This is a genomic window from Erwinia sp. OLFS4 (assembly GCF_002752165.1).
Taxonomy (GTDB): Bacteria; Pseudomonadota; Gammaproteobacteria; order Enterobacterales; family Enterobacteriaceae; genus Izhakiella.
The window spans coordinates 114,545-172,215 of the sequence record NZ_MOMB01000046.1; the positions used below are offsets into that span (position 1 = coordinate 114,545).

The 57,671-nt window shown below is 52.5% G+C and carries 52 protein-coding genes and 6 tRNA genes; 38 read left to right on the forward strand and 20 right to left on the reverse strand.

Translation table 11 applies throughout. The features are described 5' to 3' along the window. Nucleotides 1-302: 302 nt before the first annotated feature. The 8 genes from sucD to sdhC form a co-directional block, all read right to left on the reverse strand. Nucleotides 303-1,178 (reverse strand): succinate--CoA ligase subunit alpha, encoded by an 876-nt coding sequence (sucD, locus tag BL249_RS08155; protein WP_099707038.1) that lies wholly within the window; start codon nt 1,176-1,178, stop codon nt 303-305. Next, entirely contained in the window at nt 1,178-2,344 is a 1,167-nt protein-coding gene (gene sucC, locus BL249_RS08160; RefSeq protein WP_099707039.1) for an ADP-forming succinate--CoA ligase subunit beta, read from the reverse strand. The genes sucD and sucC overlap by 1 nt, the downstream gene beginning before the upstream one ends. 94 nt (nt 2,345-2,438) lie before the next feature. After that, entirely contained in the window at nt 2,439-3,665 is a 1,227-nt protein-coding gene (gene odhB, locus BL249_RS08165; RefSeq protein WP_099707040.1) for a 2-oxoglutarate dehydrogenase complex dihydrolipoyllysine-residue succinyltransferase, read from the reverse strand. 14 nt (nt 3,666-3,679) lie between these two features. Further along, complete coding sequence (sucA, locus tag BL249_RS08170) at nt 3,680-6,487, reverse strand: 2-oxoglutarate dehydrogenase E1 component (RefSeq protein ID WP_099707128.1); 2,808 nt, start codon at nt 6,485-6,487, stop codon at nt 3,680-3,682. Between the two features lie 235 nt (nt 6,488-6,722). Beyond that, nucleotides 6,723-7,439, reverse strand: a complete 717-nt coding sequence (locus BL249_RS08175) for a succinate dehydrogenase iron-sulfur subunit (protein ID WP_099707041.1) — start codon at nt 7,437-7,439, stop codon at nt 6,723-6,725. Between the two features lie 16 nt (nt 7,440-7,455). Then, complete coding sequence (gene sdhA / locus BL249_RS08180) at nt 7,456-9,222, reverse strand: succinate dehydrogenase flavoprotein subunit (RefSeq protein ID WP_099707042.1); 1,767 nt, start codon at nt 9,220-9,222, stop codon at nt 7,456-7,458. After that, nucleotides 9,222-9,569 carry a succinate dehydrogenase membrane anchor subunit gene (sdhD, locus tag BL249_RS08185; RefSeq protein WP_099707043.1) on the reverse strand — a complete coding sequence of 116 codons (348 nt, stop codon included), beginning with the start codon at nt 9,567-9,569 and terminating at the stop codon, nt 9,222-9,224. Before sdhD ends, sdhA begins: the two co-directional genes overlap by 1 nt. Further along, nucleotides 9,563-9,940: a succinate dehydrogenase cytochrome b556 subunit gene (gene sdhC / locus BL249_RS08190; protein WP_099707044.1), complete on the reverse strand. Its 378-nt coding sequence runs from the start codon at nt 9,938-9,940 to the stop codon at nt 9,563-9,565. The genes sdhD and sdhC overlap by 7 nt, the downstream gene beginning before the upstream one ends. 674 nt (nt 9,941-10,614) lie before the next feature. Between sdhC and BL249_RS08195 the strand changes: the two genes are divergently transcribed. After that, nucleotides 10,615-11,895 (forward strand): citrate synthase, encoded by a 1,281-nt coding sequence (locus tag BL249_RS08195; RefSeq protein WP_099707045.1) that lies wholly within the window; start codon nt 10,615-10,617, stop codon nt 11,893-11,895. 47 nt (nt 11,896-11,942) lie between these two features. Here BL249_RS08195 and nei read toward each other — a convergent pair whose 3' ends face one another. The 5 genes from nei to BL249_RS08220 form a co-directional block, all read right to left on the reverse strand. Next, on the reverse strand, nt 11,943-12,722 hold the full coding sequence (gene nei, locus BL249_RS08200) for an endonuclease VIII (protein ID WP_099707046.1): 780 nt from the start codon (nt 12,720-12,722) through the stop codon (nt 11,943-11,945). 102 nt (nt 12,723-12,824) lie between these two features. Then, nucleotides 12,825-13,568, reverse strand: coding sequence for a type 2 GTP cyclohydrolase I (locus BL249_RS08205; RefSeq protein ID WP_099707047.1), 744 nt, complete (start codon nt 13,566-13,568; stop codon nt 12,825-12,827). Continuing rightward, nucleotides 13,568-15,001, reverse strand: a complete 1,434-nt coding sequence (gene phrB / locus BL249_RS08210; protein WP_099707048.1) for a deoxyribodipyrimidine photo-lyase — start codon at nt 14,999-15,001, stop codon at nt 13,568-13,570. Before phrB ends, BL249_RS08205 begins: the two co-directional genes overlap by 1 nt. Nucleotides 15,002-15,019: 18 nt before the next feature. Beyond that, a complete protein-coding gene (locus BL249_RS08215; protein WP_099707049.1) occupies nt 15,020-15,976 on the reverse strand; it encodes a YbgA family protein in 957 nt (318 codons plus the stop codon). A 139-nt stretch (nt 15,977-16,115) separates the two neighbouring features. Beyond that, complete coding sequence (locus BL249_RS08220; protein ID WP_099707050.1) at nt 16,116-16,322, reverse strand: DUF2517 family protein; 207 nt, start codon at nt 16,320-16,322, stop codon at nt 16,116-16,118. 267 nt (nt 16,323-16,589) lie between these two features. Here BL249_RS08220 and kdpE point away from each other — a divergent pair, with 267 nt between their 5' ends. Next, the gene (gene kdpE, locus BL249_RS08225; RefSeq protein WP_099707051.1) at nt 16,590-17,282 is read left to right on the forward strand and encodes a two-component system response regulator KdpE; all 693 of its coding nucleotides are present in this window, start codon (nt 16,590-16,592) and stop codon (nt 17,280-17,282) included. Nucleotides 17,283-17,377: 95 nt separating this feature from the next. Here kdpE and pgm read toward each other — a convergent pair whose 3' ends face one another. Together pgm and seqA are read right to left on the reverse strand one after the other, a co-directional pair. Then, entirely contained in the window at nt 17,378-19,018 is a 1,641-nt protein-coding gene (pgm, locus tag BL249_RS08230; RefSeq protein WP_099716813.1) for a phosphoglucomutase (alpha-D-glucose-1,6-bisphosphate-dependent), read from the reverse strand. Nucleotides 19,019-19,043: 25 nt separating this feature from the next. Continuing rightward, on the reverse strand, nt 19,044-19,577 hold the full coding sequence (seqA, locus tag BL249_RS08235) for a replication initiation negative regulator SeqA (protein WP_099707053.1): 534 nt from the start codon (nt 19,575-19,577) through the stop codon (nt 19,044-19,046). Nucleotides 19,578-19,825: 248 nt separating this feature from the next. Here seqA and BL249_RS08240 point away from each other — a divergent pair, with 248 nt between their 5' ends. The 4 genes from BL249_RS08240 (at nt 19,826) to fur (ending at nt 22,467) form a co-directional block, all read left to right on the forward strand. Next, the gene (locus tag BL249_RS08240; RefSeq protein WP_099707129.1) at nt 19,826-20,590 is read left to right on the forward strand and encodes an alpha/beta fold hydrolase; all 765 of its coding nucleotides are present in this window, start codon (nt 19,826-19,828) and stop codon (nt 20,588-20,590) included. Between the two features lie 119 nt (nt 20,591-20,709). Continuing rightward, nucleotides 20,710-20,991 (forward strand): LexA regulated protein, encoded by a 282-nt coding sequence (gene ybfE / locus BL249_RS08245; protein ID WP_099707054.1) that lies wholly within the window; start codon nt 20,710-20,712, stop codon nt 20,989-20,991. 137 nt (nt 20,992-21,128) lie between these two features. Continuing rightward, nucleotides 21,129-21,659: a flavodoxin FldA gene (fldA, locus tag BL249_RS08250; protein WP_099707055.1), complete on the forward strand. Its 531-nt coding sequence runs from the start codon at nt 21,129-21,131 to the stop codon at nt 21,657-21,659. A 364-nt stretch (nt 21,660-22,023) separates the two neighbouring features. Then, on the forward strand, nt 22,024-22,467 hold the full coding sequence (gene fur / locus BL249_RS08255; protein ID WP_099707056.1) for a ferric iron uptake transcriptional regulator: 444 nt from the start codon (nt 22,024-22,026) through the stop codon (nt 22,465-22,467). A 67-nt stretch (nt 22,468-22,534) separates the two neighbouring features. Here the strand turns inward: fur and glnS are convergent, their stop codons facing one another. Next, complete coding sequence (gene glnS / locus BL249_RS08260) at nt 22,535-24,202, reverse strand: glutamine--tRNA ligase (RefSeq protein WP_099707057.1); 1,668 nt, start codon at nt 24,200-24,202, stop codon at nt 22,535-22,537. Between the two features lie 171 nt (nt 24,203-24,373). Then, a complete protein-coding gene (nagE, locus tag BL249_RS08265; RefSeq protein ID WP_099707130.1) occupies nt 24,374-26,320 on the reverse strand; it encodes a PTS N-acetyl glucosamine transporter subunit IIABC in 1,947 nt (648 codons plus the stop codon). Nucleotides 26,321-26,646: 326 nt separating this feature from the next. Between nagE and nagB the strand changes: the two genes are divergently transcribed. From nagB to asnB, 5 genes are all read left to right on the forward strand, one after another. Continuing rightward, nucleotides 26,647-27,447: a glucosamine-6-phosphate deaminase gene (gene nagB / locus BL249_RS08270; RefSeq protein WP_099707058.1), complete on the forward strand. Its 801-nt coding sequence runs from the start codon at nt 26,647-26,649 to the stop codon at nt 27,445-27,447. A gap of 62 nt (nt 27,448-27,509) precedes the next feature. After that, nucleotides 27,510-28,670: an N-acetylglucosamine-6-phosphate deacetylase gene (nagA, locus tag BL249_RS08275; protein ID WP_099707059.1), complete on the forward strand. Its 1,161-nt coding sequence runs from the start codon at nt 27,510-27,512 to the stop codon at nt 28,668-28,670. Between the two features lie 7 nt (nt 28,671-28,677). Continuing rightward, nucleotides 28,678-29,907 carry a DNA-binding transcriptional regulator NagC gene (gene nagC, locus BL249_RS08280; RefSeq protein WP_099707060.1) on the forward strand — a complete coding sequence of 410 codons (1,230 nt, stop codon included), beginning with the start codon at nt 28,678-28,680 and terminating at the stop codon, nt 29,905-29,907. Between the two features lie 2 nt (nt 29,908-29,909). Beyond that, on the forward strand, nt 29,910-30,662 hold the full coding sequence (locus BL249_RS08285) for an HAD-IIA family hydrolase (RefSeq protein ID WP_099707061.1): 753 nt from the start codon (nt 29,910-29,912) through the stop codon (nt 30,660-30,662). A 239-nt stretch (nt 30,663-30,901) separates the two neighbouring features. Beyond that, a complete protein-coding gene (gene asnB / locus BL249_RS08290) occupies nt 30,902-32,572 on the forward strand; it encodes an asparagine synthase B (protein WP_099707062.1) in 1,671 nt (556 codons plus the stop codon). Between the two features lie 43 nt (nt 32,573-32,615). Here asnB and BL249_RS19380 read toward each other — a convergent pair whose 3' ends face one another. Then, nucleotides 32,616-32,738 carry a hypothetical protein gene (locus BL249_RS19380; RefSeq protein WP_256385450.1) on the reverse strand — a complete coding sequence of 41 codons (123 nt, stop codon included), beginning with the start codon at nt 32,736-32,738 and terminating at the stop codon, nt 32,616-32,618. Between the two features lie 38 nt (nt 32,739-32,776). On the opposite strand from BL249_RS19380, the gene BL249_RS08295 reads away from it, so the two are divergent. The 6 genes from BL249_RS08295 to BL249_RS08320 all read left to right on the forward strand — a co-directional run bounded on the left by BL249_RS08295 (nt 32,777) and on the right by BL249_RS08320 (nt 33,355). Then, a tRNA-Met gene (locus tag BL249_RS08295) sits at nt 32,777-32,853 on the forward strand. Between the two features lie 4 nt (nt 32,854-32,857). Further along, nucleotides 32,858-32,942: transfer RNA gene (locus BL249_RS08300), tRNA-Leu, on the forward strand. 32 nt (nt 32,943-32,974) lie between these two features. Beyond that, nucleotides 32,975-33,049 (forward strand) — tRNA-Gln (locus BL249_RS08305). Between the two features lie 51 nt (nt 33,050-33,100). Next, nucleotides 33,101-33,177 (forward strand) — tRNA-Met (locus BL249_RS08310). A gap of 6 nt (nt 33,178-33,183) precedes the next feature. Beyond that, a tRNA-Gln gene (locus tag BL249_RS08315) sits at nt 33,184-33,257 on the forward strand. Between the two features lie 24 nt (nt 33,258-33,281). After that, a tRNA-Gln gene (locus tag BL249_RS08320) sits at nt 33,282-33,355 on the forward strand. An 85-nt stretch (nt 33,356-33,440) separates the two neighbouring features. On the opposite strand, the gene ubiF is transcribed toward BL249_RS08320, so the two are convergent. After that, nucleotides 33,441-34,622, reverse strand: coding sequence for a 3-demethoxyubiquinol 3-hydroxylase (gene ubiF, locus BL249_RS08325; protein WP_099707063.1), 1,182 nt, complete (start codon nt 34,620-34,622; stop codon nt 33,441-33,443). Between the two features lie 180 nt (nt 34,623-34,802). Here ubiF and miaB point away from each other — a divergent pair, with 180 nt between their 5' ends. The 9 genes from miaB (at nt 34,803) to BL249_RS08370 (ending at nt 44,240) form a co-directional block, all read left to right on the forward strand. Then, on the forward strand, nt 34,803-36,227 hold the full coding sequence (miaB, locus tag BL249_RS08330) for a tRNA (N6-isopentenyl adenosine(37)-C2)-methylthiotransferase MiaB (protein WP_099707131.1): 1,425 nt from the start codon (nt 34,803-34,805) through the stop codon (nt 36,225-36,227). A 193-nt stretch (nt 36,228-36,420) separates the two neighbouring features. Beyond that, nucleotides 36,421-37,491, forward strand: coding sequence for a PhoH family protein (locus tag BL249_RS08335; RefSeq protein ID WP_099707064.1), 1,071 nt, complete (start codon nt 36,421-36,423; stop codon nt 37,489-37,491). Then, the gene (ybeY, locus tag BL249_RS08340; RefSeq protein ID WP_099707065.1) at nt 37,488-37,955 is read left to right on the forward strand and encodes an rRNA maturation RNase YbeY; all 468 of its coding nucleotides are present in this window, start codon (nt 37,488-37,490) and stop codon (nt 37,953-37,955) included. Before BL249_RS08335 ends, ybeY begins: the two co-directional genes overlap by 4 nt. Nucleotides 37,956-38,156: 201 nt before the next feature. Then, nucleotides 38,157-39,035 carry a CNNM family magnesium/cobalt transport protein CorC gene (corC, locus tag BL249_RS08345; protein WP_099707132.1) on the forward strand — a complete coding sequence of 293 codons (879 nt, stop codon included), beginning with the start codon at nt 38,157-38,159 and terminating at the stop codon, nt 39,033-39,035. 9 nt (nt 39,036-39,044) lie between these two features. Next, nucleotides 39,045-40,574: an apolipoprotein N-acyltransferase gene (lnt, locus tag BL249_RS08350; RefSeq protein WP_099707066.1), complete on the forward strand. Its 1,530-nt coding sequence runs from the start codon at nt 39,045-39,047 to the stop codon at nt 40,572-40,574. Between the two features lie 476 nt (nt 40,575-41,050). After that, entirely contained in the window at nt 41,051-41,947 is an 897-nt protein-coding gene (locus tag BL249_RS08355) for an amino acid ABC transporter substrate-binding protein (RefSeq protein ID WP_099707067.1), read from the forward strand. Between the two features lie 149 nt (nt 41,948-42,096). Continuing rightward, nucleotides 42,097-42,837, forward strand: coding sequence for an amino acid ABC transporter permease (locus tag BL249_RS08360; protein WP_099707068.1), 741 nt, complete (start codon nt 42,097-42,099; stop codon nt 42,835-42,837). After that, nucleotides 42,837-43,514 carry a glutamate/aspartate ABC transporter permease GltK gene (gltK, locus tag BL249_RS08365; protein ID WP_099707069.1) on the forward strand — a complete coding sequence of 226 codons (678 nt, stop codon included), beginning with the start codon at nt 42,837-42,839 and terminating at the stop codon, nt 43,512-43,514. The genes BL249_RS08360 and gltK overlap by 1 nt, the downstream gene beginning before the upstream one ends. After that, complete coding sequence (locus BL249_RS08370) at nt 43,515-44,240, forward strand: amino acid ABC transporter ATP-binding protein (RefSeq protein ID WP_099707070.1); 726 nt, start codon at nt 43,515-43,517, stop codon at nt 44,238-44,240. A gap of 229 nt (nt 44,241-44,469) precedes the next feature. Here the strand turns inward: BL249_RS08370 and BL249_RS08375 are convergent, their stop codons facing one another. Next, nucleotides 44,470-44,955, reverse strand: coding sequence for a zinc ribbon-containing protein (locus tag BL249_RS08375; RefSeq protein WP_099707071.1), 486 nt, complete (start codon nt 44,953-44,955; stop codon nt 44,470-44,472). Nucleotides 44,956-45,191: 236 nt separating this feature from the next. Between BL249_RS08375 and leuS the strand changes: the two genes are divergently transcribed. From leuS to lipB, 12 genes are all read left to right on the forward strand, one after another. Then, a complete protein-coding gene (gene leuS / locus BL249_RS08380; RefSeq protein ID WP_099707072.1) occupies nt 45,192-47,777 on the forward strand; it encodes a leucine--tRNA ligase in 2,586 nt (861 codons plus the stop codon). A gap of 14 nt (nt 47,778-47,791) precedes the next feature. Then, the gene (gene lptE, locus BL249_RS08385; protein WP_099707073.1) at nt 47,792-48,379 is read left to right on the forward strand and encodes an LPS assembly lipoprotein LptE; all 588 of its coding nucleotides are present in this window, start codon (nt 47,792-47,794) and stop codon (nt 48,377-48,379) included. Then, complete coding sequence (gene holA, locus BL249_RS08390; RefSeq protein ID WP_099707074.1) at nt 48,376-49,410, forward strand: DNA polymerase III subunit delta; 1,035 nt, start codon at nt 48,376-48,378, stop codon at nt 49,408-49,410. The genes lptE and holA overlap by 4 nt, the downstream gene beginning before the upstream one ends. Continuing rightward, nucleotides 49,391-50,065 (forward strand): nicotinate-nucleotide adenylyltransferase, encoded by a 675-nt coding sequence (gene nadD / locus BL249_RS08395; protein ID WP_199073458.1) that lies wholly within the window; start codon nt 49,391-49,393, stop codon nt 50,063-50,065. The genes holA and nadD overlap by 20 nt, the downstream gene beginning before the upstream one ends. 87 nt (nt 50,066-50,152) lie before the next feature. After that, entirely contained in the window at nt 50,153-50,470 is a 318-nt protein-coding gene (gene rsfS, locus BL249_RS08400; RefSeq protein ID WP_099707076.1) for a ribosome silencing factor, read from the forward strand. A gap of 3 nt (nt 50,471-50,473) precedes the next feature. Next, the gene (gene rlmH, locus BL249_RS08405) at nt 50,474-50,944 is read left to right on the forward strand and encodes a 23S rRNA (pseudouridine(1915)-N(3))-methyltransferase RlmH (protein WP_099707077.1); all 471 of its coding nucleotides are present in this window, start codon (nt 50,474-50,476) and stop codon (nt 50,942-50,944) included. A gap of 20 nt (nt 50,945-50,964) precedes the next feature. Continuing rightward, nucleotides 50,965-52,869 carry a peptidoglycan DD-transpeptidase MrdA gene (gene mrdA, locus BL249_RS08410; RefSeq protein ID WP_099707078.1) on the forward strand — a complete coding sequence of 635 codons (1,905 nt, stop codon included), beginning with the start codon at nt 50,965-50,967 and terminating at the stop codon, nt 52,867-52,869. Between the two features lie 5 nt (nt 52,870-52,874). Beyond that, nucleotides 52,875-53,987 (forward strand): peptidoglycan glycosyltransferase MrdB, encoded by a 1,113-nt coding sequence (gene mrdB / locus BL249_RS08415; RefSeq protein WP_099707079.1) that lies wholly within the window; start codon nt 52,875-52,877, stop codon nt 53,985-53,987. A 19-nt stretch (nt 53,988-54,006) separates the two neighbouring features. Then, nucleotides 54,007-55,092, forward strand: coding sequence for an endolytic peptidoglycan transglycosylase RlpA (gene rlpA, locus BL249_RS08420; RefSeq protein ID WP_099707080.1), 1,086 nt, complete (start codon nt 54,007-54,009; stop codon nt 55,090-55,092). Nucleotides 55,093-55,227: 135 nt separating this feature from the next. Next, the gene (gene dacA, locus BL249_RS08425; protein ID WP_099707081.1) at nt 55,228-56,439 is read left to right on the forward strand and encodes a D-alanyl-D-alanine carboxypeptidase DacA; all 1,212 of its coding nucleotides are present in this window, start codon (nt 55,228-55,230) and stop codon (nt 56,437-56,439) included. Between the two features lie 115 nt (nt 56,440-56,554). After that, complete coding sequence (ybeD, locus tag BL249_RS08430) at nt 56,555-56,818, forward strand: DUF493 family protein YbeD (RefSeq protein WP_099707082.1); 264 nt, start codon at nt 56,555-56,557, stop codon at nt 56,816-56,818. Nucleotides 56,819-56,904: 86 nt separating this feature from the next. Next, the gene (lipB, locus tag BL249_RS08435; RefSeq protein WP_099707083.1) at nt 56,905-57,558 is read left to right on the forward strand and encodes a lipoyl(octanoyl) transferase LipB; all 654 of its coding nucleotides are present in this window, start codon (nt 56,905-56,907) and stop codon (nt 57,556-57,558) included. Nucleotides 57,559-57,671: the final 113 nt, after the last annotated feature.

The window sequence follows — 57,671 nt, forward strand, 5'->3', positions numbered from 1 at the left end:
ATTTAAAGCTACATAATTCACTTTAAACTTAACCTGATGTTATTTTGCATTAACAAAATAATTTACATCGATTTAACCCGCATGTTCACCTTTAGTAAGTTTTTCCCACTGACAAATGTCCTGAGCAGAGACAACGATGGCAGGGTGCCCGCCGTCAGTTCATCAGCAGACGCGTCACCCTGCTGCTAAGCATAGGCGTTATGCGTCAATCTGCCAGCAAGAAAAGCGAAAAATGGCATTTTTTCTGCGTTGAAAAAAAGGCCGCTCTCAGGGCGGCCAATATGTCGAGTATATTTTAATTATTATTTGGCCGGCAACACCGCTTTAACGGCATCGCCAATGTCAGCCAGGCTACGGACCGTTTTAACCCCTGCGGCTTCCAGCGCGGCAAATTTTTCATCTGCCGTTCCTTTACCACCGGCGATAATCGCCCCGGCATGCCCCATTCGCTTACCTTTCGGCGCAGTAACCCCGGCAATATAACCAACCACCGGTTTTGTGACATGCGCTTTAATAAAGGCGGCGGCTTCTTCTTCCGCACTGCCACCAATTTCGCCAATCATCACAATCGCTTCAGTCTGCGGATCATCCTGGAACATTTGCAGGATATCAATAAAGTTCGAGCCAGGAATAGGATCGCCGCCAATGCCCACACAGGTCGACTGACCATAGCTAATATCCGTCGTTTGCTTCACCGCCTCATAAGTCAGCGTACCAGAGCGGGAAACAATGCCGATGCGACCAGGTTTATGAATGTGACCAGGCATAATACCGATTTTGCAGGCACCGGGCGTAATGACACCTGGACAGTTTGGTCCAATCATACGCACGCCAGCTTCATCCAGCTTAACTTTCACTGTCAGCATATCCAGCGTCGGGATACCTTCGGTGATGGTAATAATAAGCTTAATCCCGGCATCAATAGCTTCGAGAATACCGTCTTTACAGAAAGGAGCCGGTACATAAATGACCGAGGCGGTGGCACCGGTGGCTTGCACAGCCTCACGAACGGTATTGAAAACTGGCAGGCCCAGATGCGTGGTGCCCCCTTTACCCGGGGTGACCCCGCCAACCAGCTGAGTACCATAAGCCAGTGCCTGTTCTGAATGGAAGGTGCCCTGTCCACCGGTGAATCCCTGGCAGATAACTTTGGTGTTTTTGTCGATCAAAATGGACATTATTTACCCTCCGCTGCGGCAACAACGCGCTGCGCTGCGTCAGTCAGGCTGGTTGCTGCAATAATATTTAAACCGCTTTCCGCCAGACGCTGGGCGCCCAACTCTGCATTGTTTCCTTCCAGACGTACTACTACCGGCACGTTAACGCCAACTTCAGCAACGGCACCGATAATGCCATCGGCAATCAGGTCACAGCGAACAATACCGCCAAAAATATTAACAAATACCGCCTTCACCGAGTCGTCAGAGAGAATAATTTTAAAGGCTTCAGTAACGCGTTCTTTCGTCGCGCCGCCGCCAACATCGAGGAAGTTAGCCGGCTGGCCACCATGGTGTTTTACGATGTCCATAGTGCCCATAGCCAGGCCTGCACCATTGACCATACAACCAATGTTTCCTTCAAGCGCCACATAGTTCAGTTCCCACTGCGCGGCATGCGCTTCACGCGGATCTTCCTGACTGGGATCGCGCATCTCACGCAGCTCCGGCTGGCGGAACATGGCGTTACTGTCAGCGCCCAGTTTGCCGTCCAGGCAAATCAGATCGCCTTCTTTGGTGATAACCAGCGGATTGATTTCCACCAACGCCAGGTCGCGCTCAAGAAACAGCGTTGCCAGACCCATAAAAATTTTCGTGAACTGGCCGATCTGCTTACCGGAAAGCCCCAGCTTAAACGCCAGCTCGCGTCCCTGCCACGGTTGAGGGCCTGTCAGCGGATCCAACGACATTTTATGAATCAGATGCGGGGTCTCTTCCGCCACTTTTTCAATTTCCACGCCGCCTTCGGTTGACGCCATAAACACCACCCGGCGCGAACTGCGATCCACTACCGCACCCAGGTAAAGCTCCTGGCCGATATCGGTTGCAGCTTCAACCAGAATCTGGTTTACCGGTTGCCCGTCAGCATCTGTCTGATAGGTCACCAGACGTTTACCCAGCCAGTTTTCAGCAAAAGCCCGAATATCTTCCTTGCTTTTGACTACTTTCACGCCGCCTGCTTTACCACGGCCGCCGGCGTGTACCTGACACTTCACCACCCAGGAGCCGGCGCCAATTTTGGAAGCCGCTTCTTCTGCTTCACGCGGCGTTGTGCAGGCATAACCTGTCGGCGCTGGCAGACCGTACCGGGCAAACAGTTGTTTGGCCTGATATTCGTGTAAGTTCATGATATTCTATCCATTCAGGTCGGAAATAAGTGATCGCTGCAGCACAGCGATCCCATAGAATCAGGGGCGCGTTATATGCCTGCGCCCGCTCAGGTTACACGTCCAGAAGCAGACGGGTAGGATCTTCCAGCAGCTCTTTGATCGCCACCAGATAGCCAACTGACTCCCGGCCATCAATCAGGCGGTGATCGTAGGAAAGCGCCAGATACATCATCGGCAGAATTTCTACCTGGCCGTTAACCGCCATAGGGCGATCTTTGATCGCGTGCATTCCCAGGATCGCACTCTGCGGCGGGTTAATAATCGGCGTTGACATCAGCGAACCAAAGACGCCGCCGTTGGTAATGGTAAAGTTGCCGCCCGTCAGCTCATCAACCGTAAGCTTACCGTCACGGCCTTTCACGGCCAGTTCTTTAATTTTCTTCTCAATATCCGCCATACCCAGCGCATCAACGTCACGCAGTACCGGCGTCACCAGTCCACGCGGCGTTGAAACGGCAATACTGACATCGAAGTAGTTGTGATACACCACATCTTCGCCATCGATGGAGGCATTTACTTCCGGATAACGTTTCAGCGCTTCAACAACCGCTTTAATGTAGAAAGACATAAAGCCGAGACGGATACCATGGCGTTTTTCAAACGCTTCGCCATACTGCTTACGCAGATCCATAATGGGCTTCATGTTGACTTCATTGAAGGTGGTCAGCATTGCAGTGCTGTTTTTCGCCTCCAGCAGACGCTCGGCCACGCGTTTACGCAGACGGGTCATTGGCACGCGTTTTTCGCTGCGGTTGCCCGGCGCAGGGGCAGCTGGCGCACTGGTGCTGGCGGCAGGGGCTGCTTTCGCTTCCGTAGGTTTTTTCGCCAGATGTTTTTCCACATCTTCGCGGGTAATCCGACCGCCGACACCGCTGCCCTGGATGGCGGCGGCATCAAGGTTATGTTCAGCAATCAGACGACGAATTGCCGGACTGAGCGTTTCGTTGCTTTCACTCTCTTCCAGAGAGGCGGTCTGACGTTCAGCCGGGGTGGACTCTTTTTTATCCACTTTTGCCGTGGTTTCTTTCCCCGCGCTGTTCCCTTCTTTCAGCCGGCCCAGCGCCTGACGCGAGGTCACGGTTGCGCCTTCATCCTCCAGAATAGTTTCCAGCACGCCATCGGCAACCGCTGGCACTTCCAGCACAACTTTGTCAGTTTCAATTTCAACCAGCACTTCATCCCGTTGTACGCTGTCACCAGGCTTTTTATGCCAGGTAGCAACGGTGGCATCGGCAACGGACTCAGGCAGGTCAGGAACAAGAATATCTACGCTACTCATTATTTATCCTTTAATTAATCAACGTTCAGCGCGTCATTAACCAGATCTTTTTGCTGCTGCTGGTGAACGGACATATAGCCTACGGCTGGCGAAGCCGACGCAGGGCGACCGGCATAACGTAATGAAGCCCCAAAGGGCACCGCTTCACGGAAATGGTGCTGACTGCAGTACCATGCACCCTGGTTAAGTGGCTCTTCCTGACACCACACAAAATCATTTACGTGCGCATAAGGTTGCAACACTTCCTGCAACGCCTTTTGCGGGAACGGGTAAAGCTGTTCAATACGGACAATAGCAACATTAGTCTGGTCGTTCTTACGGCGTTGTTCCAGTAAGTCATAATAAACTTTGCCGGAACAAAGAATGACCCGTTTAACACCCTGCGGATCAAGCGCATCAATTTCACCAATTGCCGGCTTAAATCCGCCGTTAGCCAGATCCTCAAGACTGGAAATGGCCTGCGGATGACGCAACAATGATTTTGGCGACATGACCACCAGCGGACGACGCATACCGCGCAGCGCCTGGCGTCGCAGCATGTGATAAACCTGAGCCGGGGTTGAGGGTACGCAAACCTGCATATTTTGCTCGGCACACAGCTGAAGATAGCGTTCCAGACGAGCTGATGAGTGCTCCGGCCCCTGACCTTCATAGCCATGCGGTAACAGCATAACCAGGCCACACATCCGACCCCATTTCTGCTCACCGGAGCTAATAAACTGGTCGATGACCACCTGCGCACCGTTGGCAAAGTCACCAAATTGCGCTTCCCAGATAGTCAGGGTACGCGGTTCCGCCGTGGCATAACCATATTCAAATGCCAGCACCGCCTCTTCCGAAAGTACCGAGTCCCAGACCTTAAATTCACCCTGACCGTTATGAATATGATGCAGCGGGGTATAAGTAGAACCGTTCTTCTGATTATGGATCACCGCATGACGATGGAAAAACGTACCCCGTCCGCTATCCTCACCGGAAAGCCGTACCGGAATACCTTCATCCACCAGCGTGGCATACGCCAGGTTTTCAGCGCCCCCCCAGTCGAAGGGTTTATTGCCTGCGGCCATTTCACCACGGTCATGGTAGATTTTTGCCACACGCGACTGCATCTCAACCGCCTCAGGCACCTGACTGATACGTTTTGCCAGCTCTTGCAGACGTTTAATGTCGACAGTTTCCGGATAGCTTTCATCCCATTCATGATTGAGATAGGGCGACCAGGTGAAAGAATGCAGGCTCATTGGACGCCATTCAGGCACCACACACTCGCCGGCATCCAGCGCGTCACGATAAAGATTAACCAGTTCGGTAGAGTCTTCCGTTTTCACAATGCCTGCAGCTTCCAGACGATCTGCGTAAATTTTACGCGGCGTCGGATGCTTTTTGATTTTCTGATACATCAAGGGCTGGGTAGCACTCGGTTCATCCGCTTCGTTATGGCCATGACGACGGTAACAAAACAGGTCGATAAACACATCGCGTTTGAAGGTATTACGGAAATCCAGTGCCAGCCGGGTCACAAACGCCACCGCTTCAGGGTCATCGGCATTCACATGGAAAATGGGCGCCTGTACCATTTTACCGATATCAGTACAGTATGGGGTTGAACGGGCATCACGCGGGTTGGAAGTAGTAAATCCGACCTGGTTGTTAATCACAATCCGCACGGTACCGCCAACTTCATATCCGCGCGCCAGCGACATATTCAGCGTTTCCTGCACCACCCCCTGGCCGGTCACCGCCGCATCACCATGAATCGTAATTGGCAGCACCTGATTACTGCCCGGCTTGTCCAGACGATCGAGCCGGGCACGCACAGAGCCCATCACCACCGGACTGACTATCTCCAGATGTGATGGGTTAAAGGCCAGCGCCAGATGCACCATGCCGCCGGCAGTTTCCACATCCGACGAGAAACCCATATGGTATTTTACGTCGCCGGTGCCAAGATGTTCTTTATGCTTACCGGAAAACTCGTCAAATAAGTCCTGAGGTTTTTTACCCAGTACGTTAATCAGCACATTAAGGCGCCCGCGGTGCGCCATCCCGAGAACCACTTCGCGGGTGCCGCTTTTGCCGGCGTGATGAATCATTTCATTGAGCATCGGCACCAGCGCATCACCGCCTTCCAGCGAGAAACGTTTGGCACCCGGAAACTTGGCCCCCAGATAACGTTCCAGGCCTTCTGCGGCGGTCAGCTGCTTTAAAAAAACCTTCTTTTCTTCGTCACTGAACCTGGCCTGACCGGCTACCGATTCGATACGCTGCTGAATCCAGCGCTTCTCTTCGGTGCTGGTGATATGCATATATTCCGCACCGATAGAACCGCAGTAGGTTTGCTTAAGCGCGGCCACCAGATCAGCCAGCTTCATGGTCTCTTTACCAATGGCAAAAGAGCCCACGTTAAACGACTCCTCGAAATCATCAGCGCTCAGGTCGTGAAATGCCGGATCAAGGTCGGCAACCGTTTCCTGTTGCCATAATCCAAGCGGGTCGAGATTAGCTTGCTGATGACCGCGAAAACGGTAAGCGTTGATCAACTGCAGGACTTTTACCTGTTTCGAATTGGTCGCGGGGTCGGTGACGGAAGTGGTGTAGCGGGTGCTGTCTTTAGCCAGTCGGCGGAAATAATCACGCGTCTGGGAATGGAACTGTTCAGGTTTGACCCCGGTGCCAGGTAACTGCTGGAAAAGCGTTTTCCAGACCGCATCCACAGAGTCAGGATCGGTGAGATAATCCTCATAGAGCTGCTCTATGTAGGACTGGTTTGCGCCAGCCAGCCAGGAAGAGTCCAGCCAGGGTTTCATCGCGCTGTTCTGCATGTTGATGCCCTTAAGCATTTTCTGCTTTTTTCGCCGTGGTGATAAACGGGGCTTTAAAAACCCCACGCCGCGTTAGCGGCTTGCCGTAGTAAAGATTCAACGATACGAGCACAGATAAAACAATTACCGGCCCGTAAGGGAACCCTGGTAAGATCAGTCTGCCGGCGTTGACAAACAAACCTTATAAGGGTTTCCGTTGGCAGACGGGCAATATTGCCCGTCTGAATCAACATCGTTATGCCCCGCGCTGCAATAGCATCGACTTAATATGGCCGATGGCGCGGGTCGGATTCAGCCCTTTCGGGCACACATTGACGCAGTTCATAATGCTATGGCAGCGGAATACGCTGAAAGCATCGTTAAGGTTATCCAGACGCTGATTGGTCTCGGTATCCCGGCTGTCAATCAGGAAACGATAGGCAGCCAGCAGCCCCGCCGGTCCGATAAACTTATCCGGATTCCACCAGAATGACGGGCAGGATGTTGAACAGCAGGCGCAGAGAATACATTCATACAGACCGTCAAGCTTTTCACGCTGTTCCGGAGATTGCAGATGTTCACGCGCCGGCAGGTTCTCTCCGTTATTAAGCAGAAACGGCTTAATTTTCTCATATTGCGCATAGAACTGGCCCATATCAACCACCAGGTCACGAATCACCGGCAGTCCGGGCAATGGACGAATAACAATTTTTTTCTTGCCATTGCCCAGTGCAGAAACCGGTGTAATGCAGGCCAGGCCGTTTTTACCATTCATATTCAAACCGTCTGAACCGCACACACCCTCCCGGCATGAGCGCCGGAATGCCAGCGTCGGATCTTTCTCTTTCAGCCGCATCAGCGCATCCAGCAGCATCATGTCACGCCCTTCGTCCGCCTCCAGCGAATAATCCTGCATACGCGGCGCGTCATCGACATCCGGGTTGTAACGATAAATGGAAAATTCAAGTCTCATCGTTCTTTCTCCGCAACTAGTAAGTACGCGCTTTTGGCGGGAACGCGGCGCGCAATTTCGGCTGCATGTTTACCTCACGGCGGGTCATGCTTTCCGATTGCGGCACGTAAAGGCTATGGCACAGCCAGTTGGCATCATCACGCTCCGGATAATCGAAGCGACTGTGCGCGCCACGACTTTCAGTTCGGAAGTTGGCCGCTACGGCAGTGGCATAAGCTGTTTCCATCAGATTATCCAGTTCCAGACACTCCACCCGCTGGGTGTTAAAATCGCTGGAACGGTCATCAAGACGGGCGTTTTTCAGTCTTTCACGCAGTACTTTCAGTTCCTGCAAACCTTTTGCCATAGCATCCCCTTCCCGGAAGACCGAAAAGTTATGCTGCATACAGGTCTGCAAGGCTTTGCGCAACTCTGCCGGATCTTCTCCAGAGGTGTTGTTATCCCAGCGATGATAACGGGCCATCGCGGCATCAATTTCCTCATCACTGGCATCTTTCAGTTCGCCCTGCTCAGCAATAGACTCCTGCAGATGCAGACCAGCAGCGCGACCAAACACCACCAGGTCGAGCAATGAATTACCGCCAAGACGGTTAGCACCATGAACCGACACACAGGCGATTTCGCCGACGGCAAACAGTCCGGGAATAACCACGTCTTCTCCCTGTGCATTGACGCCCAGCGCCTGACCCGATACCTTCGTCGGAATACCGCCCATCATATAATGGCAGGTTGGGATAACCGGGATAGGCTCTTTCACCGGGTCGACGTGGGCAAAAGTGCGTGACAATTCAAGAATGCCGGGTAAACGCGCTTCCAGCACCTCTTTACCCAGATGGTCCAGCTTAAGTTTAATATGCGGACCCCATGGGCCATCACAGCCACGACCTTCACGAATTTCAATCATCATTGAGCGGGCGACCACGTCACGTCCGGCCAGATCTTTGGCGTTAGGTGCGTAACGTTCCATAAAGCGTTCGCCGTGTTTGTTCAGCAGATAACCACCTTCACCACGACATCCCTCCGTCACCAGCACGCCCGCGCCGGCAATGCCGGTCGGGTGAAACTGCCACATTTCCATATCCTGTACCGGCACGCCGGCACGCAGCGCCATGCCAACCCCGTCGCCGGTATTGATATGTGCATTGGTGGTCGACTGGAAAATACGCCCGGCACCGCCGGTAGCCAGCACCGTCGCTCTGGCTTTAAAGTAAACCACTTCGCCGGTTTCAATACACAGCGCGGTACAACCCACCACGGCACCATCGGCATTTTTTACCAGGTCCAGGGCATACCATTCAGAAAAAATCGTGGTTTTATTTTTCAGGTTTTGCTGATACAGCGTATGCAATAAAGCATGTCCTGTACGGTCAGCTGCCGCCGCAGTTCGCGCCGCCTGCTCACCGCCAAAATTTTTCGACTGCCCGCCAAAAGGTCGCTGATAAATCCGGCCATCGTCGAGACGCGAAAACGGCAGCCCCATGTGTTCCAGTTCCAGAATGGCTTCCGGCCCGGTTTTACACATATATTCAATGGCATCCTGGTCTCCGATGTAATCAGACCCTTTAACAGTGTCATACATATGCCATTCCCAGTTATCTTCATGGCTATTGCCAAGGGCAACGGTAATGCCGCCCTGGGCTGAAACCGTATGGGAACGGGTCGGGAAAACTTTTGATAACAGTGCACAGCTCTGACCGGACTGGGAGATTTGCAATGCTGCACGCATCCCTGCCCCGCCAGCGCCCACCACTACGGCATCAAACTCTCTGACAGGTAATTTCATCACACACCCCACACCACGACAGTTCCATAAATTGCATAAACAAACAGGACAACGACAATAACCAGCTGCAGCAACAAACGCAGCGCCACGGATTTCACGTAGTCCGTCAGCACTTGCCACATACCAATCCAGCCATGTACCAGAATGGAAAAGAGTGTCAGCAGGGTAAATACTTTAGTGAATTTAGATGAAAAGAATCCGTGCCAGATGTCATAAGTCAGCGAACCCGACATAATGACGAAAGCGAGGATATAGAGCACGTAAAGCGCGATTATCATGGCTGCGCCGCGCAGCAGCAACCAGTCATGAATACCGTTACGCCCCAGTGCAGAAGCATTGCTTACCATACGAGGACTCCAGCGAGAACAGACAGCACGACAGTGACAACAAAAGAGATTTGTGCGGAACGCGATCCGGCTTCCAGTGTTTCTCCCAGAATGCCGAAGTCCATCAGCATATGGCGAATTCCCCCTGCGATATGATAAGCCAGCGCAGTCAGAATACCCCAGGCGATGAATTTGACGATAAAGCTATTCATGATAGCTGAAGCCTGCATGAAACCCTCAGGCGATGAGAGCGACAGACCCAGTAACCAGAGCAGAATACCGACGGCAACAAAGGTGATGACGCCTGACACGCGGTGGAGAATGGATGCAATCGCGGTAACGGGGAACCGGATCGTAGTAAGATCCAAGTTGACAGGTCTTTGTTTTTTCACGGTTTAGCCCACACAGCTTTTTTTATTTTGCTTCCTCCGGTCCTGAAGGCCAGCCAGACAAAAATGCTTGTCTAAATTGAGCACCGTCACCAAAACAGCAACATCCAGTGTTATTGAGGCGGTAAAACGCTGGGTGGCTCCTGGTGTCAGGGAATTCCGGAGACCTGGCCGAAGTATAGGGGGTTCACAATCTTATTACAATTCCCCTACAAACACTTTGGTCACATTTAAATGAAACAGTGATCTCATTCACGGAATGCATATTTAATAGAATTTTAATTGCCTGATTTGACAAAAGTTCAACAATTTTGTTACAACCGAACGCATAAAAAATCTATGATGCACAAAAGTTATGGGGATACACTTTCCCCTAAGCACAAGTTATGTAACATTGGGCATCCTGTTAATCTATAACGCTTATCTGTTAGGTAACAAAAAACATTGATTTTCAGGTTCAGATTTACGCTAAATGAGTAAGTCGTGACCACACCGAATCTTTAACATCCATGAAACGCAAACTAATCGTGCCCTCATGCTGACATGCGCGTCTGGCTCTGTACCCGAAGGCGAAAATGCCCCAGACTAACCAGCGTGGCACCCGGCGAAAGCAGTACCGGACATGGTGCATTTCACAGGACGAAGATTCCCACTATGAGGCGCTAAGGAGACTGTAAATGGCTGATAAAAAAGCAACGCTTACCCTTGAAGGCGGAACACCTATTGAGCTGAAAGTGCTAAAAGGCACCCTCGGCCAGGACGTCGTTGACGTACGTACCCTGGGTTCAAACAATCTGTTTACCTTCGATCCGGGGTTCACATCCACGGCGTCCTGCGAGTCAAAAATCACCTTCATTGATGGTGAAGAAGGCATACTGTTACATCGCGGTTTCCCCATTGATCAGCTGGCAACCCATTCGAATTATCTTGAAGTTTGTTACATCCTGTTAAATGGCGAAGTCCCCAGCAAAAAAGAGTTCGAACAGTTTAAAACCACGGTAACCCGACACACGATGATTCATGAACAGATCACGCATCTGTTCCGCGGCTTCCGTCGTGATTCTCACCCAATGGCGGTCATGTGTGGTGTTACCGGGGCACTGGCAGCGTTTTATCACGATGCCATGGATGTCAATATTGAACGTCACCGTGATATTGCCGCCTTCCGTCTGCTCTCTAAAATGCCGACCGTCACCGCCATGTGTTACAAATATTCCATCGGTCAGCCTTTCGTTTATCCCCGTAACGATCTCTCCTACGCCGGCAACTTCCTCCACATGATGTTCTCAACACCTTGTGAAGAATATAAAGTTAACCCGATACTGGAAAAGGCCATGGATCGCATCCTGATCCTGCATGCCGACCACGAACAGAATGCCTCTACTTCGACGGTTCGTACTGCCGGTTCTTCCGGAGCCAACCCATTTGCCTGTATTGCTGCCGGAATAGCTTCATTGTGGGGGCCGGCGCACGGCGGTGCCAACGAAGCCTGTCTGCGTATGCTGGAAGAGATTGAAACCGTTGACCATATTCCGGAATTCCTGCGCCGGGCAAAAGACAAAAACGACTCTTTCCGCCTGATGGGATTCGGCCACCGGGTGTACAAAAACTACGATCCACGCGCCACTGTTATGCGTGAAACCTGTCACGAAGTGCTGCAGGAACTGGGCATGAAGGACGATCTGCTGGAAGTGGCCATGGAACTGGAACACATTGCGCTTAACGACCCCTATTTCATCGAACGCAAGCTCTATCCTAACGTCGACTTCTATTCCGGCCTGATTCTGAAAGCAATGGGCATTCCTATTTCAATGTTTACCGCTATTTTTGCGATGGCGCGCACCGTTGGCTGGATAGCCCACTGGAAAGAAATGCATGATGAAGGAATGAAAATTGCCCGTCCGCGTCAGCTGTATACTGGTTATGAAAAACGTACCTTCAAGTCTAATCTGAAATAACAGCCGTTTTTCGCCCTATCATCAGACAGGCGCAGCAGCGCCTGTTTTTATTTCTGACAGCCCGGACACCAGAAAAAGGGACGTGAAGCCAGATGGGTTTTCTCAATAATGCTCGCGCAGCGCCGGCACTTTTTCCCCTGACGCTGGAAAACTTCAAAACGAAACTGGCTGTCTGTTTCCATGGTACCGCGCGTCTGGTAGGACAGTCGCGGCACCGCAATTAACGCCCGTGATAGCGTCTCACACTGACGGGAGGTTAAATCAATGCCGCGATGCGTCGGCAGTAAAGCCGCATGCCACAGAATCTCCGCCCGCAGATAGTTCCCCAGCCCGGCCAGAAAAGCCTGATCCAGCAGCAGGCTGCTGAAACGTCGCCGGCAAAAACGCGCCGACAGCAACCGCGCGGCCACGGCGCTGACATCCAGTGTCGGGTCAAGCACATCCGGCCCTGCCCGCTGTAAAAAGGGATGCTGTGCCAGGCCACTGGCGTCGAGCAGTGCAATATCCGAGGCGCTGTAAAGTAAAGCCTGATTTTCCGCCGTGGCCAGCCGCACGCGCAGCACCCGGTGACTCACGGTCGTCTCTGCTGCGCCAGTAATATGCCAGAGACCATAAAGCTGATTGTGACTGTAAAGCGTCAGGCCATTACTGAAATGCGTCAGCATCGCCTTACCGCGGGTTTCAATCGCGCTTATCTGTTCACCTATCAGTGCCGGTTCATAGGTTTTCAATGCCGGCATAGCAAACCATACATCAGTCAACGGTTGGTGGCCCACCGCGTGTGCAATCTTATCAGCTACCCGCCTGATTTCCGGACCTTCTGGCATTGTCGCTCCCTGAATAATACCCTGTCGTTGCCTGTCAGACTGCGTCCCTTGTGAGGCGTTGTCTGACAGGCCATCAGTGCCGGGCGTCAGCTACGCTGGCGGCTATGCCGGATTATCAATATCGATAAAAGTGACATCCAGCGCATACTGCTGAGCCAGCCATTCTCCCAGTGCGCGGATACCCGCGCGTTCTGTGGCATGATGCCCTGCTGCATAAAAATGCAGCCCGCACTCACGTGCGGTATGTATGGTTTTTTCTGATACTTCACCACTAATGAAAGCATCAACACCAAAGGCCGCGGCGTCATCGATAAATCCCTGACCACCGCCGCTGCACCATGCCACCCGGCGAATTTGCGCCGGCGCATGGTCACCACAATGGAGCGGTGTGCGGTTCAGCACCTCAGCAATGCGCTGCGAAAATGCCGCACCATCCAGCGGTGCAGCCAGTTCGCCCCATGGCACCAGCGGGGTAATTTCACCCCGGGTGGTTATGCCAAGCATATTGCCCAGCAGGGCGTTATTGCCTAACGCAGGATGGGCATCAAGCGGCAAATGCCAGGCAAAAAGATTCATGTCATGCGCCAGCAGGGTCTTTAATCGCTGCCGTTTCATGCCACCAATTACCGCCGGTTCTGATTTCCAGAAATAGCCATGGTGAACCAGCACCGCATCGGCCTGTAGACGCACCGCTTCATCCAGCAATGCCTGACAGGCAGTGACACCGGTTATCACACGTTGGATCTCCCTGCGTCCTTCAACCTGTAAACCGTTAGGGGCATAGTCCTGGAAGGCATCGCTATTGAGCTTGTGATTAATAATCCGTTCGAGTTCGCTATTGTCCATCACTCTTCCTGTTGATTCTTTGCCGCCTCAAAAGCAGCCAGCGTAAGTTTTCTTACCGCTTTATGTTCCACAATTGGTGACGGATATGCGAGTTTTTGCTGATTTTTTTTTGCCCACTCGTGGGGCTGATGGATAGCGTTATCCGGCACATCCTTCAGTTCAGGCAGCCAGCGACGAATAAAATCGCCGCTGGGGTCAAAACGTTCACCCTGAGTTGTCGGATTAAAAATACGAAAATACGGAGCAGCGTCAGTACCGGTTGAGGCAGCCCATTGCCAGCCACCGTTATTGGCTGCTAAATCGCCGTCTATCAGATGGTGCATAAAGTGGCGCTCACCTTCACGCCAGTCCAGCAGCAGGTCTTTTACCAGAAAACTGGCGCTAATCATGCGCAGGCGGTTATGCATCCAGCCCAGCGTTTTAAGCTGACGCATGGCGGCGTCAACAATCGGATAACCGGTCTGCCCGTCACGCCAGGCCTGCAGATAATGCGCGTTTTCCTGCCAGCGGATATGACGCGTCCAGCCAATGAAAGGCTGGTGTTTACATAAGTCTGGCCAGGCCACCAGCAGATGGCGATAAAACTCACGCCAGATAATTTCATTAAGCCAGATAAAAGCCCGTTCCCCCTCCAGCGCCCGGGGGGACTCTGCCAGCACCCGGTGCAGACACTGACGGGGAGAAAGCACGCCCAGTGTCAGATAGACCGACAGGCGGCTGGTCCCATCCTGCGCCGGTATATCACGCTGATCGGGATAGGCCGCCAGTGCCGTCTGGCAAAACTGACGCAGCCGCCGCAGAGCAGCTTGTTCACCGGCAGGAAACATGTTTTCATCATACGCCTGATCGGCATAGTCGAACGGCTGCAACCGCGGGATCTGTTGCAGGGGAGCGCCTGGCCGCGCGGCCGGCGCTTTCACGCAAGCAGGCAATTCCTGCTGTAATTTACTGACAACCGCCGTGGAAAATGGGGTAAACACTTTATACATTGACTGGCTGCTCGTCAGTATTGTCCCTGGCGCAAACAATACGCTGTCATCAAATCCCTGAACGTCAATACCAGCCTGATACAGCAGGCGCTCCGCCTGCACGTCCCGATCGCGTTCATTGATTTCGTACTGGTAATTGTAAAACAGTCGGTCAACGCAATGGGCCTGACAAAAAGCAGCGAGGGTAGTAACCGACGCAGTATAATCGACCGCATTTTCCTGATAAAGCGCAATGCCCTTTTCCGCCAGGCTGGCCTGCACATCCTGCAGACTATGCCAGAGAAACCGGGCTTGCATCGGCGCCATCCCATGTCGTCGCCACTGCCCCGGCGTCGCGATAAATAATGCAATAACCTTCGCCCCTTCGTCACGGCAAGCGGCGTGAAGTGCATAATTGTCATGTATTCTCAGATCGTTACGCAGCCACACCAGATGGGTTTTCATAAAGCTCCTTAGCGATAGTCAGTGACCATAACGCAGCCGTAAGGCTTCCGGATAAGGTTCAAAATAGCGCTGCTGCGCCAGCCAGCTATGGGGGTATTGCGCCATGTAGTGCCTGAGCAGTGCGATAGGCACTAACAGTGGCTGCCAGCCACGCCGGTAATGTTCGATCAGTGCCGCCAGTTCCTGGCGCTGCGCTGAATTCAGCTGGGGGCGAAAGTAGCCCTGAACATGCATCAGCACATTGGTATGATTACGACGGGTAGCCGGTTTTGCCAGTAAATCCATCAGGCGCTGACGATATTCCCCGGCAAAGTCTGCTAACGTACTCCAGCGATCGATTGCGGCAACGAAACGCCCCAGCTCGCGATAGGCCTGCTGATTATGTGCCAGTAGCGATAGCTTGTAGCGGCTATGAAATGCCATCAGCTTTCCGCGGCTCAGACCGCTGCGCCATAAACAATGAAATTCATGCAGGGTGTAGACGCGCTCGACAAAATTTTCCCGGATTGTCGCATCATTAAGCCGCCCTTCTTCCTCCACCGGTAGCCACGGCATAGCTCGCATCAGTTGGTCGGTAAACAGGCCACGACCGGCTTTACGATTATTATTACTATCAGGCTGATATACCCTGACCCGTTCCATGCCACAGCTGGGGGATTTTGCGCAGACGATATAGCCACAAAGATGGCCAAGGCTGGCAACTTTCTGTCGGGAAAATTGCTGCATCTGATGGCTCAATGACGCTCCGTCGCCGTTACTGAATCTCAGCGCCAGCTCGCCGTCAGGCTGTTCTACCAACCGCAGTGCCGGACGCGGTGTATCCAGGCCAATCGCCACTTCCGGGCAGACCGGCTCGAAGCGCACATAGGGGGCCAGTCGCTCTGTAGCAAATTCACAGCGCTTATGACCGCCATCAAACCTGACGTTTTTGCCGATCAGACAGGCGCTTATGCCGACAGGGATTTTTTCCGCCATAGTTGTACAACCCCAATAACTTTGTATAAGTTAGAGTGTAGCGCAAAACGGTGTACTGGCGGTAAAAATCTCTCTGAAAGGCGGCAAAAAAATCCCGCTATAAGCGGGATAGTAAGGAAACAGAAAGCGTGAGCACTGCTCAGTAATAATAGGCACCGGTTGATTCAGCCTGCGACAGCCAGACCGGTTTTTCGCTGGTTTTCGACCAGTAACGGTGCAGGTAACTGTAGCAACGTGTGCGCTGGCGACGGCGAAGCATCAGAGGAAATAGCAACACGCCAAGAGTCAGCGCCAGCAGGCGACGGAAAAAAATGTGAAGAGGTGAATAGGGATGATAAAGCGCCATATGTCCTCCTGTGATACATGGCTAAAACATGCAGCAAACCATACCATTTTTTGTATAAAAAAAATACTCATCCGACCAGTTCACCTAAGCAAATTGTGCGTTTTACCGTTTGCCGGCAAGCACGCGGCTTTCAGCCTAAGCGCAACATGCGCATAAACGTATCACAGGTCGCCTGCCGGCCTCGTCGACTGACGCCTTTATCAGCATAATCCGTTTTTTTTTGTTAAATTACTTCTCAGATACACTTTACGCTGACGCGGACCCGGCATGAACCAGAACCAGACCAGCATTCTGATTGTTGAAGATGAAAAAGAGATTCGGCGCTTTCTGCGCATCACACTTGAATCAGAATCACTGCGCGTCTTCGAAGCACAAACGCTGCAGCGCGGACTGATTGAAGCTGCCACCCGCAAACCCGATTTGGTGATCTTAGACCTTGGCCTGCCGGACGGTGACGGTAACCTGTTTATCAAAGATCTTCGCCAGTGGTCAGCGGTGCCGATCATCGTTTTGTCAGCCCGTGACGAAGAACAGGATAAAATTAACGCGCTGGATGGCGGAGCCAATGACTTTCTTAGCAAGCCTTTCGGTACCGGTGAACTGATGGCCAGAGTGCGGGTAGCACTGCGTCACAGAAATGGTGCCCAACCCGCTAACAGCAGTATCCTGCGCTTTGGTGATATCACGCTAAACATTGCTGAACGTCAGGTTATGCGGGGCGAAGAATTTCTTCATCTGACGCCAATTGAATTCCGCCTGCTGACCGCGTTAATGACACATCCGGGTAAGGTACTGACTCAGCGTCAGCTGCTCAATGAAGTCTGGGGACCCAATGCGGTTGAGCATACCCATTACCTGCGTATTTATATGGGGCATCTGCGGCAAAAGCTGGAAATCACCCCGGCGCAGCCACGTTATCTGCTCACCGAAACCGGGGTAGGTTACCGCTTTATGCCATAAAAAACCCCCTGTCAGCCTCAGGCTGACAGGGGGTCGCGTTACCAACAATGCCGCCATGCACTTGCGGCGATTTCTGAGCAAATATTATTCTGAAATCAGGCGTTTTTCAGCACTTCGCTGACAATTTCAACCGCTTCTTTTTCAATCAGCAAACGGTGCGCCTCGCCGAGAAAACTTTCACAATAGATTTTGTAAGCATCTTCCGTGCCGGAAGGACGGGCGGCGAACCATCCGTTTTTGGTCATCACTTTCAGACCGCCAATCGACGCACCATTACCCGGCGCAGCCGTCAGACGATCGGTAATGGCATCACCAGCCAGGGTGTCAGCGCTGACCATTTCTGGTGAAAGCTTTGACAGTGCCGCTTTTTGCGCAGACGTTGCAGCCGCCTGCAGACGGTTATAGCTCGGCGCACCAAAACGGGCAGCCAGTTCGTCATAATGTTGCTGGGGGTTTTTGCCGGTTACGGCCGTTATTTCTGCGGCCAGCAGGCAAAGAATAATGCCGTCTTTATCCGTCGACCAGGGAGTACCATCAAAACGCAGGAACGACGCGCCGGCACTCTCTTCGCCACCAAAACCAAAGCTACCGTCAAACAACCCATCAACAAACCATTTAAAGCCAACCGGGACTTCCACCAGTTTGCGGCCGATATCGTTCACTACCCGATCGATCATCGCACTGGATACCAGGGTCTTGCCGACAGCCACTTCTTTGCCCCACTGCGGTCGGTGCTGGAAAAGATAATTAATCGCCACCGCCAGGTAGTGATTAGGATTCATCAGGCCCGCCGGAGTAACAATACCATGGCGGTCATAATCGGGATCGTTACCGAAGGCAAGATCAAACTTATCCTTCAGCGCCAGCAGACCCGCCATGGCGCATTCCGATGAACAGTCCATGCGCACCGCGCCATCTTTGTCCAGATGCATAAAGCGGAAAGTCTGGTCAATGGCGTCGTTAACGATAGTCAGATTCAACTGGTAGTGTTCAGCAATACGCTGCCAGTAGGCCATGCCAGATCCCCCAAGGGGATCAACGCCAATGTTAAGTCCGGCTTTCTGAATAGCGGCAAAATCAATAACCTGAGCTAATCCCTCAACATAAGGCTGAATCAGATCCTGCTCAATAATATGACCGCTGGCCCAGGCTTCAGCGATGGACAGACGCTTAACTTCCCGTAAATTTCCGGCAATCAGCTGATTAGCGCGCTCTTCCACCACTTTAGTTACGTTGGTATCTGCCGGACCGCCATTAGGCGGATTGTATTTAATGCCCCCGTCATCGGGAGGATTATGAGACGGCGTGATCACAATGCCGTCAGCCTGGGCAGCTGTACGCTTATTGTGCTCAATAATGGCATTTGAAATCGCCGGCGTCGGGGTGTAGCCATTATCCTGCTGCACGATGACGTCAACACCATTGGCAGCCAGCACTTCCAGCACCGAAATAATCGCCGGTTCAGAAAGGGCATGGGTATCTTTTCCCACATAACACGGGCCGCTGATGCCGTTCTTTTTACGCTCTTCGGCAATCGCCTGGGCAATAGCCAGAATATGCATTTCATTGAAACTGTGGCGCGCTGCGCTGCCGCGATGGCCGGAGGTGCCAAATTTTACCGCATGCTCCGCATTGCCTGTTTCCGGCTTTAGCACGTAATACTGTGAGGTTAACTGTGCAACATTAATCAAATCGCTCTGCCGGGTCGGTTGACCGGCACGTGGGTGGTTAGCCATTGACACGACTCCCTGAGACGCTTTATTAAATGGTGCCGCAAACGCGCCCGGCCAGTTCTGCCGGTAGCTGCATCGTCAGCATAATATGTTCGACCATGCTGCGTTTACGACCTGTGTTGGTATTGGTAATAACCCAGTACGGCGTGCCGGGAACGGGTTTCGGCTTGGTATGGGTTCCATTCTGAAGCAACGTTTGCTCATCGCTGGCAAAATAGGTGCGAGTACGACCATGCAGCGATTCAGTAGCCGCTTTAAACGCACCAGGATCGAGCGCATAGAGTGTCGAGAGAATCAGCATAAAGCGGTTAACCGCTTTTTTCTGCTCAGCATAATCATCAGAAAGCAGCAGCTCACGCACGGCACGCACCCGATCCTGTGGACGATGAGCAACCTTGCCGGCCTGTTTGTTTGCCTGCTCCGGCGTGATTACGGGCGCACTGACGCCCTCCGCCGTGAATTTCAGCATGCGTCGTAAAATATCCGAGGCGCTTTCACCAATATGCTGAGTATGACTGGCAATATAGCGGTATAGATCTTCGTCGACTTCTATGGTTTTCATCTTTATCCAGTACGATTATTGCTTCGTTGAACAGCCGCCAGCGCTGGGGGACATAGTCTGTTCCAGCACAAGGCGATGCTAACGCGAGGATTATAAAGTTAAATCCGGTCAGGGTGTAGCGTCACAACGCTTTGCAGGCAAAAGTCAGATTATGCCGCAAAAATCGCTCAATAACCCGCCGCCCCGCCGCCGGTTCAGATGAAAAGCATGATAACCTATGCGCACACGTTAACTGTAAGAACTTTGCCATGAATTTGAATGTCCGCCTGCTAACTAACCAATCTGACGCGGCCCCGCGTCCGCTGCTGCTGATACACGGTTTATTTGGCAATCTTGATAATCTGGGTGTCCTGGCACGCGATTTACAACACCAACGTCAGATAGTGCTGGTTGATGTGCGCAATCATGGCCATTCTGCGTGCGCCGATGAGATGAGTTATCGCGCGATGGCCGGCGATCTCATCGATACCCTCGACCAGCTGCACATCGCAGAGGTTGACGTTATCGGCCATTCAATGGGCGGAAAAATAGCCATGGCGTTAACCGCCCTCGCCCCGCAACGCGTCGGCCAGCTGGCGGTACTGGACATTGCACCAGTGGCTTATCAGCAGCGCCATCATGATGCCATTTTTGCTGCACTACGCGCAGTGACTGAAGCAGGCATCACCAGCCGCAGCGACGCCAGTACACTGATGCGCGGCTTTGTTGAAGAAGAAGGCGTTATCCAGTTTCTGCTCAAATCGTTTGATCGCGGTCAGTGGCGTTTTAACGTCGATGCCTTATGGCGTAATTACCCGACCCTCATCGGCTGGCAGCCAGTGCCAGCCTGGCATGGCCCTGCCCTCTTTATTCGCGGCGATCGGTCGGCGTATCTGAGCGATGACTATCGTGACACGCTGCTATCGCAGTTTCCCGCAGCCCGGGCGCATGTCATAGCCGGTGCGGGTCACTGGCTGCATGCCGAAAAACCACAGGCGGTATTACGTGCGCTGCGGCGTTTTTTTGCGCTTTAAAAAACAACGATTTCCCGATTGTTCTCTCTCTGTAGCCTGGGGTATGATGGCGCGCTAATTTTTCTGCCTCAGGCGGCCAGTGCCGCTCTGGGGGATGACTTTCAGCCCTGAACAACGCAATGGCAAAAGAAAACACCGATCGCACAACAATCGATCTGTTTGCAGATGAGCGCCGTCCAGGACGGCCGAAAACCAACCCGCTGTCACGGGACGAACAGTTACGCATTAATAAGCGTAACCAGCTCAGACGCGACAAGGTGCGCGGTTTACGGCGCGTCGAACTGAAAATGACGGCGGACGCAGTTGACGCGCTTAATCAGCTGGCCGAAGCGCGACAAATCAGCCGTAGTGAGCTAATTGAAGAAATGCTCATTACCCAACTGACTGACAACCGTAAATAATCGCTCACAGAAGGCACAAAGCGACAAAACGGATGGCATTACAGATTTATCCCCCTGGCCTGCTCTGCTATTATTGGCGTTAACTAACGTATCCCGGCAGTCACCGTATCATTGAGTATCAAGAGGTTATCTGACACATGGCAATCGTAGGCATTTTCTTTGGCAGCGATACAGGCAATACTGAAAACATTGCAAAAATGATCCAAAAGCAACTGGGCAAAGAGGTAGCTGAGGTTCACGATATCGCTAAAAGCAGCAAAGAAGACCTGGAAGCCTTTGATATTCTGCTGCTGGGTATTCCCACCTGGTACTACGGTGAAGCGCAGTGTGACTGGGATGATTTCTTCCCGACGCTGGAAGAAATCGATTTTACCGGTAAACTGGTGGCGCTGTTTGGCTGCGGCGATCAGGAAGATTACGCAGAATATTTTTGCGATGCGATGGGAACCATTCGTGACATTATCGAGCCTAATGGGGCGGTAATTGTTGGTCACTGGCCTGTTGCCGGTTACCATTTTGAAGCCTCCAAAGGGCTGGCGGATGACGATCATTTCCTTGGTCTGGCTATTGATGAAGACCGCCAGCCAGAATTAACCAACCAGCGTGTTGATAAGTGGGTTAAACAGCTGTACGAAGAGTTACAGCTACAGGCGATCATTGAGGCCTGATCGGCCCTGGCGACGGATGTGAGATCGCTCTCACATCACGTCATTGAATTTTCCTATAGAAGTAATAGCTACATATTTGTAACTTTCATCTGCATAACTGTAAAATACCCGTACTGGAAAAAAGTGTTCTCAGCGCCCGTTATTATCCCGGTCACGCATGATGAGGCAGCGAAATGTCAAACCAGCATGATCCGAGGCAGCGTAAAAGCACAGCGAAAAAACCTTACACTCCTTAGAGGAATCGCCCCCGGTCATTTTCATTTCAACGCATCAGTTCTATAATGAGACGCAATTTCGTTCGGCAGGACACATGATACAATTTACAGCCCTAAAATGAACTGAAAAGTAACAGGACAATATCCGCATGACTGACAACAACATCGCATTAAAAAAGGCCGGCCTGAAGGTCACGCTTCCCCGTCTGAAAATTCTGGAAGTGCTTCAGGAACCTGAGTCCCATCACGTCAGTGCGGAAGACCTGTATAAGCGTCTGATTGACATGGGTGAAGAGATTGGCCTGGCAACGGTTTACCGCGTTCTCAATCAGTTTGATGATGCAGGCATCGTCACCCGTCATAACTTTGAGGGTGGAAAATCTGTTTTTGAGTTGACGCAACAGCACCACCACGATCACCTCATCTGCCTTGACTGCGGTAAAGTGATCGAGTTCAGCGATGAGTCCATTGAAGCCCGTCAGCGCGAAATTGCCACGCGCCACGGCATCAAACTGACCAATCACAGCCTTTATCTGTATGGACATTGTGCAGAAGGCGATTGCCGTGAAGATGAGACCCTGCACGATCAATAATCCTGGCATCGCCCGATAAAAAAACCGGCAGCCGCCGGTTTTTTTATTACAAGCCAGTCGGGTGAGATTATTCGCCGGATTTTCCCCAGGTATCACGCAGCCCGACCGTACGGTTAAACACCAGATTTCCGGCACTTGAGTAAACGCTATCGGCACAAAAATAGCCTTCGCGCTCAAACTGCCAGGGTGATAAGGCTGCAGCATGCCTGAGACTCGCTTCCACATAGCCGTGACGAATAACCAGTGATTCCGGATTAATGGTGGTAAGGAAATCCTCGGCGGCATTTGGGTTCGCCACGCTGAACAAACGGTCGTAAAGACGGAATTGCGCCGGGATACCGTGATCAACCGACACCCAGTGGATCACGCCTTTAACCTTGCGGCCATCGGCTGGATCTTTGCCCATAGTATCGAGATCGGCGGTACAGAACAGGCAGGTAATATTACCGGCATCATCTTTAGCCACCCGCTCGGCTCGAATAACATAAGCATTGCGCAAGCGCACCTCTTTGCCCAGCACCAGCCGTTTATATTGCTTATTGGCTTCTTCACGAAAATCTGCCCTGTCAATCCAGATTTCGCGACTGAAAGGAACATCACGATGTCCCATTTCCGGACGGTTCGGATGATTAGCCATGATGACGTTTTCGTCATGCCCCGCCGGCAGATTTTCAATCACCACTTTAACCGGATCAAGCACCGCCATTGCACGCGGTGCATTTTCGTTCAGGTCTTCGCGAATGCAGGCTTCCAGTGAAGCCATTTCCACAATATTGTCCTGTCTGGTTACGCCAATACGACGGCAAAACTCACGGATAGCGGCGGCAGTATAACCGCGACGACGCAAGCCAGAAACGGTCAGCATACGCGGATCGTCCCAGCCTTCGACAATCTTACTGGTCACCAGCTGAGTCAGCTTACGTTTGGACATCACTGTGTATTCCAGATTAAGACGGGAAAACTCGTACTGGCGTGGGTGAACCGGAATAGTAATATTATCCAGCACCCAGTCATACAGCCGGCGGTTATCCTGAAATTCCAGCGTACACAGAGAATGCGTAATGCCTTCCAGCGCATCGGAAATGCAGTGGGTAAAATCGTACATCGGGTAAATGCACCATTTATTCCCGGTCTGATGATGCTCAGCAAACTTAATGCGATACAAAACCGGGTCGCGCAGGACAATGAAATTTGACGCCATATCAATTTTGGCACGCAGACACGCTTGCCCTTCGGCAAAACCCCCGGCGCGCATTTTTTCAAACAGCGCCAGATTTTCTTCCACGCTGCGATCGCGATACGGGCTGTTTTTTCCTGGCGTTTTCAGCGTTCCGCGATACTCGCGGATTTCATCCGCTGTCAGTTCATCAACGTACGCCAGACCTTTATTTATCAGTTCTAAGGCATAGTGATACAGCTGGTCGAAATAGTCTGAGGAGTAGTGCACTTCACCACTCCACGTAAAGCCCAGCCACTGGACATCGCGCTTGATGGACTCGACAAACTCCATGTCTTCTTTAATCGGGTTGGTATCATCAAAACGCAAATTACACTGGCCCTGGTAATCCTGTGCAATACCAAAGTTCAGGCAAATAGATTTAGCATGGCCAATATGCAGGTAACCATTTGGCTCCGGAGGAAAACGGGTATGAACGCTGGTGTGTTTTCCGCTGGCCAGATCTTCGTCAATAATCTGGCGAATAAAATTGGTTGGCCGGGCTTCAGCCTCACTCATTACAATGTCCTCAATACGTACTCATTTATATGATACTTGTTGTCATCGCCTATGATCCACGAAGCGCCAGCGGGAAACAACCGTTTGTTAAATCACAGACAAAAAAACAGGGGTGAGAAAACTCTCACCCCTGCGACTAACGGAACAGGCAACCTGCTGGCGTCAACGACCTTAGCGGTTAACCTGATACAGGCGGGTTTCACCCGCAACGACGCTACCCTCGGCCAAATGGCTCAGACCGGCATAATCATCACTGTTGCTGATCACCACCGGACTGATCATTGAACGCGCATTGGCATTAAGGAATTCCAGGTCTAATTGCAGAACCGGTTGCCCGGCCGTCACCCTGGCGCCTTCTTCAACCAGACGGCTGAATCCTTTACCCTCCAGCCCGACAGTATCCAGACCGATGTGCACCACCACTTCAACACCTTTGTCAGTCTCCAGACAGAACGCGTGATTAGTATTAAAGATTTTCACAATGGTACCCGCTGCCGGCGCAACCACCGTATTGCCGGTAGGTTTAATCGCCAGGCCATCACCAACCGCTTTACTGGCAAAAGCCTCATCAGGCACCTGTTCCAGCGCAACGATCTCACCGCTCACCGGGGCAACCAGCGTTGCGATAATATCCTGGCTGGCTTTCGGTACCGCCTGAGGCTGAACAGTCGCGGTAGCCGGGGCGGCTGCACTGGCCGCGCTCGCAGCAATCGGCCCTTTGGCTATCAGCGTTTTCATTTCTTCAGCAATCGATTCTGCACGCGCGCCAACAATCACCTGTACGGTTTTCTTGTTAAGTTTAACCACGCCGGACGCGCCAAGACGTTTACATTCCGCGTCATTCACCTGTGCCGAATCACTCACGGCCAGGCGCAAACGGGTAATGCAGGCATCAATACCGGTGATATTACTGCTACCACCAACCGCCGAGATATACTGACGGGACAGAACAGACAAGCCCTCTTCTGTATTGCTGTTAGCATCCGCTGCCGGTTCCGGCGCCGCTTCTTCACGACCCGGTGTTTTCAGATTCATAGCGCGAATAACTACGCTGAACACAACGAAGTAAATCACAAAGGCCACGGCACCCATCACCAGCAGCAGCCAGACGTTTTTACTGGCAGCCGGCAGATGGTACATCAGCGCATAGTCGATTGCGCCAGCAGAAAAAGAGAAACCGGCATGAATGCCCAGCGAGGTTGCAATGTACAGACTGATGCCGGTCAGAATGGCATGCAGTAAGTAGAGTACAGGGGCGAGGAACATGAACAGAAATTCCAGCGGCTCGGTCACCCCGGTAAGAAACGCGGTCAGCGCAACGGAAAACAGCAGACCACCAACCATGGGACGGCGTGCTTTTGGCGAAGCAAAATACATCGCCAGCGCTGCGCCCGGCAAACCGAACATCATAATCGGGAAGAAACCGGACATGAACATACCGGCCGTGGTATCCCCGGCATAGAAACGGTTGATATCACCGTGGAACAGGCTACCGGCTGCGTTGGTGTAATCGCCAATCTGGAACCAGGCAATTGTATTGAGCACCTGATGCAAACCCGTCGGTATTAACAGACGGTTAACAAAACCAAAAATACCGGCACCAAGCGCACCTTCAGAGACAATCCATTCACCGCCTGCATGAATCGCATTCTGCACCGGTGGCCAGACATAGCCGAAAATAGCCGCCAGAATCAGACAGAAAAAGCCCGTGGCGATCGGCACAAAACGTTTACCACCGAAGAAGCTAAGAAAATCCGGTAAGCGAATATTATACCAGCGGTTATAAGTTGCTCCGGCTACCAATCCGGTCAGAATACCGGCCAGTACGCCCATATTCACCGCAGGGTTGATGGTAACCATTGCTTTGGTCATGATGAAATAGCCGACAGCACCGGCCAGGGCTGCCGGACCAGCATTATCTTTTGACCAGGTTGAAGCGACACCAATAGCAAAGATCAGCGCCAGGTTATCGAATATTGCCCCACCAGCCTGGGCAATAAACGCCATATTGAGTAAGTCCGGTTGTCCGAATCGCAGCAACAGTGCCGCAACAGGCAGCACGGCGATCGGCAACTGCAACGACCGCCCCAGCCTTTGAAAGAAGCCTAATATATTCACCTTTTTCCCCTTTTTAACCTGTGAAGGTGCCCAGCACCGCATGCTTTTTTCCTGTCCTTTTTAACAGGCAGGTTTATGTCATTCCACACCACTGAACGGAGTGTAAGAAAAAATTAATTCGCCCCGCAAATTAAAACCCTTCTAATGTGACAAAAATCACCATAAATCGCATTTCAGACACGTAGGTGTTGGCTTGCATAGCAAACTTATTTTATTATTAAAAATATCATGACGGATTTTTCCCTCGTATTGCTGCATTATCACAGGTTACGCTTAGCAGATAATCCGTCTGCCCTTAATCATAATCGCTACTTTTGAGGTGTACCATGCGACTCATTCCTTTATCTACTACCAGCCAGGTCGGTAAGTGGGCGGCACGTCATATTGTCAACCGTATTAACGCGTTTCAACCCAGCGCCGAACGCCCTTTTGTACTTGGCTTACCGACTGGCGGCACACCGCTGGAAGCCTATAAACACCTTATAGAGATGCATAAAGCAGGCCAGGTTAGCTTCAGGCATGTGGTTACCTTCAATATGGATGAATACGTTGGCCTGCCGAAAGAGCATCCGGAAAGCTATCACAGCTTCATGTACCGCAATTTTTTCGATCATGTCGATATTCAGCCGCAAAATATTAACCTGTTAAACGGTAACGCGGATGACATTGACGCGGAATGCCGCCAGTATGAAGAAAAAATTCGTTCATATGGCAAAATTCACCTGTTTATGGGGGGCGTGGGTAACGATGGCCACATTGCATTCAACGAACCGGCATCCTCACTCTCTTCACGTACCCGTATCAAAACCCTGACGCATGACACCCGGGTGGCCAATTCGCGTTTTTTTAATGGTGACGTTGAACAGGTGCCTAAATATGCCTTAACCGTCGGCGTTGGCACGCTGCTGGATGCCGAAGAAGTGATGATCCTGGTTACCGGACACCTTAAAGCGCAGGCCCTTCAGGCTGCGGTAGAAGGCAACGTCAACCACATGTGGACCATCAGCTGTCTGCAGCTTCACGCCAAAGCGGTAGTAGTCTGTGACGAAGCCGCCACCATGGAACTGAAGATGAAAACCGTCAAATATTTCCGCGAAATGGAAGCGGAAAATATGAAAGGACTGTAACAACTTAACGGGTCAATACGGCAAGTCACGCTACTGACTTGCACCCAACAGGGAGATGACTGATGTACGCACTGATTAACGGCCGTATTTATACCGGTCACGAAGTTCTCGACAACCATGCCATCGTAATTGCCGATGGTCGGATTGAACGCCTATGCCCGGTTGAAGCACTGCCGAAAAATATCGCCACAACAGATGTGCACGGTGCGCACATTGCTCCCGGTTTTATTGACCTGCAGCTCAATGGTTGCGGTGGCGTACAGTTTAATGATGATATTGACGCACTCAGCGTTGCCACCCTGAAAACCATGCAGCAGGCTAACCAGCGTTCCGGCTGTACCAGCTTTCTGCCTACACTGATCACCAGCAGCGACGCGCTAATGAAACGTGCTGTAGAAGCCCAGCGGGCATTTCTGGCGCAAAATAAGTTTCAGGCGCTGGGGCTCCACCTGGAAGGCCCGTGGCTTAATCCGCTAAAAAAAGGTACGCATAATCCGCAGCTGATCCGCCAGCCCAGCGCGGAACTGGTTGATTTTCTTTGTCAGAATGCCGATGTCATCAGCAAAATCACCCTTGCCCCGGAGCAAGTGACACCGGATGTAACCCATCGTCTTCGCGAAGCGGGCATTATTATCTCTGCCGGTCACTCACATGCCTCTTACGATGAGGCCCGCCGCGGCTTTGATGCTGGCATCTCTTTTGCCACCCACCTGTATAATGCCATGCCCACCATTACCGGCCGCGAGCCGGGCCTGATCGGTGCCTTGTTTGATACACCCGATGTTTACTGCGGCATTATCGCCGACGGCCTGCATGTTCATTACGCCAACATCCGCAATGCCAAACGCATTAAGGGTGACCGGCTGGTTCTGGTGACCGATGCCACGGCTCCGGCGGGAATGCGGGCCGATGCTGCAATTGACCAGTTCATTTTTGCTGGCAAAACAATATACTATCGTGACGGGCTATGCGTTGATGAAAATGGTACCCTCAGTGGTTCTTCACTGACGATGATCGAAGCGATACGAAATGTCGTCGAACATGCGGGTATTGCGCTGGATGAAGCAATCAGAATGGCAACGTTATACCCGGCAAAAGCAATCGGTGTGGATCGCCTGCTGGGCAGTATCGCAACAGGAAAGGTTGCCAACCTCACGGTATTCACAGGTGATTATCAGATTATCCAGACCTACGTTAATGGCGACGAGGTTTTAAGCGAGTAAATACGCAATGACCAACGGCGGGCAGGCTCAGATAGGAAATGTCGATCTCGTTAAACAACTTAACAGTGCGGCCGTATACCGGATTATCGACCAGCAGGGACCGATTTCCCGCATTCAGATCGCCGAACAAAGCCAGCTGGCCCCCGCCAGCGTCACCAAAATCACCCGCCAGCTGATTGAGCGCGGCCTGATCCGGGAAGTGGATCAACAAGCCTCTACCGGCGGACGCCGTGCCATCTCAATTATTACTGAAACCCGTCCGTTTCATACCATTGCCGTCCGTCTTGGCCGGGAAGATGCCACTCTGTCACTGTTTGAGCTGAGCGGAAAACTGATCGCCGAACAGCATTATAATTTGCCTGAGCGCACGCAGGAGACGCTGGAACACGCCTTATTTAATACCCTTGACGATTTTATGCATCAGCAACAGCGTAAGCTGCGTGAACTGATTGCCATTGCCGTCATTCTGCCAGGGCTGGTGGATCCGGCGAACGGCGTGATCCGCTATATGCCGCACATTCAGGTCAACCAATGGCCGCTGGTGGCAAATCTGGAAAAACGTTTTAACGTGACCAGTTTCGTCGGTCATGACATCCGCAGCCTGGCGCTGGCCGAGCACTACTTTGGTGCATCCCGCGACTGTGCAGACTCCATTCTGGTGCGTGTACACCGCGGAACCGGCGCCGGTATCATCACTAACGGACAAATATTTCTTGGCAGTAACGGCAACGTAGGTGAAATTGGCCATATACAGGTTGATCCCTTAGGAGAACGCTGTCATTGCGGTAACTTCGGCTGCCTTGAAACCATTGCCGCCAACAGCGCAATTGAACAGCGGGTCCGCACCCTGATTCAACGCGGGCATTCCACATCGCTGAGTCTGGACAATTGCGATATCTCCGCCATCTGTAAAGCCGCTAATCGGGGTGACATGCTGGCAATGGAGGTGATTGAACACGTTGGCCGCCATCTGGGCAAAGCCATTGCGATTGCCATTAACCTGTTTAATCCCCAGAAGGTCATCATTGCCGGTGAAATCACCGACGCTAACCGGGTGCTGTTACCGGCCATTGAAGGTTGTATTAACACTCAGGTGTTAAAAGCATTCCGTAAAAATCTGCCGGTGGTGCGTTCAGAAATCAATCACAATTCTGCCATCGGCGCGTTCGCCCTGGCAAAACGTGCAATGCTGAATGGCATTCTGTTACAGCGCTTGCTGGAAGAGGCAAATGCATAAATATGACGATTAAAAACGTAATTTGTGACATTGACGGCGTGCTGATGCATGACAATAGTGCCGTTCCCGGTGCGGCAGAGTTTCTGCACGCAGTCAGGGCGAAGAACATGCCGCTGGTCGTGCTGACCAATTACCCGTCACAAACAGCCGGAGACCTGGCCAATCGTTTTGCTTCTGCCGGCATTGAACTGCCAGAGAGCGCCTTTTTCACTTCGGCCATGGCTACGGCCGACTTTTTGCGTCGTCAGGAAGGAAAAAAAGCCTATGTGGTAGGCGAAGGCGCGCTGATCCATGAACTGTATAAAGCCGGCTTTACTATTACCGACATTAATCCCGACTTTGTCATCGTCGGTGAAACACGCTCATATAACTGGGATATGATGCATAAAGCGGCCTTTTTTGTTGCCAACGGCGCACGTTTTATTGCCACTAATCCTGATACCCACGCCCGCGGTTTTGTCCCCGGTTGTGGTGCACTTTGCGCCGGTATCGAGAAAATATCCGGCAAACAACCTTTTTACGTCGGCAAACCCAGCCCGTGGATTATTCGCGCCGCGTTAAATAAAATGCAGGCCCACTCCGAAGAGACAGTGATTATTGGTGATAACCTGCGTACCGACATTCTGGCAGGTTTTCAGGCCGGATTGCATACCGTGCTGGTGTTGTCCGGTGTCTCCACCCTGAATGATATCGATGCCATGCCTTTTCGCCCGGACTGGATTTATCCTTCGGTGGCCGATATCGATATTTTCTGACTCTGCCCAGCGTTGCAACGGCGATATTTTGTTCGATTTTACCCCAACATTATAGAATCTCTAATTTTCACCCTTAATTATTGCAGAATCATCAAACATTAAGGCCAGTCAACTGACTATTTCACAGCAGAATGTGAAATCGCTTGCATACCCTTCCCCATTATCGCATTTTCTTATCTATGTACTGGCCACCAACCGGGTGGCAAAAGCGATTCAGCGATATCCTCAGGAGTGAAGTTATGTGTTCAATTTTTGGCGTACTGGATCTGAAAACCGATCCTGTTGAATTACGTAAGAAGGCGTTAGAGCTATCGCGTCTGATGCGCCATCGCGGTCCGGACTGGTCGGGTGTTTATGCCGACGATAACGCTATTCTTGCCCATGAACGTCTGTCTATCGTCGACGTCAACAACGGTGCTCAACCGCTGTATAACGCTGACCACACTCACGTGCTGGCGGTTAACGGTGAAATTTATAATCATCAGGCACTGCGGGCGGCGCTGAGCGATCGCTATGCCTTCCAGACCGGTTCTGACTGCGAAGTGATCCTTGCTCTGTATCAGGAAAAAGGCTGTGATTTCCTCGACGAACTTCAGGGCATGTTTGCTTTTATCCTGTGGGACAGCGTCAAACAGCAATATCTGATTGGCCGCGATCACATTGGCATCATCCCTCTTTATATGGGCAACGATGAACACGGTAACTTTTTCGTTGCCTCTGAAATGAAAGCGCTGGTGCCGGTCTGTCGCACCATCAGCGAGTTTCCTCCAGGAAGTTATCTCGCCAGCAGCGACGGTGAAATCCGCCGTTACTGGCAACGTGACTGGATGGACTATGCCAGCGTTGAACATAATGTCACCGATAAAACGGCGCTGAAAAATGCGCTGGAAGAGTCGGTGAAAAGTCACCTGATGTCGGACGTGCCTTATGGGGTATTGCTCTCCGGCGGCCTGGACTCCTCAATAATCTCGGCTATCACTAAAAAATATGCTGCCAGACGAATTGAAGACCAGGACAAAAGCGATGCCTGGTGGCCACAACTGCACTCTTTCGCCGTCGGTCTGGAAGGGTCACCGGACCTGAAAGCCGCGCAGACCGTGGCCAGCCATCTTGGTACGGTGCATCACGAAATCCACTTCACCGTTCAGGAAGGCCTTGATGCAGTTCGCGATGTGATTTATCACATTGAAACCTATGACGTGACCACCATCCGCGCCTCAACGCCGATGTATCTGATGTCGCGCAAGATCAAAGCAATGGGCATCAAAATGGTCCTGTCCGGTGAAGGTGCAGACGAAGTATTCGGCGGTTACCTGTACTTCCACAAAGCGCCAAATGCCAAAGAATTTCACGAGGAAAACGTGCGTAAGCTACTGGCGCTGCATATGTTTGACTGTGCCCGCGCCAATAAAGCGATGTCGGCCTGGGGGGTGGAAGCACGGGTACCATTCCTCGATAAAAAATTCCTTGATGTCGCCATGAGCATTAATCCGGCAGATAAAATGTGCGGCAGCAACGGCAAAATGGAAAAACACATTCTGCGTGAATGTTTTGCTTCTTATCTGCCGGAAAGCGTTGCCTGGCGCCAGAAAGAGCAATTCTCCGATGGCGTGGGTTACAGCTGGATAGACTCATTAAAAGAGATGGCCGCCCGGCAGATCAGCGACCAACAGCTGGCAACCGCGTACTACCGCTTCCCTTACAATACGCCAACCTCTAAGGAAGCTTACCTCTATCGTGAGATTTTTTCTGAGCTGTTCCCCGTAGCCAGCGCGGCAGAATGCGTACCGGGAGGACCTTCAGTCGCCTGCTCTTCAGCAAAAGCGATTGAGTGGGATGAAGCCTTCAAAAATATGAACGACCCCTCAGGCCGCGCGGTCGGCGTTCATCAGTCAGCCTATCAGGCGTAACAACCCCGTCTGGCGGACCCCTTTTGCGGGGTCCGTTATTTTTTTACGTCACCGACAAGGTTAAATCGTTGCTTTTATCGCCAGGCTGTTCATTACCCATGCAAACAGCCGTTAACCGGCTAAAATCGGCAAAAAATGTGTTGACGCTAAAAGGCTCAATACGCATAATGCGCCCCGCAACGCCGATCAAGAAAGTATATCGATGGCTACGTAGCTCAGCTGGTTAGAGCACAGCACTCATAATGCTGGGGTCACAGGTTCGATTCCCGTCGTAGCCACCATTTTGCGGGAGTGGCGAAATTGGTAGACGCACCAGATTTAGGTTCTGGCGCCGCAAGGTGTGCGAGTTCAAGTCTCGCCTCCCGCACCATTTCCGTAACGGTTTGCAGCAATAAAAGAAGATGGGGTATCGCCAAGCGGTAAGGCACCGGTTTTTGATACCGGCATTCCCTGGTTCGAATCCAGGTACCCCAGCCATCTTTTATTCGCAGTTGCGGCAATACGCAATGACAGAGTACAGGCAGTTCTGGCTACGTAGCTCAGCTGGTTAGAGCACAGCACTCATAATGCTGGGGTCACAGGTTCGATTCCCGTCGTAGCCACCATATTCTTGGGGTATCGCCAAGCGGTAAGGCAGCGGATTCTGATTCCGCCATCCGGGGTTCGAATCCCTGTACCCCAGCCATATTTAAGACAGATAAAACATTATTGGGGTATCGCCAAGCGGTAAGGCAGCGGATTCTGATTCCGCCATCCGGGGTTCGAATCCCTGTACCCCAGCCAACGTTCCACAATAAAGCCTGCTAAGAGCAGGCTTTATTGTTTGTGAAGCAAAAATTACAGAGCAACACAGCCTCTGGCACACTGATTACAGCCCCAGCGCATATTTCAGCGCCTGACGCTTCAGCATCCCGCTGTGACCGGCGGCAAGCAAGCCCAGATTACGGGCAACCCGTAGCGGAGCAGAACGGTTACTGAATGCCAGATAAAACAGATCCATGCTGGTTTGCATCAACAAATTGTCATAGCGCCGGCGGCGCTCATAACGTTTCAGTACGCTTTCACTGTCCCAGTGTTCTGCACAATCACGGGCATCGCATAACACCTCAATTAAAGCATTAACGTCACGATAGCCAAGGTTCACACCCTGACCGGCCAGCGGATTAATGGTATGCGCGGCATCACCTACCAGCGCCAGCCCAGGCAACACGTAACGGCGGGCGTGACGGCGCACCAGCGGAAAAGATCCGGCTGCCTGTGGCGTCACCTTACCAAGGCGTGCCGGAAATGCCTGCTGAATCTCTTTTGCCAGCTGAGGCATGGTCATTGCCTGCAGCTGACGAAGCCGGGCTGGCGCGTCATACCACACCAGCGACGCCCAGTTATCCGATAACGGCAGTAACGCCCGCGGTCCCTCGGGCGTAAACTGTTGCCAGGTCGCCATACCTGGAGATTGTTCGCACTTCACGTTTATCAGCATGCAGGACTGGGCATATTGCCACCCCTGAATACCGATACCGGCCAGCTGGCGCACGCGGGAATTTGCTCCGTCTGCGGCAATCACCAGCCGGGCCTGTAGCTGGCTGCCGTCGGCCAGCGTCAGCAGCCAGCCCGGTTCGTGGCGAGACAGCTGCGCCACGCTTGCCGGTGCCAGGACTTTGACCCTGAGTTGGTCCAGTCGCTGCCATAAAGCACGCTGTAATACATTGTTTTCCACCATATAGCCCAGAACAGGCAGCCCGAGACTGTCCGCATCAAACGTCAGCCGTGCAGATTCCCATTCCCAGGTTTCCAGCCGGTTATAGGGATATGCGCGCATGGAGGCCACCAACGGCCAGACAGCAAGCGTTCGCAGCAAATCAACCGATGCCACACCAATTGCTGAAATGCGTAGATCCGGCGGCTGACCGGCATCAAACTCAGGCGGCATCCGACTATCAATCACCGTGACATCAAATCCCTGTTGCGCCAGGCCACAGGCCAGCGCTGCCCCTACCATCCCCCCACCGGCCACCGCCACTTCCGTGATGACCCGTTGATGTTCTGTCATGACTACTCCTGTCTGCAAAGCGTGCTGGCTGCTTTAGTGAAAAGCAGGCAGCCTGATGGACTGAAGTTTACCGGATTTTCAACTCAGCGCAGAGAAAAGCACGCTGGTCTGGTCACAACAGCAGCAAAGCATTACAATACGCGCCCAGCATTCCGTTCTGCATTGAGTAATGGCAAGTCGATGAATAAAAAACTGCATATCAAAACCTGGGGCTGTCAGATGAATGAGTATGATTCATCAAAAATGGCCGATCTGCTGGAGAGCACACACGGTTTCACGCTGACTGACGTCGCTGAAGAGGCCGATGTCCTGCTGCTGAATACCTGCTCTATTCGTGAGAAGGCCCAGGAAAAAGTTTTCCATCAGCTTGGTCGCTGGCGCACGCTGAAGGAGCAAAATCCCGAGCTGATTATCGGCGTCGGTGGCTGCGTTGCCTCGCAGGAAGGAGACCATATTCGTCAACGTGCCAGCTACGTCGATATTGTGTTCGGCCCGCAGACCCTGCATCGCCTGCCAGAAATGATCAATACGGTGCGTGGTTCAAAAAGCCCGGTGGTCGATATCAGTTTCCCGGAAATTGAAAAATTCGATCGCCTGCCGGAGCCCCGTGCCGAGGGACCCAGCGCGTTTGTTTCCATTATGGAAGGCTGTAACAAATACTGTACTTTCTGCGTGGTGCCTTATACCCGCGGCGAAGAAGTCAGCCGTCCTTGCGATGATGTGCTGTTTGAAATCGCACAGCTGGCCGCACAGGGGGTACGTGAGGTCAACCTGCTGGGACAAAACGTTAACGCCTACCGTGGCGCTACCTTTGATGGCAAAATCTGCAGCTTCGCTGAGCTACTGCGGCTGGTTGCGGCCATCGATGGTATTGACCGTATTCGTTTTACCACCAGCCATCCCATTGAATTCACTGATGATATCATTGAAGTTTATCGCGACACGCCTGAGCTGGTAAGTTTCCTGCACCTGCCGGTTCAAAGCGGTGCCGATCGTATTCTGACCCTGATGAAGCGCGCCCACACCGCGCTGGAATATAAATCAATTATCCGTAAACTGCGCAACGCGCGGCCGGATATTCAGGTCAGTTCAGATTTCATCATCGGTTTTCCCGGCGAAACCCAGGCCGACTTTGAACAGACTATGAAGCTGATCGCCGATGTTAATTTTGATATGAGCTTCAGCTTTATCTACTCTGCTCGTCCGGGTACCCCGGCCGCAGATTTACCGGACGATGTGACAGAAGAAGAAAAGAAACAGCGCCTGTATATTTTACAGGAGCGCATCAGCCAGCAAGCCATGACCTGGAGCCGCCGTATGCTCGGCAGCATTCAGCGCATTCTGGTTGAAGGCACATCGCGTAAAAACGTCATGGAATTATCAGGACGCACAGAAAATAATCGGGTGGTCAATTTTGAAGGCTCGCCGGATATGATCGGCAAATTTGTTGATGTTGAAATTGTTGATGTTTATCCCAACTCGTTGCGTGGCATTGTGGTGCGCACCGAAGATCAGATGGGCCTGCGCGTATCTGAAACCCCGGCGTCGGTCATTGCCCGCACCCGCAAAGAAAATGAGCTGGGCGTCGGCAGCTATCAGCCGTAAAAAAACCGGTGGCGGAAAACACCCCGCCACCGGATAGGTCTGCCCCCTTGTAAACGTCTTTTTCAGCCCAAATAATTATTTTGTCACTTGCACAGTGCGCCAGGGACATAAATAATTTGTCATATCTGTCACCTGACAACGCCAGCAAGCGCTGTTAAAACGCAACGGGCCCTGAGCGACCAAAAGGATAAGTTTGATAACCGAAACACGTGAAATAACCCTGGAACCTGCCGATAATCACCGCCTGCTTAGCCTGTGCGGCCCTTTTGATGACAACATCAAACAGCTTGAACGCCGTCTGGGCATCGAAATCAATCGTCGGGACAATATATTTAAACTCACCGGCCGGCCGCTGTGTGTGGATGCGGCAATCAGCATACTCCGTTCGCTGTATGTGGATACTGCGCCGGTACGCGGCACCATCCCTGATATCGATCCGGAACAAATTCATCTGGCGTTAAAAGAGAGCCGGGTACTGGAACAAACCGCAGAAAGCGTGCCGGATTACGGCAAGGCGATCAATATCAAGACCCGCCGGGGCGTCATCAAACCGCGTACCCCCAATCAGGCACAATACATTGCCAATATTCTCGATCATGATATTAGCTTTGGTGTCGGCCCGGCGGGTACCGGCAAAACATATCTGGCGGTTGCGGCAGCGGTCGATGCCCTGGAACGCCAGGAAATTCGTCGTATCCTGCTAACGCGTCCGGCGGTGGAAGCCGGCGAAAAACTCGGCTTTTTACCGGGCGATCTCAGTCAGAAGGTCGACCCCTATCTGCGCCCGCTTTATGATGCATTGTTTGAGATGCTGGGCTTTGAACGGGTTGAAAAACTGATTGAACGTAACGTCATTGAAGTGGCACCGCTGGCTTATATGCGCGGCCGCACGCTGAATGACGCCTTTATTATTCTTGATGAGAGTCAGAATACCACCATCGAACAGATGAAAATGTTTCTGACCCGTATCGGCTTTAATTCCAAAGCGGTGATCACCGGTGACATCACTCAGATCGATCTGCCTCGCCATGTACGGTCTGGTCTGCGTCATGCAATTGAGGTGCTGGACGACGTTGAGGAAATCAGCTTTAACTTTTTTCATAGCGAAGATGTGGTGCGCCATCCGGTGGTGGCACGTATCGTCACCGCTTATGAAAAATGGGAAGAAGCCGATCAGAAACGGCGCGAGGCCGTCAGCGCCGAACGCAAACGGGAAGCGCTGCAAACCAACGGCGATCCACTGCCAGCCCAGGATAACAGATGACCCCGGTGATTCTCGACTTACAGATTGCCTGTGCGCAGCACAGCGGTTTACCGACAGAAGCCGATTTTCAGCGCTGGCTTGATGCGGTATTACCGCGCTTCCAGAGCGAAAGTGAAGTGACCATCCGGCTGGTAGATGTTGCCGAAAGCCACGATCTGAACCTGACCTGGCGTGGCAAAGACAAACCTACCAACGTGCTTTCATTTCCTTTTGAAGCACCGCCGGGCATTGAGCTGCCTTTACTGGGCGATCTGGTAATTTGCCGTCAGGTGGTTGAAATGGAAGCCCGTGACCAGCAAAAACCTGTGCAGGCGCACTGGGCCCACATGGTGATCCACGGCAGCCTGCATCTGCTCGGCTATGACCATATTGATGATGACGAAGCCGAAGAAATGGAGTCGCTGGAAACCGAGATAATGCTTGCTCTCGGCTATACTGACCCGTACATTTCGGAAAAAGAATAATATTTACGCACGCCTGGTCACACCGGAAAAATGTGTTCAGGTTACAACGTGGAGCCCTAACCGGTTGTTGTCATACTGACCATCCGCCGGCACACAGCGTACCCAGGCAACGGATAACGCCGGCCAATAAACAGGTAATTTTCATCTGTCCTGCCACTGGACAGCCCTAACCCTTACATGAGTGAAAGACAAAAAAACGCCATGAGCGATGACCATTCTCAGAGTAGCGACGGCCCCAATAGTAAAAAGGGCTTTTTTGCCCTTATTCTTAATCAGCTGTTTCACGGCGAACCTAAAAACCGTGATGAGCTACTGGAACTGATCCGAGACTCCGAGCAAAAAGAACTGATCGACCCGGACACGCGCGATATGCTGGAAGGCGTAATGGATGTCGCGAAACAACGCGTTCGCGACATTATGATCCCCCGCTCGCAGATGATTACCCTCAAACATAACCAGACGCTGGATGAATGTCTGAATGTTATCGTTGAATCAGCCCACTCGCGCTTTCCGGTGATCAGTGAAGATCGCGACCACGTGGAAGGCATTCTGATGGCAAAAGACCTGCTGCCTTTTATGAGCAGTGAATCAGAATCGTTCAGTATTGAAAAAGTGCTGCGTAACGCCGTGGTCGTGCCGGAAAGTAAGCGCGTCGACCGCATGCTGAAAGAGTTCCGCTCTCAGCGTTATCATATGGCCATCGTGATTGATGAATTTGGCGGCGTCTCTGGTCTGGTCACCATTGAGGATATTCTTGAACTGATCGTCGGTGAAATCGAAGACGAATATGACGATGAAGAAGATCGCGACATCCGTCAGCTCAGTCGCCATACTTTTACCGTGCGGGCGCTGACCTCAATTGAAGATTTTAATAAAATCTTCCGGACGGGTTTCAGCGATGAAGAAGTGGATACTATCGGCGGGCTGGTGATGCAGGCCTTTGGCCACCTGCCATCCCGCGGAGAAAGTATTACCATTGATGATTACCAGTTTAAAGTTGCAATGGCTGACAGCCGCCGTATTATTCAGGTTCACGTCCGCATTCCGGAAAATGCCCCATTACCTACGCTGGATGAATAAAACATTCCCATGAACATGGCAACACTGCTTCAGTGCCAGCGGACTCGTCTGCTGCTGGCGTTGTTAACCGGCGCCTGCGGCACCCTTTCTTTTTCCCCCTATGACTTCTGGCCAGCAGCCCTGGTTTCACTGATGGGCCTGCTGGGACTGATGTTATCACGTCGGCCGGCGCAGGCGGCGGCTATCGGTTTTAGCTGGGGGCTTGGCCTGTTTGGTAGCGGTATTCATTGGGTCTATGTCAGCATTGCCACTTTCGGTGGTATGCCCGGTCCGGTCAATATCGCCCTGGTCGTCCTGCTTGCCGCCTATCTGTCGCTCTATCCGCTGTTATTTTCAGCGGTACTCAGCCGGTTATTTCCACACACAACGCCATTACGTCTTGCGCTGGCGGCACCGGTACTCTGGCAGATCAGCGAATTTTTACGCGGCTGGGTACTAACCGGCTTTCCCTGGCTGCAATTTGGCTACAGCCAGATTAACGGGCCACTAAAGGGCATTGCTCCCCTGCTCGGCGTGGAGGGCATCACCTTCCTGCTGGTCATTATTAGTGGTGTTGCGGTTTACGCTTTGCGCCAGCACAGCTGGCGCGCGGCCGTCATCGCGCTGGGACTGCTGGTATTGCCCTGGCCATTGCGCCTGATAAGCTGGTACCAGGCCCAGCCGGATCGGACGCTGCAGGTTGCGCTGGTACAGGGAAACATTCCCCAGTCACTGAAATGGAACCCTGACCAACTGCGTAACACTCTGGAAATCTACAGCAGCCTGACACGCCCGCTGATGGGAAAAGATTCGGTGATTATCTGGCCCGAATCGGCCATCCCCGATTTGGAAAGCAATCAGCAACCTTTTTTAATCGCTGCCGACAAAGCGTTGCGCGCCGCCGGAAGTTCACTGGTTACCGGTATTGTTGACTCAAGACTGGAAAACAATCGTTACCATGATTACAACTCAATTATTGTGCTGGGCAATAAAACACCATACAACTATCTGAGCACCGACCGTTATCAGAAAAACCATCTGGTCCCCTTTGGCGAATTCGTTCCGCTGGCCTCGCTGCTGCGCCCACTGGCACCCTTTTTTAACTTACCGATGTCAGGCTTCAGCCGCGGTCCGTATCAGCAGCCGCAGCTCAAAGTGGCCGGTTATAATCTGACGGCGGCTATCTGCTATGAAATCGTGCTTGGTCAGCAGGTACGTGACAACTTCCGTCCGGACACCAACTTCCTGCTCACCATCTCTAACGATGCATGGTTTGGCCATTCAATTGGTCCATGGCAACATTTTCAGATGGCGCGCATGCGTGCACTGGAGCTGGGCCGACCGCTGCTGCGCAGTACCAATAACGGCGTCACCGGCATTATCAACGCCGATGGCAGTCTTGCCAGCACCCTGCCCCAGTTCACCCGCGAAGTATTGCAGGCCCAGGTGACGCCAGCCAGCGGCCTGACGCCGTATGCGCGGACCGGTAATCTGTCCATCTGGCTGATTACGCTGGTCAGCGCCCTGATACTGGCGGTAAATCGCTGGCGCCGACCTTAACCGGGACAGCGGCAGCGCCATAGCAATATAGCTACAGATTGCCACTGGCGCTGCCGCCTGCTCAGTAAGCCCCCCTCGCTTGCCGGTCGTCTCTCAGCGGCGAAGCCCGCCGCCGTTTTCGTCCTTTCTTCACCCGCGTGCCCCTGGAATAAAACCGCCAGCGCCCGGCTACCTGGCATGACTATTGCTAATTATTTCCGGGAAATAGCAGGGTTGCACGGTCATCGGATAACCGATCGCTGGTTTGCACCATTTGGCAGCGGCGGATGCGCCTTAATAGCGCAATGCCGCGAGGGGTGCCTCAATTTGGTGCGGCATGCTTCGCAAAAAAGAAACTTTTCTGTTTCCCGCAGTTAACATTCAGCTATTTTAGTGGAGGGCTTACCTCCTCAGGCAGCACTCTTTCGGACAAAAACACAACATCTCTGACGCATTTAATTTTATTAACTGCGCCAAACCTTATTAAGGAGCTGGAAATGCAGATGCGTAAACTGACGCTCTCTCTGATGCTGCTCACAGCGGCAGCGACGACGGTCCAGGCTGAAGACCTGGCGGGTACGCTGAAGAAAATTAATGACAGCGGCGTTATTGTCGTGGGTCATCGCGAATCTTCCGTGCCCTTTTCTTATTATGATAACCAGCGAAAAGTCGTCGGCTATTCCCAGGAATACACGAATGCCATCGTCGATGCGGTGAAGGCCAAACTGAACAAGCCCGGGCTGCAGGTTAAAATGTTGCCTATCACCTCACAAAACCGTATTCCGCTGCTGCAAAACGGAACTTATGACATTGAGTGTGGCTCCACCACCAATAACCTGGAACGCCAGAAACAAGCCGCATTCTCTGACACCATTTTTGTCATTGGTACGCGGTTACTGACCAAAAAAGGTGGGCCAGTAAAAGACTTTGCCGACCTGAAAGGCAAAACCGTAGTGGTGACATCCGGTACCACCTCAGAAGTGCTGCTTAACAAGCTCAACGATGAGAAGAAAATGGGCATGCGCATTATCAGCACCAAAGATCACGGCGACTCTTTCCGCACCCTGGAAAGCGGACGTGCGGTGGCCTTTATGATGGATGACGCGCTGCTGGCCGGTGAACGTGCCAAAGCCAAACAACCCGATCAATGGGAAATCGTCGGTACTCCCCAGTCTAAAGAAGCCTATGGTTGTATGCTGCGTAAAGACGATCCGGCGTTTAAAACCCTGGTTGACGATACCATTGCTAAAGCACAGACCTCCGGTCAGGCTGAGAAGTGGTTTGATACCTGGTTCAAGCAGCCAATTCCGCCCAAAAATCTCAATATGAACTTTGAACTGTCAGAAGATATGAAGGCGACCTTTAAAACACCCAATGATAAAGCACTCAACTAATAATGACGATAAGGGCAGCACGCTGCCCTGTGATTGTTGACAACAGGCTCGGACAGACACCGCCAGAGCCGTTCCCTCTGGCTGTAACACACAGAAGCCTCGCATCAATCTTAGGGTAGCACCGCTACCCTTTTTTCAACGGAGTATGTATGTCCATAGACTGGAACTGGGGAATCTTTTTGCAACAGGCCCCGTTCGGCAATACCACCTATCTCGGCTGGCTGTGGGCAGGATTCCAGACCACCGTGGAAGTGTCACTGTGCGCATGGATAATTGCTTTTCTGGTGGGTTCTCTCTTCGGTATTTTACGTACCGTTCCCCATCGCTGGCTGTCCGCAATTGGCACCTGCTATGTTGAGTTGTTCCGCAACATTCCGCTGATTGTCCAGTTTTTTATCTGGTATCTGGTTGTGCCTGAACTGCTGCCGGAATCCCTCGGCACCTGGTTTAAACAGGATCTTGATCCGACTATTCAGTTTTTTGTTTCCTCGGTATTTTGTCTTGGCCTGTTCACCGCAGCCCGCGTCTGCGAACAGGTCCGCGCCGCGATTCAATCGCTACCACGTGGACAGCAAAATGCCGGTCTGGCAATGGGATTGACGCTGCCGCAGACTTACCGTTATGTGCTGCTCCCTAACGCATACCGCGTGATTGTGCCTCCAATGACCTCAGAAATGCTGAATCTGGTAAAAAACTCGTCGGTGGCCTCAACGATTGGTCTGGTAGATATGGCGGCACAGGCAGGCAAACTGCTTGATTATTCTGCACATGCCTATGAGTCCTTTACTGCTATCACCCTCGCCTACATCGCCATTAATCTGGTGATCATGCTGCTGATGATGCTCGTTGAACGTAAAGTCCGTCTGCCCGGCAATATGGGAGGTAAATAATGTACCAGTTTGACTGGAGTACCATTGTTCCCAATCTGCCGTGGCTACTGGCTGGCATGGTAGTCACCCTGAAAATCACTGTCACTGCGGTGGTGTTTGGCATTATCTGGGGCACCCTGCTGGCGGTGATGCGCCTGTCGGGCTTCCGGCCAATCAGCTGGTTTGCCCGACTCTACGTTAACCTGTTTCGTTCGGTGCCGTTAGTGATGGTACTGCTGTGGTTCTATCTGGTGGTTCCCGGCTTCCTGCAGCAGGTCATGGGGTTATCCCCCAAAAGCGATATCCGACTGATTTCTGCCATGGTGGCCTTTTCCCTGTTTGAAGCAGCTTATTATTCGGAAATTATTCGTGCCGGCATCCAGAGTATCGCCCGCGGTCAATCAAATGCGGCGCTGGCGCTGGGCATGACCTATAGCCAGTCAATGCGGCTGATTATTTTACCCCAGGCATTTCGCGCCATGGTGCCGCTATTACTGACTCAGGGCATCGTGCTGTTTCAGGATACCTCACTGGTTTATGTATTAAGCCTCGCCGATTTCTTCCGCACCGCCGATACCATTGGCGTTAACAGTGGCACTGAAATCGAAATGGTGCTGTTTGCCGGTGCGGTTTACTTTGTATTTAGTCTCAGCGCTTCACTGCTGGTCAGCTACTTAAAGAAAAAAAGGACAGTTTAAATGATTACCCTGAAAAATATTTCAAAGTGGTATGGTCACTTTCAGGTGCTGACCGATTGCTCAACAGAAGTCAATAAAGGGGAAGTTGTGGTTGTTTGTGGTCCCTCTGGTTCCGGCAAATCCACCCTGATAAAAACGGTAAACGGCCTCGAACCGGTGCAACAGGGCAGTATCATGGTTAACGGCACTGAAGTCACCAACAGAAAAACCAATCTGGCAAAACTGCGCTCACACGTGGGTATGGTTTTCCAGCATTTTGAACTGTTCCCGCATCTGACCATCATTGATAACCTGGCGCTGGCGCAGATTAAAGTTCTCAAACGCGATAAAACCGCTGCCCGGCAGAAGGGATTAAAACTGCTTGAACGCGTTGGGCTGACGGCACATGCCAACAAGCATCCAGGCCAGCTTTCCGGGGGGCAGCAACAGCGCGTAGCCATCGCACGCGCGCTCTGTATGGACCCGGTGGCAATGTTATTTGACGAGCCGACCTCCGCCCTGGATCCGGAGATGATTAACGAGGTGCTCGACGTGATGGTTGAGCTGGCCAACGAAGGGATGACGATGATGGTGGTCACACACGAAATGGGGTTTGCCCGCAAAGTCGCCAATCGCGTCATCTTTATGGATGAGGGTAAAATCATCGAAGATGCCAACAAAGATGACTTCTTTTCCAACCCCAGGTCCGAGCGAGCACGCGATTTTCTCGCTAAAATTCTGCACTGATCGCGTCAAGGCCGCCACGCGGCCTTGATCTTTTTTCGCCCGCAAACAGCCTGTAATCTGCCACTTTTTTGCGTCTGTCTCAGCCTGACATTAACAACACCCCGCTGTGAGGGTCACGCCCACAAATCAATCGGCCGGCTTTTCACTGGCGTCTGTTGTCATGCCTGCAACGTTTTTTATTACCGGCACAGACAGAAAACCGGGCCTTGTAACAAAGCCCGCTAAGCTGTCAGGGAGTAAACGGCTGACGATAGAAGCTGTCATGACCACACTGCGGGCAATGTGCCAGGGTTTCCGGTGTATAAATTTCGCGGGTAAACTGACAGCGCTCACAAACCAGTTTCCCCAGCCCAACCACTTCACCACTGTGGTAAACGCCGTGATGATTAAGATCTTCAAACACATCATGCCATTCAAGCTGGCTGCGGTCAGTGATATCAGCCAGTTCCTTCCATAAACTCTGGCGAATAACCCGCATAAATACGCTGTCACTGAATTCTTCGGCCTGGTTTTCCTGATAACTGCGGGCAAATTCACTCAGATCGCGGCGTAACGCCTGTAAAATCTGCTCAGGTTGATGTGGCTGAAGCCCGGGCCAGTCCGCCAGTTCATGCTGCGCATGTTGCATCAGTTTATCGATACTGCGTTCACCCTGACGCAAGCGCTCCGTTAACCTGGCCAGTAATTCACGATATGCATAGGTAACGTTGCTCATTGCACTCTCCTTATTTTCGGGGTCCTCCGGTTAAGTTTAGAGAATCTCAGCATTTTTGTCGGGCTGGCGGGCAGAAAAAAGTCCCCATAACAAGGAAACATGATTAATGCCGGTTCATCCGCGCTTTGCTGTTGTTGCGCTGGATGCTTATCGGCTATGCTATGCGGATTTCCAAACATTCGCGCGTTGTGGCAGTTTTGGCTAACTGCACGCACCACAAAGGAACAAAGCCCGTCATGCAAGAGCAATTCCGACCGGAAGAGATTGAATCCCAGGTCCAGCGACACTGGGAACAACAGCAAACGTTCAAAGTCACGGAAGACGCAGGTAAAGAGAAGTATTACTGCCTGTCAATGCTCCCTTATCCCTCCGGCCGGCTGCATATAGGGCATGTGCGTAATTACACCATTGGTGATGTCATTTCACGCTATCAGCGCCTACAGGGTAAAAACGTTCTGCAACCTATCGGCTGGGACGCTTTTGGCCTGCCGGCAGAAGGTGCCGCCGTCAAAAACAATACCGCCCCGGCGCCCTGGACGTATGACAACATTGAATATATGAAAAACCAGCTTAAACAGCTGGGATTTGCTTATGACTGGAGCCGCGAGCTGGCAACCTGTCAGCCGGAATACTACCGCTGGGAACAGTGGTTTTTTGCCCGGTTATACGAAAAGGGACTGGTTTACAAAAAAACCGCTGCCGTCAACTGGTGCCCGAACGATCAGACGGTGCTGGCGAACGAACAGGTAATTGATGGCTGCTGCTGGCGCTGCGATAGCAAAGTCGAACGCAAAGAGATCCCGCAGTGGTTTGTTAAAATTACCGATTATGCGGATGAACTGTTAAACGATCTTGATAAGCTGGATGACTGGCCGGAAACGGTAAAAACCATGCAGCGTAACTGGATTGGCCGCTCTGAAGGGGTCGAAATTACCTTCGATGTTGCCGACAGCGCAGAAAAAATTACGGTGTACACTACCCGGCCTGATACGTTTATTGGTGCGACCTACCTCGCGGTAGCGGCGGGCCACCCGCTGGCGATCCAGGCCAGCGCCAGCCATCCGGCACTGGCTGATTTTATTGCAGAATGCCGTAATACCAAAGTTGCCGAAGCCGAAATGGCAACCATGGAGAAAAAAGGCATGGCAACCGGACTGTTTGCCCTGCATCCGCTGACCGGTGAAAAAATCCCGGTGTGGGTAGCCAACTTTGTGCTGATGGAATATGGCACCGGCGCGGTAATGGCTGTTCCTGCCCATGACCAGCGTGACTGGGAATTTGCCAACAAATACCACTTACCGATTAAACCGGTGATCCTCAATCAGGATGGCAGTGAGCCGGATGTCAGCCTGGCGGCGATGACCGAAAAAGGCGTGTTGTTTAATTCCGGCGAATTCAGCGGGCTGGATCACCAGGCAGGTTTTAACGCCATTGCCGATAAACTGGCAGCGATGGGCGCTGGGGCACGGAAAGTTAATTACCGGTTGCGCGACTGGGGCGTATCCCGTCAGCGTTACTGGGGCGCTCCCATTCCAATGGTCACCCTGGAAGATGGCAGTGTAATGCCTGCACCAGACGATCAGCTGCCAGTGCTGCTGCCAGAAGACGTGGTAATGGATGGTATCACCAGCCCGATTAAGGCCGACCCGGAATGGGCAAAAACCACGGTTAACGGCCAGCCAGCGCTGCGTGAAACCGATACCTTTGATACTTTTATGGAATCATCCTGGTATTACGCGCGCTATACCTGCCCTGATTACGATAAAGGCATGCTCGATCCGGCTGCGGCGAATTACTGGCTGCCAGTTGACCAGTACGTAGGAGGCATTGAACATGCCATCATGCATCTGATGTACTTCCGCTTCTACCATAAACTGTTGCGCGATGCCGGGCTGGTGAACTCAGACGAGCCGGCAAAACGCCTGCTGTGTCAGGGAATGGTGCTGGCAGATGCGTTTTATTACACTGGCGCCAACGGCGAACGTAACTGGGTATCGCCAGTGGATGTCAGCATTGAGCGTGACGAAAAAGGCCGCATTACCCGGGCGCAAGACAAACAGGGCCATGAACTGGTTTATGCCGGCATGAGCAAAATGTCGAAGTCAAAAAACAATGGTATTGACCCGCAGGTGATGGTCGAGCGCTATGGTGCAGATACCGTTCGCCTGTTTATGATGTTTGCTTCACCGGCAGAAATGACGCTGGAATGGCAGGAGTCCGGGGTCGAGGGGGCGAATCGCTTCCTGAAACGCGTCTGGAAACTGGCCTTCGAACACAAGGAGAAAGGTCCCACCGTTGCGCTGGATCTTAACGCCCTGAATGACGAACAAAAAGCACTGCGGCGTGATCTGCATAAAACTATCGCCAAAGTGACGGACGATATCGGCCGCCGCCAGACATTTAACACCGCGATTGCTGCCATTATGGAACTGATGAACAAGCTGATCCGTGCCCCGCAGGACAGCCCGCAGGATCGTGCATTACTTCATGAAGCGCTGCTGGCGGTGGTGCCAATGCTCTACCCGTTTACGCCTCACACCAGCTTTGTGTTGTGGCAGGCACTGTCTGACAGCCGCGATGATATTGATCATGCTCGCTGGCCACAGGCAGATGAACAAGCGATGGTGGACGATTCCCTGCTGGTTGTCGTGCAGGTGAACGGAAAAGTGCGCGGAAAAATTACCGTTGCCGTCGATGCAACCCAGGAGCAGGTTCAGGCTCGCGCCGCGCAGGAACATCTGGTGGCGAAATATCTCGATGGCGTCACCATTCGTAAAGTGATTTACGTACCAGGTAAACTGCTTAATCTGGTCGTGGGTTGATGTCAGGAGGAACTGTGCGACACCCAATCGTAACGCTTATGCTCAGCCTGGCGGTGATGCTCACCGCCGGCTGCGGCTTTCATCTGCACGGCACCACTGCGGTACCACATGAACTGAAAACACTGATTGTTAACAGCAGCGATCCTTACGGTCCGCTGGCACGCGCGGTTCGTACCCAGCTGCGCCTGAACGACGTCACCATTGTTGAAGACAACGCCAGCACCCGTAAAGACTTGCCGTCATTGCGCCTTGGAGATGAAACCTTCGGCCGCGACACCGCCTCGGTCTTCCGGGATGGTAAAGCCGCCGAATATCAGATGGTCATGCGTGTGACCGCCCAGGTGCTGGTGCCCAATAAAGGTATATATCCCCTTTCGGTCACCGTGTTCCGCTCCTTCTTCGACAACCCGCTGGCTGCTCTGGCAAAAGATTCAGAGCAGACCATCATTATCGATGAAATGCGTACTCAGGCCGCCGAACAGCTGGTACGTAAGCTGCTGACCGTCCACGCCGCCGAAGATGACAGCGCGGCGGCAAAAAACACTTCACCGGTGGTAGCCAGCCCGCGGGCTGCTATTGCGCCGGGCTCGCTGGGTAAATGATCAGGATTTATCCTGAACAGCTCAGAGCGCAGCTCCAGGAGGGGCTGCGCCCCTGTTATATCCTCAGCGGCAATGAACCACTGTTGCTCCAGGAAAGTCAGGATGCCATCCGTCACCAGGCTCAGCAGCACCAGTTTACCGAACACCACAGTGACAATATTGATGCCCATACCGACTGGGATGCACTGTTCGCCAGCTGTCGCGAGCTAAGCCTGTTTGCCAGCCGGCAGACCCTGACGCTGCAGCTGGCGGAAAACGGTCCGAACGCAGCAATTGCCGAGCGGCTCGTCACCCTGAGCAGCCTGCTGCACGATGATTTATTGCTGATTTTACGCTGTCCGAAACTCACCAAAGCACAGGAAAACAGCGCCTGGTATAAAGCGCTGAGCGCGCATGCGGTGGTAGTCCCCTGCCAGGCGCCGGAACAGGCCCATCTGCCACGCTGGGTACATGGGCGGGCAAAACAGCTAAATCTGCAGCTGGATGATGCCTCAGTACAGCTACTGTGTTACTGCTATGAAGGTAACCTGCTGGCCCTGTCACAGGCCCTTGAACGACTGGGATTATTATGGCCGGAGGGTAAGCTAACTCTGCCCCGGGTGGAGGCCGCAGTAAATGATGCCTCTCACTTTACCCCCTTTCACTGGGTGGACGCCCTGCTGGCGGGAAAAAACAAACGTGCACTGCACATTCTCCACCAGCTACAGCAGCAGGAAAGTGAGCCGGTGATTATGTTACGCACGTTACAACGCGACCTGATGACCTTGCTGACCCTGCAGCGTCAGATGAAAACGGTCGCCTTGCGCAGCCTGTTTGACCAGTATCGCGTCTGGCAAAACCGTCGCCCGCTGTTTAGCGAGGCATTACAGCGCCTTAGTGCAGACCGACTCAGGCTGTCAGTCAGTCAGCTGACGCGCATTGAACTGATACTAAAACAGGACTATGGACAATCGGTCTGGAGCGAACTGGAAACGCTGACGCTGATGCTATGCCACCCTGGTTTTCCCGAGGATCTCGTTCATGACGGCTAATCTGGCGCTTTACGCCCTGCTTGGCGGGACGTTTGACCCGATACATTACGGCCACCTGAAACCCGCTGAGGCCCTGGCCCGCCAGGTCGGTTTAGGTAAAGTGACCCTGATGCCAAACAATGTGCCGCCCCACCGCCCGCAGCCGGAAGCCAGTGCTGCACAGCGTCTGACTATGCTCAGACTGGCGATCCGCGGCCGGCCCCTGTTCGATATTGATGAACGGGAACTGCAGCACCATGCCCCCTCGTACACCCTTGATACTCTGCAAACCCTGCGTGCCGAGCGGGGTGACCGGCAGCCGCTGGCATTTATTATCGGCCAGGATTCGTTGCTTACCCTGCCCAGCTGGCACGGAGGCTACAGCCTGTTAAATTATTGCCATCTGCTGGTATGTCAGCGGCCAGGCTATAATCAGCAGATGAAAACGGAAGATGATCAGCGCTGGCTGCAACAACATCAGGTAAACGATCCACGCCGGCTGCATCAGCAACCGGCCGGCTGCATTTTTCTGGCGCAAACCCCGCTGATTAATATTTCCGCGACAGAAATTCGCCAGCGTCGCCATCTGGGACAAGCCTGTGACGATTTGCTGCCGGCGGCGGTGTCACAATTTATGGATCGTGAAGGGTTGTATCGCGATCTTCGCCCGGCGTGATATACTGCGCCGCTCATTTTTTGTCGCTTCAGTAATATGCTGGCTGCTGGCGTATTCCATTCTGCTAAAATTTCAAGGGGGAACCTTTTGCAAGGTCAGGCACTCCAAGAGTTTGTTATTGATAAAATTGATGACCTTAAAGGTCAGGATATTGTATCCGTAGATGTACAGGGCAAATCCAGTATTACTGATTGCATGATTATATGTACCGGCACCTCTACCCGCCACGTTGCGTCTATTGCCGACCATGTGGTACAGGCTTCCCGCCAGGCGGGGCTGATGCCGCTGGGGGTGGAAGGCCAGAATGTCGCCGACTGGATAGTGGTCGATCTTGGCGATGTGATAGTCCATGTCATGCAGGAAGAAAGCCGTCAAATGTATCAACTGGAAAAGCTCTGGAGCTGACAGGTGAAGTTGCAGTTGGTCGCAGTAGGCACCCGAATGCCGGACTGGGTACAAAACGGTTTTATGGAATACCTGCGCCGTTTTCCCAAAGATATGCCGCTTGAACTGCTGGAAGTTCCGGCAGGAAAGCGTGGGAAAAACGCGGATATTAAACGCATTCTGGAAAAGGAAGGCGAGCAGATGCTGGCGGCAGCAGGAAAAGGCAACCGGATTATCAGTCTGGATATTCCCGGTCAGCCCTGGGATACCGCGCAGCTGGCGGTACAACTGGAGCGCTGGAAACAAGACGGTCGCGATGTCAGTTTACTGATCGGTGGGCCGGAAGGACTGGCTCCCACCTGTAAAGAGGCGGCAGAACAAAGCTGGTCGCTTTCCGCCCTGACACTCCCCCATCCCTTGGTGCGTGTGCTGGTTGCCGAAAGCCTCTATCGGGCATGGAGCATAACGGCAAACCATCCTTATCATCGCGAATAATCGGGCAGACCACACTGCGGATGAAATTACAACGCAACTCCTTTCGTGACTATACCGCTGAACAAGCCCTGTTTGTGCGGCGCGCGCTTATTGCGCTGTTTATTATTATGCTGCTGTCCGGCGTGCTGGTGGTTAACCTGTATCACTTACAGATTCAGAGCTACACAACTTACAGCACCCGATCAAATGAAAACCGGATAAAGCTGGTGCCAATAGCGCCCAGCCGCGGCATTATCTATGACCGTAACGGGATACCGCTGGCGCTTAACCGCACTATCTATCAACTGGAACTGATCCCGGATAAAGTCGACAATCTGCAGGAAACCATCAATGCCCTGCGTCCCATTGTCGATTTAACCGATGAGGATATCGATAACTTCCAGAAAGAGCGCAAACGTTCACGACGTTTTAGCTCCATTCCGCTGAAAACCAGCCTCAATGAAGTGCAGGTCGCGCGTTTTGCTGTCAATCAGTACCGTTTTCCAGGGGTGGAGGTTAAAGGCTATCAGCGCCGTTATTATCCCTACGGTTCTGCTTTAACCCACGTAATTGGTTATGTGTCAAAAATCAACGATCGTGACGTCAAAGCGCTTGATGAACAGGGAAAACTGGCTAATTACGCGGCAACACGTGATATCGGTAAACTGGGCATCGAGCGCTATTATGAAGAAACCCTGCACGGCAAAACCGGCTATGAAGAAGTCGAAGTGAATAACCGTGGACGGGTGATACGTCAGTTGCATGAGCAATCTCCGCAGGCCGGGCGCGATATCTATCTGACGATTGATCTTAAATTACAGCAGTATATTGAAACTCTGCTGGCAGGCAGCCGTGCCGCCGTGGTGGTAACCGACCCGCGTAGTGGTGGGGTGCTGGCGATGGTCTCGACCCCCAGTTATGACCCGAATCTGTTTGTTGATGGCATTTCCAGTAAAGAATACAGCCAGTTACTGAACAATGAAAATCACCCGCTGATCAATCGCGCCACCCAGGGCGTTTATCCGCCGGCATCCACCGTTAAACCCTATGTTGCGGTCTCAGCGATGAGTGCGGGCGTCATTAATCGGAATACCTCACTGTTTGATCCCGGCTGGTGGCAACTTCCCGGTTCTGAAAAACGCTACCGCGACTGGAAAAAATGGGGGCATGGCCGGCTGAACGTGACAAAAGCGCTGGAGGAGTCCGCCGACACCTTCTTTTACCAGGTCGCTTACGATATGGGTATCGATCGCCTTGGCGAATGGCTGGGTAAATTTGGCTATGGCCATCTGAGTGGGATTGACCTGGCAGAAGAGCGTGCCGGCAATATGCCGACCCGCGAATGGAAAATGAAGCGGTTTAAGAAACCCTGGTATCAGGGTGATACTATTCCCGTGGGTATCGGTCAGGGCTACTGGACGGCGACACCGGTGCAGATGAACAAAGCACTGATGATCCTGATTAATGATGGCGTGATTAAGGTGCCGCATCTGATGATGTACACCAGCCTCAATGGCCAGAAAGAGACCTTTACCCAACCGCCTTCCACACCCATTGGCAACGTCCATTCCGGCTACTGGGAAATTGCTAAAGATGGTATGTATGGTGTAGCAAACCGTCCCAATGGAACCGCTCATAAAAGCTTTGCGGATGCGCCTTACAAAATCGCGGCTAAATCAGGTACCGCACAGGTATTTGGCCTGAAAGAGAATGAAACTTACAATGCGCATAAAATTGCTGAGCGTCTGCGCGATCACAAGCTGATGACCGCGTTTGCCCCTTACGACAGTCCGCGTGTTGCCGTGACCATTATTCTGGAAAACGGCGGTGCCAGCCCGGCTGTCGGTACCGTTATGCGTCAAATCCTCGATCACATTATGCTTGGGGATAACAATACTAACCTGCCAGACGCGACACCCACGCCGCCTGGCTACGAAGGCGAGTAAAGGCAATGAATGACAGCACCCAGAAAAAATCGTTGTGGATGCGTATTCACCTCGATCCTATCTTTCTGATTATCGTCACCGCGCTGCTGGTTTACAGCGCCTTTGTTATCTGGAGTGCCAGCGGCCAGGATCCTGGCATGATGGAACGAAAAATCGGCCAGATTGGTATTGGACTGGCAATGATGGTGGTACTGGCTCAGGTTCCTCCGCGGATTTACGAAGGCTGGGCGCCTTATCTCTATATTTTTTGTATGATTTTGCTGATTGCCGTTGACGCATTTGGCCATATCAGTAAAGGCGCACAGCGCTGGCTGGACCTCGGTTTTGTTCGCTTTCAGCCTTCGGAAATCGCAAAAATTGCCGTTCCCCTGATGGTGGCGCGTTTCATCAATCGCGACGTCTGCCCACCGACGCTGAAAAATACCGCGCTGGCGCTGGCGCTGACCTTCTTACCTACCTTACTGGTTGCTGCCCAGCCAGACCTCGGCACCGCCATTCTGATTGCCGCGTCCGGTCTGTTTGTGCTGTTTTTATCGGGAATGAGCTGGAAATTAATTGCGGTCGCCCTGTTACTGATCGCCGCATTTATTCCGATACTCTGGTTCTTTCTGATGCATGACTACCAGCGCGCCAGGGTGATGATGCTGCTGAATCCGGAAAGCGATCCCCTCGGTGCCGGCTATCATATTATTCAGTCGAAGATCGCCATTGGTTCCGGTGGCCTGCGTGGTAAAGGCTGGATGCACGGTACACAGTCACAACTGGAATTTTTACCCGAACGGCATACTGACTTTATCTTTGCGGTGCTGGCAGAAGAGCTGGGACTGGTGGGTGTACTGCTGTTACTGGGGCTTTATCTGCTACTGATTATACGAGGGCTGATGATTGCCGCCCGGGCGCAAACCACCTTTGGCCGGGTAATGGCCGGCGGATTAATGCTGATTCTTTTTGTCTATGTGTTCGTTAATATTGGCATGGTGAGCGGAATTTTACCGGTGGTTGGTGTTCCCCTGCCGCTGGTAAGCTATGGCGGTTCTGCGCTAATTGTATTAATGGCTGGCTTTGGTATTGTGATGTCAATTCATACACACCGAAAGCTATTGTCGAAAAACGTATAACATACAAGAGGACGCGGGCATGCGTAAGGATTGGCTTGGGGTTGGCCTGGCAGCATTACTGCTGGCGGCCTGCAGTAGCGAAGATCAGCAACAGACCGCCGCTCCGGCACAACAGGTCTATAACGGCCCGGTGATTGATATCCCCGGGGCGGAGCCCAAATATGAACCGCTAAATCCGTCGACCAGTCAGGACTATTCGGTTAACGGTAAAACCTATCATATTATTCGTCATCCCGATAACTACAGCGAAACCGGACTGGCCACCTGGTATGGTGATGAAGCCAGCGGTAACCGTACCGCTACTGGCGAAACCTTCGATCCCGACGCCTTCACTGCCGCCCATCCGACGCTACCGCTGCCATCTTACGTCCGTGTCACCAATCTGGCTAACGATCGGCAGGTCGTCGTGCGGGTCAACGATCGTGGTCCATACACCGCAGGACGGGTCATTGATTTGTCAGAAGGGGCGGCCAGGCGTCTGAATATCTCCGGAAACTCCCGCGTACGGCTCGACTATATAAAAGTAGCGCCTGACGGCACACTTTCCGGGCCGGGAACCCTCGGTACCCGGGTGATAAAACAGAGTTTTGCCCTGCCACCACGTCCGGAAATCGGTGCCAGTAGCGCGACACCCGCTGACGCCACGCCAGCTAGCGACGCCGCCATCAGCCATCCACCAGCCGCGCAATCCCTCTCCAGCCAGACAGAACAAGGCAATGATAACGGACAATCCCTTGCCCATAGTGGGGGCCTGCTGGGCGCACCGCAACCGCTCCCTCCGGGGGTACTGGAAGGCAGCGAAAATCAGAGCATTGCTACAGCCCGCCATTCACTGCCCCCGGCCTCCAGGTCAACAACGATGCCTGCCAGCAATGGTCACTATGTGGTTCAGGTGGGGGCACTGAGCGATCCAGCGCGCGCGCAGCAGTGGTTACAAAGCCTGAGCAAGCGCTTTGGCGTACCGGGAAAAGTTAACCACCAGGGGGCGGTTTATCGGGTGCAACTGGGTGATTTTCGCTCACGTCAGCAGGCCAGCGCGTTGCAACAGCGTTTACTGCAGGAAGCAAACCAGTCGTCATTTATTACCCAGGCTTCCGCCGGTTAACTGACCGCCCGTGACAGACTGTTTTTTATCTTATTTTGACACAACTGTTCAGTAAATACGGGTGCCTGGCGGGGGCGCTTTTGTTATAGTGAATCACTTTTTTAACCTTCTGCCATGGATGTTGTGCGCCTTAACATGAACATGCTGACCTCTTCCCGCTTTTTCAAACGCCTGACCATCAGTGCCCTCGTTACTCTCAGCCTCACTGCCGTCGCACAGGCTGATGAAGTAAATATTAAAACCATGATTCCCGGCGTACCGGATATTGACGCAGAAGCTTATGTCCTGATTGATTACAACTCCGGTAAAGTACTGGCAGAAAAAAATGCGGATGCCCGCCGCGATCCGGCCAGCCTGACAAAAATGATGACCAGCTATGTGATTGGTCAGGCGGTGAAAGCCGGTAAAATTCATCAGGATGACATTGTCACCGTCGGCAAAGATGCCTGGGCAACCGGCAACCCGGTGTTTAAAGGCTCCTCGCTGATGTTTCTGAAACCGGGCGATCGGGTACCTGTATCACAACTGACGCGCGGAATTGTTTTGCAATCAGGGAATGATGCCTGCGTTGCCATGGCCGATTACGTTGCCGGCAGCCAGGACGCATTTGTCGGTCTGATGAACAACTATGTCAAAGCCCTCGGTCTGCAAAATACTCATTTTCAGACTGTTCATGGTCTTGATGCCGAAGGACAGTACAGCACGGCGCGTGATATGGCGCTGATTGGCCAGGCGCTCATCCGCGACGTGCCGGATGAATATGCCGTTTATAAAGAAAAAGAATTTACCTTCAATAATATCCGTCAGCTCAACCGCAACGGCCTGCTGTGGGACTCCAGCCTGAACGTCGACGGCATTAAAACCGGTCATACTGCCGCCGCGGGCTATAATCTGGTCGCCTCGGCAACGGAAGGCCAGATGCGGCTGATTTCCGCCGTACTTGGCGGCCATACCTATAAAGGCCGCGAAACGGAAAGTAAAAAGCTGCTCACCTGGGGCTTCCGCTTTTTTGAAACCGTGGCACCGCTGAAAGCGGGCAAAGAGTTTGCTTCTGAGCCAGTCTGGTTTGGTCGCAGCGACCGTGCTCAGCTGGGTGTGGATAAAGACGTTTATCTGACCATTCCCCGTGGCCGCATGAAAGATCTCAAAGCCAGCTACACGCTGAGCAACAGCGAACTGCATGCGCCGCTGGCTAAAAATCAGGTGGTTGGCACTATTAATTTCCAGCTGGATGGTAAAACCGTCGAGCAGCGGCCGCTGGTCGTGCTGACAGAAGTGCAGGAAGGTGGTTTCTTTGGTCGCATCATCGACTATATTAAACTGATGTTCCATCACTGGTTCGGCTAACAGCAGCCAGGGTAAGCGTGCCGGCTTGATATGCGTGTACGCATCCCCATATTAAAACTATCAGTACACTCCCGCCCTCGCGGGAGTGTTTGTTTTTTGCGTCGCCGGAGTGATTATGAAAACCAAACTCAATGAACTGCTTGAATTTCCTTGCCCTTTTACCTACAAAGTGATGGGCGTGGCGCACCCTGAACTGGTTAACCGGGTGGTCGAAGTTGTTCAACGCCATGCGCCGGGTGATTACAGTCCGCAAGTGAAACCCAGCAGTAAAGGAAATTATCATTCCGTGTCCATTACCATTACCGCCACCCATATTGATCAGGTGGAAACCCTGTACGAAGAGCTGGGCAATATCGAAATTGTCCGTATGGTGCTCTGAACCACAGGAATGCCGGTAGCCGCGCTGGTTCCTCAGCCCTGCCGGCGTTATACTGCCGCTTTATGACTTCCTGACGGATATCCGCTTTGCAGGACAACTCTCTGATCGTTCGCCCGCTGGGGCTACAACCCTGGGCGCCTGTTTCCGATGCCATGCATCGCTTCACCGATCGACGCCATGCACATAGCGCCGATGAAATCTGGCTGGTGGAGCATCCCCCTGTGTTTACCCAGGGTCAGGCAGGAAAAGCAGAACACTTGTTGACCCCTGGCGACATCCCGGTAATGCAGAGTGACCGCGGTGGTCAGGTGACTTACCACGGTCCGGGCCAGCAGGTCATGTATGTGCTTATCAATCTGAAACGCCGGAAACTGGGTGTGCGCCAACTGGTCAGCGCGCTGGAAGAGACGGTTATCCATCTCCTGATGCACTGGCAGATACCCGCCGCCGCCCGGGCCGATGCGCCAGGGGTATATGTTAACCATCGCAAGATTTGTTCGCTGGGGCTGCGTATTCGCAACAGCTGTTCGTTTCACGGCCTGGCACTTAACGTCAACATGGACCTTTCCCCTTTTCTGAGAATAAATCCGTGCGGTTATTCTGGTCTGGAAATGACTCAAATCAGCGATTTTGTTCCCGGCATTACGCTGTCGGATGTGCAGCCATTGCTGGTGACTACCTTCGCGAAACAGCTGAACGTTAGTTCACTGCGCTGGCAGCACGATGGCCTGCCGTTTTAAGGCACGCTGGCCGCCAGGCTTTACAATTATGCAACATTAAATACCCCATTCAGGCTGAAAGTGCCTGGCGACAATGATATAATTTTTGCGCTTTTATAAAAAAAGTTGAAACC

Excerpts from the sequence above, each read along its gene's own strand:
- sucD (WP_099707038.1), bottom strand. The coding sequence starts at position 1,178 with ATGTCCATTTTGATCGACAAAAACACCAAAGTTATCTGCCAGGGATTC.
- sucC (WP_099707039.1), bottom strand. The coding sequence starts at position 2,344 with ATGAACTTACACGAATATCAGGCCAAACAACTGTTTGCCCGGTACGGT.
- odhB (WP_099707040.1), bottom strand. The coding sequence starts at position 3,665 with ATGAGTAGCGTAGATATTCTTGTTCCTGACCTGCCTGAGTCCGTTGCC.
- sucA (WP_099707128.1), bottom strand. The coding sequence starts at position 6,487 with ATGCAGAACAGCGCGATGAAACCCTGGCTGGACTCTTCCTGGCTGGCT.
- BL249_RS08175 (WP_099707041.1), bottom strand. The coding sequence starts at position 7,439 with ATGAGACTTGAATTTTCCATTTATCGTTACAACCCGGATGTCGATGAC.
- sdhA (WP_099707042.1), bottom strand. The coding sequence starts at position 9,222 with ATGAAATTACCTGTCAGAGAGTTTGATGCCGTAGTGGTGGGCGCTGGC.
- sdhD (WP_099707043.1), bottom strand. The coding sequence starts at position 9,569 with ATGGTAAGCAATGCTTCTGCACTGGGGCGTAACGGTATTCATGACTGG.
- BL249_RS08195 (WP_099707045.1), top strand. The coding sequence starts at position 10,615 with ATGGCTGATAAAAAAGCAACGCTTACCCTTGAAGGCGGAACACCTATT.
- nei (WP_099707046.1), bottom strand. The coding sequence starts at position 12,722 with ATGCCAGAAGGTCCGGAAATCAGGCGGGTAGCTGATAAGATTGCACAC.
- BL249_RS08205 (WP_099707047.1), bottom strand. The coding sequence starts at position 13,568 with ATGGACAATAGCGAACTCGAACGGATTATTAATCACAAGCTCAATAGC.
- phrB (WP_099707048.1), bottom strand. The coding sequence starts at position 15,001 with ATGAAAACCCATCTGGTGTGGCTGCGTAACGATCTGAGAATACATGAC.
- BL249_RS08215 (WP_099707049.1), bottom strand. The coding sequence starts at position 15,976 with ATGGCGGAAAAAATCCCTGTCGGCATAAGCGCCTGTCTGATCGGCAAA.
- BL249_RS08220 (WP_099707050.1), bottom strand. The coding sequence starts at position 16,322 with ATGGCGCTTTATCATCCCTATTCACCTCTTCACATTTTTTTCCGTCGC.
- kdpE (WP_099707051.1), top strand. The coding sequence starts at position 16,590 with ATGAACCAGAACCAGACCAGCATTCTGATTGTTGAAGATGAAAAAGAG.
- pgm (WP_099716813.1), bottom strand. The coding sequence starts at position 19,018 with ATGGCTAACCACCCACGTGCCGGTCAACCGACCCGGCAGAGCGATTTG.
- seqA (WP_099707053.1), bottom strand. The coding sequence starts at position 19,577 with ATGAAAACCATAGAAGTCGACGAAGATCTATACCGCTATATTGCCAGT.
- BL249_RS08240 (WP_099707129.1), top strand. The coding sequence starts at position 19,826 with ATGAATTTGAATGTCCGCCTGCTAACTAACCAATCTGACGCGGCCCCG.
- ybfE (WP_099707054.1), top strand. The coding sequence starts at position 20,710 with ATGGCAAAAGAAAACACCGATCGCACAACAATCGATCTGTTTGCAGAT.
- fldA (WP_099707055.1), top strand. The coding sequence starts at position 21,129 with ATGGCAATCGTAGGCATTTTCTTTGGCAGCGATACAGGCAATACTGAA.
- fur (WP_099707056.1), top strand. The coding sequence starts at position 22,024 with ATGACTGACAACAACATCGCATTAAAAAAGGCCGGCCTGAAGGTCACG.
- glnS (WP_099707057.1), bottom strand. The coding sequence starts at position 24,202 with ATGAGTGAGGCTGAAGCCCGGCCAACCAATTTTATTCGCCAGATTATT.
- nagB (WP_099707058.1), top strand. The coding sequence starts at position 26,647 with ATGCGACTCATTCCTTTATCTACTACCAGCCAGGTCGGTAAGTGGGCG.
- nagA (WP_099707059.1), top strand. The coding sequence starts at position 27,510 with ATGTACGCACTGATTAACGGCCGTATTTATACCGGTCACGAAGTTCTC.
- nagC (WP_099707060.1), top strand. The coding sequence starts at position 28,678 with ATGACCAACGGCGGGCAGGCTCAGATAGGAAATGTCGATCTCGTTAAA.
- BL249_RS08285 (WP_099707061.1), top strand. The coding sequence starts at position 29,910 with ATGACGATTAAAAACGTAATTTGTGACATTGACGGCGTGCTGATGCAT.
- asnB (WP_099707062.1), top strand. The coding sequence starts at position 30,902 with ATGTGTTCAATTTTTGGCGTACTGGATCTGAAAACCGATCCTGTTGAA.
- BL249_RS19380 (WP_256385450.1), bottom strand. The coding sequence starts at position 32,738 with ATGCGTATTGAGCCTTTTAGCGTCAACACATTTTTTGCCGATTTTAGC.
- ubiF (WP_099707063.1), bottom strand. The coding sequence starts at position 34,622 with ATGACAGAACATCAACGGGTCATCACGGAAGTGGCGGTGGCCGGTGGG.
- miaB (WP_099707131.1), top strand. The coding sequence starts at position 34,803 with ATGAATAAAAAACTGCATATCAAAACCTGGGGCTGTCAGATGAATGAG.
- ybeY (WP_099707065.1), top strand. The coding sequence starts at position 37,488 with ATGACCCCGGTGATTCTCGACTTACAGATTGCCTGTGCGCAGCACAGC.
- corC (WP_099707132.1), top strand. The coding sequence starts at position 38,157 with ATGAGCGATGACCATTCTCAGAGTAGCGACGGCCCCAATAGTAAAAAG.
- lnt (WP_099707066.1), top strand. The coding sequence starts at position 39,045 with ATGAACATGGCAACACTGCTTCAGTGCCAGCGGACTCGTCTGCTGCTG.
- BL249_RS08355 (WP_099707067.1), top strand. The coding sequence starts at position 41,051 with ATGCAGATGCGTAAACTGACGCTCTCTCTGATGCTGCTCACAGCGGCA.
- BL249_RS08360 (WP_099707068.1), top strand. The coding sequence starts at position 42,097 with ATGTCCATAGACTGGAACTGGGGAATCTTTTTGCAACAGGCCCCGTTC.
- gltK (WP_099707069.1), top strand. The coding sequence starts at position 42,837 with ATGTACCAGTTTGACTGGAGTACCATTGTTCCCAATCTGCCGTGGCTA.
- BL249_RS08370 (WP_099707070.1), top strand. The coding sequence starts at position 43,515 with ATGATTACCCTGAAAAATATTTCAAAGTGGTATGGTCACTTTCAGGTG.
- BL249_RS08375 (WP_099707071.1), bottom strand. The coding sequence starts at position 44,955 with ATGAGCAACGTTACCTATGCATATCGTGAATTACTGGCCAGGTTAACG.
- leuS (WP_099707072.1), top strand. The coding sequence starts at position 45,192 with ATGCAAGAGCAATTCCGACCGGAAGAGATTGAATCCCAGGTCCAGCGA.
- holA (WP_099707074.1), top strand. The coding sequence starts at position 48,376 with ATGATCAGGATTTATCCTGAACAGCTCAGAGCGCAGCTCCAGGAGGGG.
- mrdA (WP_099707078.1), top strand. The coding sequence starts at position 50,965 with ATGAAATTACAACGCAACTCCTTTCGTGACTATACCGCTGAACAAGCC.
- mrdB (WP_099707079.1), top strand. The coding sequence starts at position 52,875 with ATGAATGACAGCACCCAGAAAAAATCGTTGTGGATGCGTATTCACCTC.
- rlpA (WP_099707080.1), top strand. The coding sequence starts at position 54,007 with ATGCGTAAGGATTGGCTTGGGGTTGGCCTGGCAGCATTACTGCTGGCG.
- dacA (WP_099707081.1), top strand. The coding sequence starts at position 55,228 with ATGAACATGCTGACCTCTTCCCGCTTTTTCAAACGCCTGACCATCAGT.
- ybeD (WP_099707082.1), top strand. The coding sequence starts at position 56,555 with ATGAAAACCAAACTCAATGAACTGCTTGAATTTCCTTGCCCTTTTACC.